The 49,326-nt window shown below is 66.9% G+C and carries 39 protein-coding genes and 1 pseudogene; 17 read left to right on the top strand and 23 right to left on the bottom strand.

Annotated features, from left to right (window positions below; genetic code table 11):
- The first annotated feature begins 752 nt into the window (after positions 1-752).
- Complete coding sequence (locus tag AB0I94_RS35080; protein WP_363313793.1) at positions 753-1,028, top strand: hypothetical protein; 276 nt, start codon at positions 753-755, stop codon at positions 1,026-1,028.
- 126 nt (positions 1,029-1,154) lie between these two features.
- Here the strand turns inward: AB0I94_RS35080 and AB0I94_RS35075 are convergent, their stop codons facing one another.
- Positions 1,155-1,340: a hypothetical protein gene (locus AB0I94_RS35075; RefSeq protein ID WP_363313792.1), complete on the bottom strand. Its 186-nt coding sequence runs from the start codon at positions 1,338-1,340 to the stop codon at positions 1,155-1,157.
- Between the two features lie 33 nt (positions 1,341-1,373).
- On the opposite strand from AB0I94_RS35075, the gene AB0I94_RS35070 reads away from it, so the two are divergent.
- On the top strand, positions 1,374-1,835 hold the full coding sequence (locus tag AB0I94_RS35070; protein ID WP_363313791.1) for a hypothetical protein: 462 nt from the start codon (positions 1,374-1,376) through the stop codon (positions 1,833-1,835).
- 418 nt (positions 1,836-2,253) lie between these two features.
- Here AB0I94_RS35070 and AB0I94_RS35065 read toward each other — a convergent pair whose 3' ends face one another.
- Both AB0I94_RS35065 and AB0I94_RS35060 read right to left on the bottom strand, forming a co-directional pair.
- The gene (locus AB0I94_RS35065; protein WP_363313790.1) at positions 2,254-2,448 is read right to left on the bottom strand and encodes a hypothetical protein; all 195 of its coding nucleotides are present in this window, start codon (positions 2,446-2,448) and stop codon (positions 2,254-2,256) included.
- Between the two features lie 317 nt (positions 2,449-2,765).
- A complete protein-coding gene (locus AB0I94_RS35060; RefSeq protein ID WP_363313789.1) occupies positions 2,766-3,299 on the bottom strand; it encodes a VUT family protein in 534 nt (177 codons plus the stop codon).
- A 484-nt stretch (positions 3,300-3,783) separates the two neighbouring features.
- On the opposite strand from AB0I94_RS35060, the gene dpdE reads away from it, so the two are divergent.
- The 8 genes from dpdE to dpdD are packed head-to-tail and all read left to right on the top strand — an operon-like array spanning position 3,784 to position 21,399.
- On the top strand, positions 3,784-7,059 hold the full coding sequence (dpdE, locus tag AB0I94_RS35055) for a protein DpdE (protein WP_363313788.1): 3,276 nt from the start codon (positions 3,784-3,786) through the stop codon (positions 7,057-7,059).
- A complete protein-coding gene (gene dpdF / locus AB0I94_RS35050; RefSeq protein WP_363313787.1) occupies positions 7,052-9,649 on the top strand; it encodes a protein DpdF in 2,598 nt (865 codons plus the stop codon). Before dpdE ends, dpdF begins: the two co-directional genes overlap by 8 nt.
- Positions 9,649-10,581, top strand: a complete 933-nt coding sequence (gene dpdG, locus AB0I94_RS35045) for a protein DpdG (protein WP_363313786.1) — start codon at positions 9,649-9,651, stop codon at positions 10,579-10,581. Before dpdF ends, dpdG begins: the two co-directional genes overlap by 1 nt.
- Complete coding sequence (gene dpdH, locus AB0I94_RS35040) at positions 10,574-13,669, top strand: protein DpdH (RefSeq protein ID WP_363313785.1); 3,096 nt, start codon at positions 10,574-10,576, stop codon at positions 13,667-13,669. Before dpdG ends, dpdH begins: the two co-directional genes overlap by 8 nt.
- Positions 13,666-14,352 carry a hypothetical protein gene (locus AB0I94_RS35035; RefSeq protein ID WP_363313784.1) on the top strand — a complete coding sequence of 229 codons (687 nt, stop codon included), beginning with the start codon at positions 13,666-13,668 and terminating at the stop codon, positions 14,350-14,352. The genes dpdH and AB0I94_RS35035 overlap by 4 nt, the downstream gene beginning before the upstream one ends.
- Complete coding sequence (gene dpdJ, locus AB0I94_RS35030; protein WP_363313783.1) at positions 14,349-18,851, top strand: protein DpdJ; 4,503 nt, start codon at positions 14,349-14,351, stop codon at positions 18,849-18,851. Before AB0I94_RS35035 ends, dpdJ begins: the two co-directional genes overlap by 4 nt.
- 17 nt (positions 18,852-18,868) lie before the next feature.
- The gene (dpdK, locus tag AB0I94_RS35025) at positions 18,869-19,366 is read left to right on the top strand and encodes a phospholipase D-like domain-containing protein DpdK (protein WP_363313782.1); all 498 of its coding nucleotides are present in this window, start codon (positions 18,869-18,871) and stop codon (positions 19,364-19,366) included.
- On the top strand, positions 19,363-21,399 hold the full coding sequence (gene dpdD / locus AB0I94_RS35020) for a protein DpdD (protein WP_363313781.1): 2,037 nt from the start codon (positions 19,363-19,365) through the stop codon (positions 21,397-21,399). Before dpdK ends, dpdD begins: the two co-directional genes overlap by 4 nt.
- 63 nt (positions 21,400-21,462) lie before the next feature.
- Here the strand turns inward: dpdD and dbpB (AB0I94_RS35015) are convergent, their stop codons facing one another.
- From dbpB (AB0I94_RS35015) to AB0I94_RS35000, 4 genes are read right to left on the bottom strand one after another with little or no spacing between them, the layout of a single operon-like run.
- Positions 21,463-22,557, bottom strand: a complete 1,095-nt coding sequence (gene dbpB / locus AB0I94_RS35015; protein WP_363313780.1) for a DGQHR domain-containing protein DpdB — start codon at positions 22,555-22,557, stop codon at positions 21,463-21,465.
- Between the two features lie 47 nt (positions 22,558-22,604).
- Positions 22,605-23,828 carry a tRNA-guanine transglycosylase DpdA gene (gene dpdA / locus AB0I94_RS35010; protein ID WP_363313779.1) on the bottom strand — a complete coding sequence of 408 codons (1,224 nt, stop codon included), beginning with the start codon at positions 23,826-23,828 and terminating at the stop codon, positions 22,605-22,607.
- The gene (gene dbpB / locus AB0I94_RS35005) at positions 23,825-24,967 is read right to left on the bottom strand and encodes a DGQHR domain-containing protein DpdB (RefSeq protein ID WP_363313778.1); all 1,143 of its coding nucleotides are present in this window, start codon (positions 24,965-24,967) and stop codon (positions 23,825-23,827) included. Before dbpB (AB0I94_RS35005) ends, dpdA begins: the two co-directional genes overlap by 4 nt.
- Positions 24,964-25,878 carry a hypothetical protein gene (locus AB0I94_RS35000; protein ID WP_363313777.1) on the bottom strand — a complete coding sequence of 305 codons (915 nt, stop codon included), beginning with the start codon at positions 25,876-25,878 and terminating at the stop codon, positions 24,964-24,966. Before AB0I94_RS35000 ends, dbpB (AB0I94_RS35005) begins: the two co-directional genes overlap by 4 nt.
- Positions 25,879-25,987: 109 nt before the next feature.
- Between AB0I94_RS35000 and queC the strand changes: the two genes are divergently transcribed.
- Genes queC through AB0I94_RS34980 form a run of 4 tightly spaced genes read left to right on the top strand, consistent with a single transcriptional unit; the run spans position 25,988 to position 28,448 of the window.
- Entirely contained in the window at positions 25,988-26,683 is a 696-nt protein-coding gene (queC, locus tag AB0I94_RS34995) for a 7-cyano-7-deazaguanine synthase QueC (protein ID WP_363313776.1), read from the top strand.
- 2 nt (positions 26,684-26,685) lie between these two features.
- Positions 26,686-27,321, top strand: a complete 636-nt coding sequence (gene queE / locus AB0I94_RS34990; protein WP_363313775.1) for a 7-carboxy-7-deazaguanine synthase — start codon at positions 26,686-26,688, stop codon at positions 27,319-27,321.
- A complete protein-coding gene (queD, locus tag AB0I94_RS34985) occupies positions 27,322-27,678 on the top strand; it encodes a 6-carboxytetrahydropterin synthase QueD (RefSeq protein ID WP_363313774.1) in 357 nt (118 codons plus the stop codon). It abuts the gene before it with no gap.
- A gap of 2 nt (positions 27,679-27,680) precedes the next feature.
- Entirely contained in the window at positions 27,681-28,448 is a 768-nt protein-coding gene (locus AB0I94_RS34980) for a GTP cyclohydrolase I FolE2 (RefSeq protein ID WP_363313773.1), read from the top strand.
- Between the two features lie 504 nt (positions 28,449-28,952).
- Here the strand turns inward: AB0I94_RS34980 and AB0I94_RS34975 are convergent.
- Positions 28,953-30,422, bottom strand: coding sequence for an MFS transporter (locus AB0I94_RS34975; protein WP_363313772.1), 1,470 nt, complete (start codon positions 30,420-30,422; stop codon positions 28,953-28,955).
- A gap of 210 nt (positions 30,423-30,632) precedes the next feature.
- On the opposite strand from AB0I94_RS34975, the gene AB0I94_RS34970 reads away from it, so the two are divergent.
- Together AB0I94_RS34970 and AB0I94_RS34965 are read left to right on the top strand one after the other, a co-directional pair.
- Positions 30,633-30,968: a helix-turn-helix transcriptional regulator gene (locus AB0I94_RS34970; RefSeq protein ID WP_363313771.1), complete on the top strand. Its 336-nt coding sequence runs from the start codon at positions 30,633-30,635 to the stop codon at positions 30,966-30,968.
- Positions 30,969-30,970: 2 nt separating this feature from the next.
- Positions 30,971-31,786 (top strand): MarR family transcriptional regulator, encoded by an 816-nt coding sequence (locus tag AB0I94_RS34965; protein ID WP_363313770.1) that lies wholly within the window; start codon positions 30,971-30,973, stop codon positions 31,784-31,786.
- 97 nt (positions 31,787-31,883) lie between these two features.
- Here the strand turns inward: AB0I94_RS34965 and AB0I94_RS34960 are convergent, their stop codons facing one another.
- The 13 genes from AB0I94_RS34960 to otsB form a co-directional block, all read right to left on the bottom strand.
- Complete coding sequence (locus AB0I94_RS34960) at positions 31,884-32,855, bottom strand: Gfo/Idh/MocA family oxidoreductase (RefSeq protein ID WP_363313769.1); 972 nt, start codon at positions 32,853-32,855, stop codon at positions 31,884-31,886.
- A gap of 59 nt (positions 32,856-32,914) precedes the next feature.
- Positions 32,915-33,418, bottom strand: a complete 504-nt coding sequence (locus AB0I94_RS34955) for a flavin reductase family protein (RefSeq protein WP_363313768.1) — start codon at positions 33,416-33,418, stop codon at positions 32,915-32,917.
- A gap of 85 nt (positions 33,419-33,503) precedes the next feature.
- A complete protein-coding gene (galU, locus tag AB0I94_RS34950) occupies positions 33,504-34,430 on the bottom strand; it encodes a UTP--glucose-1-phosphate uridylyltransferase GalU (protein WP_363313767.1) in 927 nt (308 codons plus the stop codon).
- Entirely contained in the window at positions 34,427-35,965 is a 1,539-nt protein-coding gene (locus AB0I94_RS34945; protein WP_363313766.1) for a trehalose-6-phosphate synthase, read from the bottom strand. The genes galU and AB0I94_RS34945 overlap by 4 nt, the downstream gene beginning before the upstream one ends.
- A 179-nt stretch (positions 35,966-36,144) precedes the next feature.
- The gene (locus AB0I94_RS34940; RefSeq protein WP_363313765.1) at positions 36,145-37,233 is read right to left on the bottom strand and encodes an alcohol dehydrogenase catalytic domain-containing protein; all 1,089 of its coding nucleotides are present in this window, start codon (positions 37,231-37,233) and stop codon (positions 36,145-36,147) included.
- Between the two features lie 50 nt (positions 37,234-37,283).
- A complete protein-coding gene (locus tag AB0I94_RS34935) occupies positions 37,284-38,483 on the bottom strand; it encodes an acyl-CoA dehydrogenase family protein (protein WP_363313764.1) in 1,200 nt (399 codons plus the stop codon).
- 435 nt (positions 38,484-38,918) lie between these two features.
- A complete protein-coding gene (locus AB0I94_RS34930) occupies positions 38,919-39,065 on the bottom strand; it encodes a hypothetical protein (RefSeq protein ID WP_363313763.1) in 147 nt (48 codons plus the stop codon).
- A gap of 184 nt (positions 39,066-39,249) precedes the next feature.
- Positions 39,250-40,206 (bottom strand): T3SS effector HopA1 family protein, encoded by a 957-nt coding sequence (locus AB0I94_RS34925; protein ID WP_363313762.1) that lies wholly within the window; start codon positions 40,204-40,206, stop codon positions 39,250-39,252.
- Positions 40,203-41,321, bottom strand: coding sequence for a class V lanthionine synthetase subunit LxmK (gene lxmK / locus AB0I94_RS34920; RefSeq protein ID WP_363313761.1), 1,119 nt, complete (start codon positions 41,319-41,321; stop codon positions 40,203-40,205). Before lxmK ends, AB0I94_RS34925 begins: the two co-directional genes overlap by 4 nt.
- Before the next feature lie 15 nt (positions 41,322-41,336).
- Positions 41,337-42,422, bottom strand: a complete 1,086-nt coding sequence (locus tag AB0I94_RS34915) for a ParB N-terminal domain-containing protein (RefSeq protein ID WP_363313760.1) — start codon at positions 42,420-42,422, stop codon at positions 41,337-41,339.
- Between the two features lie 45 nt (positions 42,423-42,467).
- On the bottom strand, positions 42,468-43,622 hold the full coding sequence (locus AB0I94_RS34910) for a transposase (protein ID WP_363313759.1): 1,155 nt from the start codon (positions 43,620-43,622) through the stop codon (positions 42,468-42,470).
- 300 nt (positions 43,623-43,922) lie between these two features.
- Positions 43,923-44,936 carry an LLM class flavin-dependent oxidoreductase gene (locus tag AB0I94_RS34905; RefSeq protein WP_363313758.1) on the bottom strand — a complete coding sequence of 338 codons (1,014 nt, stop codon included), beginning with the start codon at positions 44,934-44,936 and terminating at the stop codon, positions 43,923-43,925.
- A gap of 133 nt (positions 44,937-45,069) precedes the next feature.
- On the bottom strand, positions 45,070-46,095 hold the full coding sequence (gene otsB, locus AB0I94_RS34900; protein ID WP_363313756.1) for a trehalose-phosphatase: 1,026 nt from the start codon (positions 46,093-46,095) through the stop codon (positions 45,070-45,072).
- Positions 46,096-46,518: 423 nt separating this feature from the next.
- Between otsB and AB0I94_RS34895 the strand changes: the two are divergent.
- A pseudogene (locus tag AB0I94_RS34895) lies at positions 46,519-46,638 on the top strand (TetR/AcrR family transcriptional regulator); the annotation flags it as partial.
- A gap of 557 nt (positions 46,639-47,195) precedes the next feature.
- Here the strand turns inward: AB0I94_RS34895 and AB0I94_RS34890 are convergent.
- On the bottom strand, positions 47,196-47,858 hold the full coding sequence (locus tag AB0I94_RS34890; protein ID WP_363313755.1) for an HAD-IB family hydrolase: 663 nt from the start codon (positions 47,856-47,858) through the stop codon (positions 47,196-47,198).
- The gene (locus AB0I94_RS34885) at positions 47,855-48,406 is read right to left on the bottom strand and encodes an acyl-CoA dehydrogenase family protein (protein ID WP_363313754.1); all 552 of its coding nucleotides are present in this window, start codon (positions 48,404-48,406) and stop codon (positions 47,855-47,857) included. The genes AB0I94_RS34890 and AB0I94_RS34885 overlap by 4 nt, the downstream gene beginning before the upstream one ends.
- Positions 48,407-49,326 lie beyond the last annotated feature (920 nt).

Below are 49,326 nucleotides of genomic sequence, written 5' to 3'. Positions count from 1 at the left end.
CACCGGCTCCCCCGACCCCCCCCCCCCCCCCCCCCCGGCCCCCCCCCCCCCCCCCCCCCCCCCCCCCCCCCCACGACAGGTGTGGCCTCTGCCACCGAGTGCGCGCGGCGGACCGAGTCGATGATCGGCGCGCGGGCCCGGACCTTGCCCCTCTTCAAGATGCGCCGAGCGCATCCCTGGGCTGCTCGTAGCCTTACACCGTGGCCCGTGTACGAGATCGGCAGAAATCCAAAGTTGGGTCTGGGGCGCGGTGCTGACCGATCTGGCGGCGATCGGCGCGAAACGCCGGGACGTCGATCAGCTCACCACCTGCGCAGGACAGGCCATCAGCCTCGCCCGCGAGTCTTCCTCCAAAACGCGGCTTCTAGACTCGGCGCACTGCACACCGCCTACGCGTCACTGTCCGGAGATCGCAGAGGCGCCGAACTCGACGCCCACATCGGTGCGCTGACCGTTTAGCCCGGCAGCGGAAGGTGACGTTGTGAGCAGCATCGAGGCACTGGGCTCCTGTAGCCGCTCAGGATGACGCATCACAGAGGGTGCGGTAACAACATCAATCCCCCCACAGCTCGGCAGGGGCCAGTCTCCCCCCCCCCCCCCCCGCTGAAGAGCGCTTGCCCCGTTATCGTCCCGTGACCCACTGTTGACCGCGCCTCCGGCGTGCGGGAAACTCTGGCTCCCCACTGCCACGTCCCGCCGCAACTCCTCCCTTGCTGCAGGGAGTTCGCCTGCCCCGTTCGGGAGGTGCGCGCGTGGCCGAGCCGACTACTGACCGCGACCGTTGGGCCGTGCGCCGCCTGCGCGCCGCGGGCAAGTCCCGCAATGCCATCGCCCGAGAACTGGGGCGCGGCGCCGCCAGCGTCTCAAAGATTGCTGCCGAGCGCGGCCTGACCTTTACCGGGCGCCCGCGTTGCCGCCACCGATCTTTCGGGATCGTCGTGAACCAGTACGGTGCGACGCTGGGCACCCGCCCGAGCGTGTCCCACCGGGCGGATGCCTGGGAAGCGAGAGCCCCGGTGGAGCGCTGACTTCGGTCCAAGTTCGTCCAGCCATGCACTGAGACGGTGGGCGGCAGTCATCGCGGCGTCGGGCACCCCTCAGCGCCCTCGACGGCGACCGTGCCCACCGCCGTCCCAACGGGGCGGCCTGGGGTCTCAATCGGTATTGTCAGTGCGGGCTGGCACGATGACGCGCATGAGTAAGTCATCAACTTCAACACTGCCATTCAGGCCGATGTCGTCGCCTTTCTGGGCGCCAGCGAGCTCACCGCGGAGCAGCAGCGCATCCTGGGTCCCATCCGAGAAAGAGCTCACGCCGAGCAACTTGACCTTGACCGGCAAGGTGTTGACTGGGGTCTGACGGTTCCCGAGGCGTTGGAGCACCTGATAGCCGGGCGGGCCGACTCGGATGCAGAGTGCGCGGGCAACGCCTACTACACCGCCCTGCAGAAGATCATCGACTGCAATGGGTCCGACTCCAACACCCTGGGCAGTTACTCCAGCCCGTCCACCTTCTTCGGGCTGCTGGACAAGGAACTCACGCAGGCGGGCGTATCGAGGGACCTGCTGCCCTACGACTTTCTGTACGCCGGACCACCCGAGCAGATCCCCTTCTATATCCCCTGCCCCGTCGACGGGTCCCCGGAGGTCGGCTGTTGGCCGCTGGCCAAGGCCAAGCCCGCAGCCGACGCGTATCGCGCGGTGATGGACCGTATCGATCCGGATTTCCGCTACGGCCTCAACGAGCTGCTGGACAACGAGGACAGGGAATGGCGGCACTCGCGTGACGGCGGCTGGTACACACCAGACACCATCTTCTTCTCCATCGTCGGCTGACCCACTCGGTTCGGGCGGGGCGTTCGCCGTGCACCGGGCGGCGGAGACGTAGGCTCGCCCGCACCCGGTTCCCCGGAACACCGTCGCAGGCGCGGGGGCCCTGTACTCCGGGATCGGCCGGGGCCGGACCGACGTCTTCCGCCTTCGTCGTGCGCTGGCGGGCGGGCTGCTGACCGGGGCAAAAGACGGACGTCTGGTGTAGGCCGGGGACGTCCCTGTTGGACGCGATCCGGCTGAAGCCCGGCGCCGGCCTCGCCGCGGTCACCGCCGACCAGGTCCGCGACGTGGTCGAAGGCCTCATGGAAGCCGGCCAGTGGCACGGTAGGAGTGCGCGAAGACCCAGCAGTAGCCGTCGGCTTCGCCTGCCTTCGTACACGGCTGTGGGGGGGCGCCGCCCGTCCGCCCGCTGCCTCAGGGCCTACAGGATCGGCCAGAAGTTCCACCCAGCGATACCCAACAGGATGGATCCCCCCATGAAGATCACGGGCGAGGCGTACACCGAGAGCAAGGTGCGTCGCCCGAACTTGACCTCCAGGCCTGGTCCGAAGCTGATCTGCAGCCCTGGGCCCAGGGGTGACTGTTTACCGTCGGCTGTGCCATGGTTGGTGGCCACGAGTTGTCCCATCTTTGAGCACGCCACAGCCTTTCGGGCCTTGCAGACCTGACGGCAACGGCGCGACACTCGCGTCCCCTCAGGTATGAGGAGACGCAAAAGGGCCCCACCGTGCACGGCACGGTGGGGCCCACTTTGATGGCGAAGACGTTACCGAAGGTCATCTGGCAAGACAAGCCGATCATGCGGGATCCCTCGCCTACGGGCACCCTCGTTCAAGTTCTGTTGCGCCATCAGGCGCACGGTAAGCCCGGGGACTTGTCATGAGCTGTTGCCCAAAGGGCAGGGAGCCGCGCACAGTTGCCGATCACCCAACGCTACGGGCGAGGTAGGGCTTCTACTTCGGCAGTTTTCCGGCGGCGCAGGAGCGCGAGCACCGCGACCGCGCCGAGCGTCATCCAGGCCTTTCCCAGGATCTGGCCTGGCAGGTAGTCGAAGGAGCCGAAGGCCATCTTGAGGAATATCAGGCTGTCGGCGAGGAGTCCTACCGCGTTCGAGGCGAGCATGGCGATGAGGAGGCCGCGTGTGCGCAGCGGCTCGTAGACGGCGAAGTCCATCGTCTCGGCGACGGCGAACGCGGCGGCCGATGCAAAGGCCAGGGCCGGGTCGGCCAGGAAGTAGGAGAGGACGGTGCCGAGGGCTATCGCCGCGAGGATTGCCTTGCGGCCCGCGGCCTCACGGGCGAGGTCGCGGAGCACGAGGGCCAGGCCGACCATGTAGACGCCGGCGGGAGCGTCGTAGCCGAAGCCGACGGGCAGAGCGCCGATGTGGGTGACGGCCATGTTGGCGGCCGGGATGGTGGCGATGTAGGCGACGAGCGTGGCGATGCCGGCTGGAGGGGGGACGTTCACAGTTCTTTTCTTTCTCGGTATGACAGGAGCCCGGCCCGTCTGCGCTGAGCGGAGCGAAGGCGGGTGGCGCCCAGACAGTACAGCTCACGCCACTGACATTGGCCGGGCGGAGTGCTGAGCCAGGTCAGCGTCGGCTTCCGGTTCCGATCTGGTCGGGTAGGGGCGGATGGGATGCTTGGGGAAGACCTTGTGGCAGGGATCGCGGGCCGCCTCGGGTCCGGCTGTGTCCGTGCCCACCAGCCGTGCATGCGGGTCGGGAATCAGCCATCGTCATATGCAGTTCTATAGGCGCCTACTCCTCTGCCTCACCTGCTTTGAGTGGCCTTAGAGCGGTATGTCTTGTGCCAAGTGGAGAGGTGCCCGACACCTCCCAGCCACCGTCGAATGCTTATGCGAATTCATATTCGCCATCTTCGCCGTTGTTGTCAGTGCCTCCGTTTAGGCTCATGAGCACTGTCATACGAGCAGGTGGGGGCGACCAAAGATGTCTTCGGGCTTCGCAGTCGGACACCTCGTCGAGTTCCAGGGAGGCCCTGGAATCGGACGGGTAGGCGCGATCGCCGACGGCTCGCTGCGCGTGGACTTCTTCGAGTCCACGGCCGAGCCCACGATCGAGTCCCAGAGCGTCCCCGCTGTCGCCTGCAAGCGGGTTCGGCTAGCAGCTCAAACACGAGCGTTTCGGCACAACCCGAGCACAGGCGAGTGGATGGCCGGTCGCATCCTGGACACGACCCCCGACGGGTACTTCGTCCGGTTCCCCAACGCCGACTACGACATGCCGGTACCCGAGACGGAACTCCGAGTCCGCTGGAACAAGCCGGTGCGCGACCCTCTTGAGGTTCTCGTATCCGGCGGTAACGAATCCGGTCACCTGTACAACGCCCGCATCCCTATGCTGCACAACCTGATCGCTCAGCGTGCAGCCAGCGCCAGCGCCCCCGCTCTCCTGGCGGCCGCCGCCGAGATCTACCCGCACCAGGTCCGCGCCGCACTGACCGTGCTCTCCGACCCCGTCCAGCGGTATCTCCTCGCCGACGAAGTAGGCCTCGGCAAGACCATCGAAGCCTCGTACGTGGCGCTGCAAACCCTGATCGACAACCCGCAGGCGCGCGTGACATTCCTCGTCCCCGATGCCCTGCGCCGGCAGTGGATGACCGAACTGCGCACGAAGTTCTTCACCGACGACTTCCCCAAGCGCGTAAAGATCATCTCCCACGACTCTCCCGACCTGTGGGAGCAGCACCACGGCAGCGATCTCGTCGTGGTCGACGAAGCCCACCAACTGGTCCAGGACCGCGATGACACGGACCCCAACTACGGCGCGCTGCGGGATCTCGCACACTCCGCGTCAAGGCTTCTCCTGCTGTCCGCCACGCCCGTCACCTCCAGCCACACCACGCACCTGGGGCTCCTGCACCTGCTCGATCCCGACGTCTACAAGTGGAGCGAGCGGGAGGAGTTCGCCAGGCGCTACAAACACCGGGCCGAGTTGGCGAACCACGTGCTCAGCCTCGACGCGGAATTCCACCCGCTGCTGCCGTCCACGATCGACATGATCACGGAGCTGCTGCCCCCGGAGGACTCCCGCTTCACGCACCTTGCGGCTGACGTGCTCGACCTGCTCGACATGTACGAAGGCCTCCGCGACGAGGCGAGGATGCCGGACCTCCAGGCGCGGGTGACCGCCCTGCGAGCACATATCAGCGAGACATACCGGCTGCACCGTCGGGTGATCAGGAACCGCAGGACGAACGTCTTGCGCCAAAACGACGACTCGGCAACCGTCGCCTACGAGGTCCGCGGCCGTGCCGTTCCGGAGAAGCTGACGGCCCAGACCTACTCCCCGGCCGCCGACAGCCTCCTGGCGTGGCAGACCCAACTGTGGGGCCATCTCCTCGACGAAGGCCTGGAGAGCAGGCGCACCGACTACGCGCTGGTCCTGGCTGTGCTCGCCTCCCGTCTCGGCGGCTCATCCGCCGACTATCTCGACGCCCTGCGCTGGCGGGTGCGCCGCGACGAAGGCGCCGCTGAGCGTGCCGGGCTGAGTGTCCGGGAGCGGAAGTACCTCTCTGGCGCGCCCGTGGCGCCGCACGAGGCGGCGACTTTGGAGCACCTCGAGTCAGAAAGCGCGGGAGAGGAAGCCCGGGAAGTCGAGGAGCTCATCGACGCTCTTCTTCCCGCGCTGCGCAAGGGCGGCCGCATCGCTGTCTTCTGCGGTCCCGGCTCCCTTGCCTCGACGCTCACCACGCGCCTGCGAACCCGCTTCCCCAAGGAACGCTTCTTCGAGCACACCCGCAGCGCAGGCCCCGACGGGTCTGAAACAGCCACTGTCTCGTGGCGAAAGCCCGTCGGAAGCGCTGCCGTTCTCATCGCTGACGACTCGGCAGAGGACGGCCTGAACCTCCAGGCAGCCCGGTCCGTGGTTCACGTGCGCCTGCCCTGGTCGCCCAATCAGCTGGAGCAGCGCCTGGGCCGCACCGACCGTTACGTCGAATCCAACGAGCAGCGCCAGGCACCGCGTCAGTACGTTCTCACGGACGCCGAAGCCCACAGCGACGAGTGGCTTTCGCTGCTCACCGGCGGTTACCGCATCTTCGACGAATCGGTGTCCACGCTGCAGGACGCCATCGCCGAGGGCCTCCCTGCCGTCTGGGCCCAGGCCCTCGAACGCGGGCCGGAAGGCCTGTCGGACTTCGCCGAGGCGATTCAGGAACAACTTGCCCGGGCCCGCCGTGAGATCGACAGCATGGACACCCTTGAGTCGATCTTCGACACATCGCCGCACGACATCGACTTCGCTGAACGGCTGGCCACCTTTGACGCCGACTGGGCCGCCACCCGCAACGACTTGCTCGGCTACACCGGACGGGACGGTTCGGACGGAATCAAGCTCCGTCACACCCAGCGCAGGATCAATGACGTGATGTGCGAGGTCTTCGACCTGAAGTCACGCCCCCTCATTTCCCCCCATCTCTATGACCGCGCGAACCTCACGGAGGAGATGGCCAAGGGCACGTGCAGTCGCTCGCAGGCGCTCAAGGCACCCGGGACCCGGCTGTTCCGCATCGGAAACCGGCTGGTCGACACACTCGCCAGCGTTGTCTGGTGCGACGACCGCGGTCAGGCCACGGCCTTTTGGCGCGCGGAGGCGGCACACCGTGGTGAGCCTGAGCCCTACTTCGGCTTTGACTATGTGGTCGAAGCCGACATCTCTTCGGCGCTCGCACTGACGCTGCCGCTCGTTCAGCAGCCCCGCGACGCGGAAACGGCGTTGCGGCGCCAGGCCGAGCAGCTCCTCCCACCGTTCACGCTGAAGGTGTGGGTACCGGCCGGAGCATCCGAAGCCCTGACGGACGGGGACATCCGAAGGTGGCTGCAGGACCCCTACCGCGCCACGGATCACAACTACAACTCCAAGAACATCCACGAGTTGATAGATCTGTTCGACGGGCAGGCCGGATATGCGGCATCCGCGCGGAAGGCCGAGGCAGTGGCTCGCGCAGAACTCCAGCGGGTGACGAACTTGGCCGACAGGTGTGCTGTGGCCCAGCAGCAGGGACGCCAGCGCCTGTCCGTGGCCAAGGCCCAGGCAGAAGCCCGCCAGGCAGCGGGCCGGCTGCTGGGAGAGAAGGAGAATTACCTGCTGGATGTCGCCATCACCGACGCGCTGGTGCAGGGACTGAGCAATCCGACGGTCCGCCTCGTAGCGGCGACATGCCTGGTGAAGCAGGGGCTCAGGAGGATCCCTCGCAGTGACTGACAACTGGACCGGCGCCAAGACGCTCTTCGACCACCTCTCCCAGCACCGAGGCCTCCAGCAACTCCCCGAGGTCCCCGGGGCGAGAGGAACGTTGCGCAGGCTCCGTGACGCTCTGACCGGCGAACCCGGCGGGTGGCGGGACCTGGCCTCACTCACCCGGCAGATCCTGCTCGAGGCTCAAGCGCGAGAAAACACCTCCGGCTTCACGATTCCGCTGCTCCCGTGGCTGCCCACACGCGAGCAATGGGAGGAGATGCACTGTCAGACGGCGGTACGCGATGGCGGCACCAACGTGTGGGTGAGCGCGCTGCCGTGGCACCCACCCGTGCCGGACGCCGTTTCCCGCCAGGCAGCGCAAGAAGACCTTCGGCAGATCTATCTCGGTGAGGACTCACCCCACCGCCGCAAGCTGGACTCCTGCCCGGCCGACCCGTTCTTCACCACCGCCCTCGGCGACGACCACAGCCGCTATGTCTCGGCCGGCCAGCGGCAGGCCGCCAGGGCCATCGCTCTGGCCGAGCCGGGAAGTACCACAATCATTTGCCTGCCCACCGGGCATGGAAAGACCGCCGTAGCGATGGCGCCCGTGCTCCTGGCCAGCAAGAGCAGGGGCGTATCGGTGGTCGTGGTACCCACGAGCGTTCTGGCAGCCGACCTGGAGCGGCGCGCCTTCAAGATTCTCGACGAACACGGGCCGCACAGCCCCACGCGCCGGTACGCCTACACCAGCGGATTGTCCGAAGAAGAGCGACGACTTATGCGGGAGGACATCGCCGCGGGCCGCCAACGGCTGGTGTTCACCTCGCCCGAGGCTCTGGTGAAGAGCCTGAAAGCGCCGTTGGAGAATGCGGCCGAGGCGGGGCTGCTCAACTACTTCGTGATCGACGAAGCCCACCTGGTCGAGCAGTGGGGCAACAGCTTCCGCACCGAGTTCCAGACGATGTCCACTCACCGCCGAATCTGGCTCAGCAAGGCACCCGAAGGCCGGCAGCCGGCGACCGTGGCGATGAGCGCGACGCTCACGGGTCAGCAGGTGCAGACGCTGGAGACCCTGTTTGCTTCGCCGCAGCAGGCTGAGATCGTGTGGGCCTCCCAACTCCGTCACGAGCCGAGCTACTACCTCGACATCTTCCCGAACGAGACCGACCGTCAGGCCGCCGTCCTGGAGGCCGTCTCGTACCTGCCGAAGCCAATGATTCTCTACACGACCAGGGTTATCGACGCGCAGGAGTGGGCGAGCCGGCTGCGCGGCCACGGTCTTCGCCGCGTAGCCAGCGTCACGGGTGAGTCCAGCGAACTGCAGCGGCGCGATGCCCTGGAAGGATGGACCGGCAAGACCACGGAGGGCGATGCGCCGACGCGATACGACGTCGTGGTGGGCACCTCCGCCTTCGGTCTGGGGGTGGATCTCGACGACGTCAAGACGGTGGTGCACGCCTGTCTGCCGGAAACAGTGGACCGCTATTACCAGGAAGTGGGCCGGGCCGGGCGCAATGGAAACCCTGCCCTCGCCTACTTGGCCACCACGCGCAAGGACGAGGCCATCGCCGACCGGATGAGCGACGATGCGGTCATCGGCGCTCCGCGCGCGTGGCAGCGGTGGGAGGCGATGTTCCACACCCGAGAGACCATCCAGGAGCGTCACCGGGTGAGCCTTGATTCCTACCCCCCCGACATGAACGAAGGCTTTGAACGCAACCGGCAATGGAACATCCGGATCATGAACCTCATGATGCGATCGGGGATTCTGGCCGTCCATCCTCCGCAAGCGCCCGTCATCCATGAGGGCGAGTCGGATACGTCCTGGAAGGCACGCCTTGATCTGTTCTATGCCAGCGCCGACGGCTATGCAGACGTGCAACTCCTCGACTCCGACGCAAGGAACCCCGAGCGCTTTGCCGCGCGGTTCAAGGCTGAGCGTCAAAAGCTGCTGGATGGGCGGAAGTCGGCCCTCCGCGAGTTGAAGGCCACCCTGCGACGTGATCAGTGCATCGGCGATGTACTGGGAGCGTATTACCGCATCGCACACGGCGAGGGCTATCGCCGCACCGGGGTCACCTGCCGGGGGTGCCCGCACTGTCGGGCCACCGCCGAACTCCTTCCCGCGGGGTTCTACCGGCTCGCCGGGGAGCCGCGCCCGCTGCTCCCGACCCCTGGGGCGCCCGGGCGCCTGCCCTTGCTGCCGTACTTCGGGAACAGGCATTGCCTGAGCCTGTGGTGGCAAGACGCCGGCGACCAGGCGCTGACAGCACGGCTGGTGGAAAACCTGGTCCGCCGCAGGGTCTGCGTCGTCGGAGGGCCGGGCCTGGACGGCCGCCTCAGAAGCCAACTCCAGGCAACGGCACGCACCCGCACGGTGATCTTGGACGACGACGGCGCTCTCCTCTCGGACTGGGCCGGCCCCGTCATCTGGATGGCCGATCCGGCCACAGACGACCCAAGTCCGCAGATCACCCAACGCTTCGCCTGGGATGCGCCGACCTACTTGATCCACCCCCGGGTCATGCAGCATCCAGAACGCCGCGGCACCCCCCTCGTCGATGTCCACCCGGCGAACCTGTCGATCCGCCGTGCCCTGGAGGAACTCTGATGACTCTCTTGAACGTCGACGCAGCCATCCCCTCCCAGACATGGGCACTTGTGCGCCTGCTGACCTATTGGGGCAAGAGCATTGCGGTGGAGGAGGCGCGGGCGCTGGTCAGCCCCCCGTCCCTGCGGACAGAGGACACCTCCACTAAGCCTCCCTTCGACTGTGCCGTGGCCTCCCTCCAAACCCTGAAGTTGGCGCAGGTCGATGCCGGTCAGCAAGAGCTCTCGCTGACCGGTCCGACCAGAGATCTGGCCAGCAGCGATGATCTGGAGACCTACACCCGCATCCTGCGCCGCGCCGTCCTCAACCCGGACTACAACAAGGACCTGGGCGCCGACAACGACGCGACGGGGCCCAAAGACCTGACCCGTGCGCTGGCCTGGTTCCTCATGCACGACCCCATGGAACGACCGATCCACTGGGTTGTCGCACAGCAACTCCTGGATCAAGAGGACGGCAAGGACCGCAAACTGCTGAAGGACGAGGTGCTTCCCCTCTTCCCCAACGACACCCGCTGGCCCCGGTTTGGGTACTGGGCCACCGCTCTTGGGCTGGCTGCCGCGCCTGTCTTTCGCACTGACGGCCGCGGCCCGCTCGTGCCGGACTGCACGCTGGCCGTCAGGCAGTCCGTGCTCGAACTGTGGCAGCCCGGCCAACGTGTGAAGGCCGTCGAGGCCCTGCAGATGCTGCGCGAGCAACTGCCAGTCCTGCCCGGCGGCGCACACTCGCTGGCGGTAGGGATCCCCAGCCCGGGTAACAGTGCGGCCGGCACTGCGCTCTCCTTTGCCTTGCTGCGCGGCCACGACGAGAAGTGGCTGCGGCTCGAGCAGGACGACGACGCCCGGAGAATCCTCCTGCTGCACGATCCCGAACGGCCCGGCAGCCCTCGGCCCATCAGCGACATCACGATCCTGGAGCCCACCGATGGCTGACTTCCGCGGAACGCTCTGCTGGGACCCGGCAGTGGCAGCCTCCACCATCAACACCGAGGCGGTCAGCCCTTCCAGGGCTGTCTTCCTGGCCACGCACGCCCCGCTGCGGATCAAGCGCGCCCGGATCCTGGAAGGGAAGGAGATCGCCATCGAGGGCGACCCGATCGGGGAGCGGGCCGTCCTCACAGAGTTCATGGCACTCCGGGCGGACAGCGGCGCGCTGCTCATGCCCGTAGTCGGCGACTCCGGCTCGGGCAAGTCGCATCTTGTCCGATGGGTGCGCGAAGAGCTGGCCGTGATGGAGGAGGGGGCAAACCAGCGCGAGGTCATCTACCTCGAGAAGTCCAAGACCAGCCTCAAGGCTGTCGTCAGCACGCTCATCGCCAAGGCAGACAGCACCGAACTGGCACAGCTCAAAGACGACATCAACAGATTCACTGAGGGCATCGACGAGGAGTCCCTGGCACGGCGCATCCTCAATGAGCTGAGCGAGGCACTGGAAGCCACCTCTCCCCAATCGGAATCACGCCCCCTGGCCCGCATGCTCGTCGGCCCGGGCAAGCTGGCAGCGGTGCTCCTTGACCCTCATGTCCGGGCGGAACTGCTCGCACCGGGCAACTTCGTGCCCGAACTGGCCCATCAGCTCATCCACAATCGCCGGGACGGGCAGGCGGACCGCCCCGAGGGCTTCAGCGTCAGCGACCTTCCGCTCGATATCCGCGACATCCAATCCGCCTCAGGCATGGCGCAACGCCTGCTCGGCACCATCAGCACCCGCGGTGACCTGCAAGGCATTGCCGTCGACCTGCTCAACAAGCACCTCGAAGCGGCCATCAAGAGCGCCGCGAACCTGGGAGCGGGCCGACTCCTCGATGCGATGACACAGGTGCGCGAGGAGTACCACCGCCAGGGCAAGGAGATCGTCCTTCTCATCGAGGACTTCGCTCTCATCCAAGGGGTCCAGCGAGACCTCCTGGATGCCGTCGTAGAGGCAGCCCACCGCGAGGGCAAGACCACTCTCGCGCCTATCCGCACCCTCATGGCCGTGACGACCGGCTACTTCCAGTCCTTGGACGAGACCGCCCTGACCCGTATCCAAGCCGGCACGGGCTACGTCTACCACCTGGATGTGCCCTTCAGCCCCGAGGAGACGGGGCGTACAGAGATTGCCTCGTTCGTCGGCCGGTATCTGAACGCCGGGCGGGTGGGCCGCGACGAACTCGAGCGCGCGCACAACAGCGAGGTCCCCAACAAGTGCCTGAGCTGTTCGTTTCGAAGTGAATGCCACGCAGCATTCGGGGCGACCGATGAAGGCTTCGGGTTGTACCCGTTCAACGAGTCCTCTCTCGTCAGGGCCGTCCATTCAACGGCGGACCAGCACAAACCCTGGTCCTTCAACCCCCGTGCCGTGCTGGGAAGCGTCGTGCGACCGGTCCTGGTGGAACATGCCACGGCCCTCCGGCAGGGTGAGTTCCCCGATCCCGCGTTCCGGCAACGCTTCCGGCCCACGAAACTCGACCGGCCCGTCAGCCGTGACGTGCTCGGCTACGTGGCCGAGCACGACCCCGCCTCTGCGGAGCGACGCAACCTCGCCCTCGAGTTCTGGGGAGATGCTCCTGAGCACGCCACCGACCTCCACCCCACCATCCTGGAGGCCTTCGCCCTAGAGCCCTTGGGCGGTGAGACAGGACAACGCCGTCCCCCAGCTGCTGCTCCCGGCTCAAAGCCGGCCGACGACAGTGCGCCAAGGCCCGATACGGGCGCCAGCAACCGACGCGACGCGCTTCCCGGCGAACTGCAGCGCATGCTGGAGACCGTGGATGACTGGGTAACCCTCGAAGGCGGCCTGGACACCTCCACCGCGCACCGGATCCGCACCGTCGTCTCCACCGCCGTCTTGCAGCGCTATCAGTGGAACACACCGCTGATGCGCGAGGTAGGCAGCACCGAGCTGCGTCGGGCTGTGTGGCCGACGAAGGCGACCGTCGTGTCCATCGAGGGGGCCAAGGAGAATCTCGTCGGCGTCGAGGACGCCCCCATCACCTTCTCGCGTCGCCCCAAGGACAGCTGGTTCTTCGACAGCCTGCTCAGAGCGGAACGGGGGTTCCCGGCGCGAGCCGAGGACATCCGGCGGCTGGCGTTCCTGGCAGAAGAGCACGGCCGTGATCTCACCACGCGGCTGCAGCGCCACATGGAGCTCACCGACGATCACCTCGTTGCGGCTTTCCGCGCATCGCTGCTCGGGGCGGCCCTGGCAGGCACGGCCTGGCCCGGGATGGACGCTTCTCAACTCCTAGCCGCAGCGCTCAACGAGGGGCAGGAGTGGCAGCGCAAGGACGGCGAGCTCCGCCCAAAGAAGTGGATGGACCTGCTCCAAGGGCACCTCCAGGCGCGGCCCGATCTCGTGCAGCAACTGCGCCATGCCGTCGGCATCACCCAAGGTATCGGCGGCGTGAACATGGTTGATGCCGCCCGTGTCCTGCCTCTGCTCGACAAGGCCGCCTCCGTGTGGGACTGGGATCCACAAGCGCTGGATGTTCCCAAATGGGTGCGGTCGGCGGTCACTGGGTTCGCGTCTTGGACGACCGTCGTCGAGGACCAACTGCAACGCCATACAGAGTTGCTCCACACCATCCGCAGCCATCAACCTCGGGGCACCACCGGCGTCCAGACCATGGCGGCGCTCCGAGACGCTCTCGCTGCGGCCCGCGAGGTCGGGCTGCCGCTGACAGCCGAGCAGACACGCCGATTCGACGCGCTCCTGCAGGACGCCAAGGGCGCGGACTGGAAGGCCGTCTCGGCGCTCGAAGACGACCTGGCCAGGGCCGGCGATGCCGCCTGCGACTCCGCAACGGTGCACAAGGCCGGTGTGGTTGCAGCGGTCAAGGACCGCGGCGACTCGCTCATCCTGATTCAACAACTCCTTGTAGCCAGCGACGACTGGCTGGATGCGGCGCTGGCCAGCGCACAGTCACGATCCAGCGGATCGGCAGGCGACAGTGCGGCAGAAGACGTGGGGCAAATCTGTGCGGAGTGGCAGGCGCTCAGCGCTGTCCCGTCCGCCACAGACGACGGGGAGGACCGGTGACCAACGTGTCCGTGTATGACAAGGCCGTGCAGCTGCAAAACCGTGCCCGCCAGATTGCGGCGGGCGCCGTCGGGGAAAAGGAGGCGGCCCGCGTACTGAGCCGCTCGAGGGAACTGCGGGCGGGATTGGCCGAACTCAGGACCCAGGTGGAGTTGAGCCACGCGCTGGCCGCCTTGGGCGCGGCGCACCAGCCCGACCTGTCCGGCATCGACGCTGCGCGCTCCGCCTTCGAGCGCAAGGCCCTCAACGGGCTTCCCAGTGACGCGGTCTTCAACACGGCCAGGAAAAAGGTGCAGGAAGCCGCGAACAAGCTGAAGGCGGAGAGCAGCGCGGCGTGGGCCACCTGGGCCACCGCACAGGTCGCCGCTCTTCCCCTGGCCCGCATCCCCATCCTGTCGCGCGGGGAACGCGAAGCTGCACGCGCCCGGGAAAAGGACCTCCGCCAGGCCGTCGCCACCAAGAACCTGTCCAAGGCGGACCTCACCCTCTTCACCGGCATGTACGCCCTCCTCGCGGAGTCCCTGCACGACAAGAGCGATCCCCCCGGCGAGCTGCTGGACCTCCTGGACGTGCTGGAAAAACGCCCCAGCCCCACGCTCCGCGACATCACCGACAGCGACATTGCGCTGCTCCGCCAGTTCGAGATGGACATCCACATCACCCTGCAAAGGAGCGGAGCGTGACCGAGCAACTCGACATTCGCTTCGCGAACGAACTCCTCAACCACCTCGAAAACCACGAACTGCCCCTGCTGAACTGGGGAGTCACGGAGACTGCCCTCTCCAGGGCCGAGGTGATCGAGACCATCGACACTCTCCTGCACACTCACGAAGCCGCCCCCACCGACATGTCCGCCGACGCCGTGCTGGAGGAATTCCTGCTCCGCGCCTTGCTGTTCGAGGTGCCGGTGCCCGTGACATTGCCGCCGCGGTATCGCACCCGCCTGGCGGAGACGCTCAGGCTCACCACCGGGCTCCGGCAGCTCTTTGACCGAGGCGGCTGGGCGCGGGAGGAACAGCCCGGCTGGTGGCAACACCAACGCCGCCTGGTCGCCGACTACCGGCTGCACGTAGCACCGCGATGCTACCCCCACCGGGACATCCCGGCATCCGACGCCCTCGGCGAACTGGCTCAGCTGCCCCACTGGGGGGAGGTGCAAAGCCACGTCGCGACCGCCCAGTTGCAGGGCCGCAAGCTGGCGCGCTTCCAGCTGGAAGCCACCCGCTCGGTGTTCACTTCACTCAACTCCGACCGGTCCAAAGGGATCATCGTCGGCGCCGGTACCGGTAGCGGCAAGACACTCGCGTTTTACCTGCCGGCCTTCGCGGCAATGGCCCAACACGCCCACCCGGGGGCGGCAAAGCGCGTGCACACCCTGGCGCTCTATCCGCGCAAAGAACTCTTGCGCGACCAACTGCGCGAGTCGATCCGCTCGGTGGACGACGTCGAGGCGGCGTTGCGCGAGAGCAGGCGCCGTCCCATCCGAGTCGGTGCGCTCTACGGCGACACCCCCTGGAATGCCCGGGACCGCAGACTCGAACCGGACTCCGGGATGGCCACTGCCTGGAAGCGCACTCCCCATGGTGTGGTGTGCCCGTTCCTGCCCTGCCCCACCCCGTCCTGCAGCACGGGGGAACTCCAGTGGACCGACGAGGACCGCAGGCGCGGTCGTGAGCAGCTGACCTGCACCCGGTGCGGCTACACCCTGCAGGACGGGCGCCTTGCGCTCACCCGGGAATCCCTCAAGAAGAACCCGCCGGATCTGCTGTTCACCACGACGGAGATGCTCAACCACTCCAGCGGCAACAGCTATCTGGAGTGGCTGCTCGGCTGGCGCGGCAGCCACTCGGCTCCCTCCCTTGTGCTGCTGGATGAGGTGCACACCTACAGCGGCCTGCACGGCGCGCAGGTGGCACTGCTGCTGCGCCGCTGGCGTGAGGCCGCCCGCCGCCCCATGACCTTCGTCGGCCTGTCGGCAACCCTGCGCGACGCGGACAAATTCTTTGCACAACTGGTCGGTCTGCGGCCGGGCGACGTCGACCCGATCGAACCGGCCGAAGAGGCCATGCAGTCCGAAGGCCGCGAATACGCACTGGCCCTGCGCGGCGACCCGGTATCCGGAACAAGCCTGCTGTCCACCTCGATCCAGACGGCCATGCTCCACGGCCGCATGCTTGACCTGGACACGAGGCAATACCTGTACGGCTCTACCGGCTTCCTGTTCACCGACGACCTGGACGTCACCAACCGCTTCTACAACGACCTGCGCGATGCCGAAGGCGGCCAGAACCGGGCCGGCCGACGCAACGGCCGCAAGCCCGTACTAGCGGGCCTACGCTCCTCTGAACGCAATGAGCACGCAGCACGCTACCTGGACGGCCAGTCCTGGGACATCGCCGAAAAGATCGGTCACGACCTCGACCCCACCCTGCAACTCCACCACCTGCATGTCGGCCGGACCTCCTCCCAGGACGTCGGAGTCGATCACAACGCGAACCTGACCGTCGCGACGGCGTCCCTGGAAGTCGGCTTCAACGATCCGCGCGTAGGCCTGGTGCTCCAGCACAAAGCGCCCCGCGATGCAGCCTCGTTCATCCAGCGGCGCGGCCGCGCCGGCCGAGAGCGCGGTACCCGGCCGATGACAGTGGTCACTCTCTCGGACTACGGCCGGGACCGGCTTGCCTACCAGGCCTACGAGACCCTCTTCGCGCCGCAGGTACCTGCCCGGAGCCTGCCCATCGGCAACCGCTTCGTCCTCAAGATCCAAGCCACGCAGTCCCTGCTGGACTGGGCGGGCCACAAGCTCCGTTCGAAAAAACTGTGGGCCGACCCCCGCAAGATACTCAAAGCCCCCACCGGCCATACCGTGCGCAACGAGGACCGGCCAGGTCACGACATGCTGACCTCCCTGCTGCAGGCGATCCTCGACACCCCTGACCTGCAGGACGAGCTCGCCCAGCACCTGGGAAGGGCCCTGCAGATCAGCGCAGACGAGGTACAGGCCCTGCTGTGGGAGCAGCCTCGCTCACTGCTGCTGTCGGTCGTTCCCACCGCGCTGCGCCGCCTGCGCAGTGACTGGTCGTTCCAGCGCATTGAACCGGGCGCCAAGGAAGGCTCCCTGCTTCCCGAGTTCATCACACGCTCGCTCTTCGAACCGCTGAACCTGCCCGAGGTCGAACTGCTCCTGCCCTTCACCACGAACGACACGCTGGAGCAGTTGCCCATCGCCCGAGCGCTGCGCGAGGCCGTACCAGGGCGCGTCAGCCGGCGTTTTGGACACCGCCGTGACGAACACCGCACGTGGCTGCCGGTGCCGCCCGCCGGCAGCGACACCCTGCCGCTGCCCCAGATCGTGCAGCATGCAGATCCCGAGGGAACCTGGCATCCCGAGGGGCACGCACCGGAGGGACTGCAGGTTTTTCGGCCCACCCAGTTGAACCTGGAACAGCCGGGCCCGGAAATTGCCGACCGGTCGCAGGGGTTCCCGATCTGGGGCACACAGATCGTCGTGTCCGAGGAGGCGCCGCCGGCCCCGGCGGACATTCCCACCCCCTCGCTGTGGCACGAGCGTGTGCAGGCCGTCCGCTTCGGCACGCACGCCGCCGGCAATCCCATCGAGATGCGGCGCATGACCCTCGGTGCCGACTGCCAGGTGGCGCTCGAGCGCGGCAAAGTCGAAACCCGCAAGATCTATTACGAGTTGCACGGCAAACCGGCTGCGCTCGGCTTCCGGCTGGGGGTCGACGCCGTGCAGATCCTGCTCAGGCCCCTGAATACCGCAGAACCCGCTGTCAGGCGGTACCTGTCGTCACCGCAATGGCGGTCGCTGGCGTTTTCGCAGACCTTCGCCGAGGACCCTGCCCTTGATGACATCGCGAACAAGTTCCAGCGCGCGTGGCTGGGCCAGGTCTATCTGACGGCCTTCGCGCTCGAGGGCCTCAAGCAAACGCAGACCGCGCGGGAGATCCGCGCCTCGCTCGCGAACGGAGCATGGACCGGGGAACTGCCCCGCATCCTCAGCGTCCTCTATCGCGACACCAACGACCCCGACCACGTCCTGGACAACGCGCGGCTGGTCGACGGGCTCACGGAGTTGCTGCGCGACCCACAGGTTGTCGCCGCCGTCGACCGGGCGGCCGAACACCTCGTCGACCCGGACATCGCCGCGCGCACAGAGGACCTGGCACAGCGCGCCTACCGAGACACCGTGGCCGCGGCGATCCTCGCCGCCGCGCAGCGCGCCTGCCCCGACGCCCAGGACGGGGACCTGATTGTCGACGTGGTGCCGGGGGCCGCCCCCGGTGAACCGGCTGCCGTGTGGCTCAGCGAGACCTCCATGGGGGGTCTGGGCGTCGTCGAGAGCCTGGCGCGCTTCTACGCAGGCGACCCCCGCCGCTTCTGGGCGCTTGTCACCAGCGCGTTCGCCCCCAGCGACTACGAGTACGTAGATGCCACCCTTACCCGGTTGCTGCGTCACCTGGCCGACGAGCCCCAGGGAGATGCCGCCGACGCCATGCGCGCCCTGCGCGCAGCCAACGATGCCGAGTCGGCCCAGGAGGCCCTGACCATTTTGCTGGCCTCATGGGAGCGGTTGGACGGCCGCCCCCGTCGCACGGCGGTATCAGCGTTGTCCACGCGCCTGCTTCGGCCCGGAACCGGACCCGACTCCGATGCCCAGGCCCTGGCCATGGTGGACGCGTGGAGCACACTGGAGCAACGGCTCGGAGTCGAAGTCGATGCAAACGTCATTGCCTTCGCCGTCGGCGACAAGCAACTGAACGTCGGCGGAACCAGGCAGCTGACGGCCGACCAGGCCTTCAGCATGCTCTGGCCCCGCGGACGACAAGCCCGCACACAAGATCTCCAGCACTACCAGCCCTACGCGGACGCGCCGGTTTTGGATCGCCTCCTGGTGCGCGAGGCGCACAACGACCGCCTGCCCCAGGTCGACGTCACCTCCAGCGACTGGGACCTGGCCTACCAGCAGGCGATGTCCGACAGCGGCGCCGCCGACCTCATCTGTCCCGCAGACGCCTCGCACGCCCTGGCCCAGGCTCTGGTCCGCGTGCCGGCCCTGCCGGTGCACCGGGACGTCATGGTCGTCCACGGGGAGATCCGCGGCTACGCCAGGCATCGAGACGAACTCCGTGTACGGGTGGAGTTGCGGGAGGCAACCCAGTGAAAGATCTGACCAGAACCGTGCGCACCAGCGCCCGCACAGGGCTGCGCATCGACTCGACCCTGTCCGCTGCGCTGATGGCCGAGATACTCAACCCGAGCAACGACCTGTGGCTGGTCTCGCCGTGGATCACCGACATTGAGGTCATCGACAACAGCCACGGCACCTACGACGCCTTCTTCGGCGACGTCCCGCCCAGCGGGTGGCGGCTGTCTGACACCCTCCTGCGCATCGCCGGCGCCGGCGCCCGCGTGCACGTGATCACGCGCCCGGACCCGCACAACGATGCCTTCCTGCGGCGGATCAGCGCGCCCGGCGTGGAGCGCGTGCACATCCAGCGCGACCCCGACGTCCACGAGAAGACCCTGTGCGGGCAGGAGTGGATCCTCACCGGGTCAATGAACTACACGGTGCGCGGCATGGCCAAGAATGACGAACTGGTCACCTACAAGGTGGGCGGGCCGGATGCCGGCCAGGCGCGGCTGGACCTGGCACAGCGGTGGAGGAGTGGCTCGTGACGCAGACCCAGCCTGAGCAGCAAGAGGACCTCGAAGCGTTCCTGCAACGCTTCTTCGGCGCAGGAAACGGCGTCTGGCCCGACCTCGATCCGGACTACCGCTTCAAGGACCGCACCCTGCCGTTCGTCGAGGCCCTTCGCCGCGGCGACGACGCCCCGGCCGTGCTCCCGCGCGCCTATACGGACCGTGATCGCTTCGTTGTCTATGTCATCGCACGGGAACCCAGGGAACGGGCCAAGACCGCCGAGTTGATCCGGGCCTTCGCCGGCCCCACCTACATCACCTATGACGAGCAGGTCGGCATCCAGCCCGTCTGGCTGGACCCTGCCGACCCCGTCGAGCAGGCCATCCGCGACTACGCCGGCGAGCGGACCACGTTCCGTCTGGAGACGGGGCGCACCCTCGAGCACCGCCGAAACCTGGCCCAGGCATTGGAGTTGATGCAACGGACCCAGGCACGTCGCCCTCCCCGCATGTGGCGAGTGGCCAAGCCGATCGGTCGGCTCCTCGCCGAGTTCGACGCGTCCCTGTCCGCGGGCGCCGAGGCCGCCTCGAGCGTAATCCTTGACCATCTGGCGGCAGCCGGTGGCGTCACGGCGGCCAACCTCGCCAACTTGAGGATCAAACAGCTTGATCGTCTGGGCCGCAGCGAGGAGATCCTCCAACTCCCCGAACTGGCCGATGCCATCCGGCAAGACCCTCCCCTGCCGGTCAAGGAAGCAATCTTGAACGCCGTGTACGCGGCGCTGGAGCAACCGCTGGCAGAGGGCGATCTCCCCACCGCGCAAGCGCGACTCGAAGAACGGGGCCGCTTCGTTCCTGCCCTGCTGGGTACCGCTGCGGACAAACTGGGCACACCTGCCCTCTCCGTGCTCCTGATGGCGGCCACCGTCCTTGAGGATCTGCCAGCCCTGCAACGTGTCGTGACGTTTGTGCAGAGCGACGCCCGCATCGACCAGTTGCCCCCGCTGCTGTGGGAGAGCGCTCAGCGGGTCCTGGCTGGAGGCGATGCAGCGCAAGCGCCTCCTGCCGACACAGATCGCGAAGCACAGATTGCTGAAGGCGACGCGCCGCAAACAGGGCAGGCCATCGACACGTGGCCGGCCTTCCTCGCTGCGGTAGCTGCTGGTAGCCGCGAGGGCACCTTGGCTGTGGAAGAACGCAGTTGGACCGCATGGCCCCCGCCAGCAGCTCATGATGCTGTCCTCGCCGACCTGCTGGACGGACTGGGGAATCAAGCCGCCGAAGAGGCCTGGCGGGCGGTGGGAGCCTTCATCGAAGCCGTCGGATATGCGACCCCCGCGGGCCTGACGGCCCACGCGTTCATCCGCAACGCGGTCACCTTCGACCGGTTCGGCCCAGGCGACCTCGCCGTGCTGCAAGCACTCGCGGAGATCGCACTGCGCGCCGCCCCCTCTGCACAGACCTACGCCGAAATACTCGAGGAGATCGGCGCCTATCGCAGTCGGTGGGTCTCCCCCGAACGGGCAGCAGTTGCGCTGGACTTCGTCGATCGCCTGTTCCTGGCCGCCTGCCCAGACCAGCTGGCTCGCACCAGGCTCGCCTATGACCTGCTGGAGCCGCTGTGGCGCCATCAAGGTCGGCTCAACGAAGCGGACTTGGCGTTCGCCAGGCGTCTTTCAGGAGAACTGGGCGTCCCGTTCTCTTGGCAGGACCGGGCGGTCTCCGACAGCGACCAAGAGTCGGCGCTCGCTGATAGTCCGCCCCTGAAGGTGCTGCTGTATTCCCTGGATGAAGCCGTGCTCGCACGCTGCGCCGAGGAGATCAAGCTACTCGCCCCTGCCGTGGACACCGCCAGAGCCAGCGATCACGTCGGCAGTGCCCAACTCCGGCAAAAGGCTCGCTCCGCGGACCTGGTCGTCATCGCGACGCGCTGCGCAAAGCACGCCGCCACCGGCTTCATCATGCAACACGCCCGTACCCAGCACATCCTCTATGCAGACGGCAGCGGCTCGGCATCCTTGCTGCGCGCCGCGGTGACCGGTCTGCGCTCCGCTGCAGGAGGTCGCTGACGCTCCGGTGGCCTCCCTGATCTGTTGAGGGAGGCCACCGGAGCGTCAGCACAGCAGTGTGGCTTACTGGCCGACGCGGGCCTGCAGGTGGCTGCTGAGCAGCCGCACGTCGCTGGCCGTGTTCTGGAGGCTGTTCCAGCGGCGTTCCTGGCCATCGGCGAACGTCCAGGTGCCCGACGTCCAGGCCACGTTGCCTTCCAGGCCGCGCAGGGTGGTGCGGACCTTGTCCCAGTTGACCTTGTCGTAGCGGACATCGGCCGTGAGCCGGTCCATGACGAAGCCCATGGCCTGGATGCCCACGCCGTGGGTCAGCCGCGACTCCTTGGGGGGCTTGCCCCAGGCGTCCTCGAACATGTTCGCCACCGGAGTCCAGAACGACAGCAGATGCGCCAGCATCGCCTCTTCGTCGCCGGTGCCGTCCTCGGAGTTGCGGTACTGGTACAAGGCGCCTTCGTAGATGCTGTGTTCCAGCATCTTCAGCACGCTGTTGTCCTTGATGTTGCCGGAGGGCGAGGTAGGGCTGCTGATCCTGCCGCTGAAGGGGCCCTCCCCCATGTTCAACATGACCATGATCTTCGCGGCGAGTTGGCGGCGCGCGTACGAGCGCGGCAGTTGCCCGGTGGTCTCGGGCAGCAGTTCATACACCAGGCCCTTGGGGAGCGGCTTGGTCGAGTTGACCAGGATGAACTGCGAGCGCTGCTCTTCCTGGGAGGCGATGAACCCCACCGCCGCGACGGGGAACTCCGCGAGGTCGGCATCTCTGATGGCAGCACTGCGCTGCTGGCCGTCCACCAGCCAGGCCGGCTTTTCGTGCTCGGAAAGCGACTCGTCGACAGGGATGATCAGCTCGCCCGGGACTGCGTAGTCGATGCCCTTGGTCGGGCGGCCCGGCACGAACTCCACGCGGTCATCGAAGGCAAGGACCAGGGCGTTGGGCAGCATCGCCCCGTCCGACTCAAGGTAGCGGCGGATCGCCCGGATGTGGCTGAGGGCCTCCGGCCGCTGGTATCCCTGCAGTTGCTTGTCGTCATCGCGGCGAATGCGTGAAACGGCGGTGAAGTCGTGCAGCTTCTTGCCGTCGACCGCGAAGCAGTAGATCTGCTTGTCGCCTTGATTCACTTGCAGGGCAGGGAGTCGCAACGTGTATCGGTCGGCCACATCATCTCCTAGGTGGGCAATTCGTAGACATTGGGCAGTTCAAGTGTTCACGCGAAGTCGAGTTGACTCATCTTCGCCTGAAGGATGGTCATGTTGTGAAATCCGCGGCGCTTGTTTCGTTCGGTGCCTCGGAAGATCACGATCTCAACGCCCAGGTCCTCGCAGAGGAGGCAGGAGCAGTGCTTCCAGGGCCGCGCGTCCAGGGTTTCCTCGTACTTCTCGTGGTACTTATCCCATTTTTTCTCATCTACGAGAGTCAAATACGTCTTCAATGCTGCCATGGCCTCGGCCAGCCCCACCTGCTCCTTGCCGTACGCACGGAGCGCGTGCAGACATTCCCGCTCAGCGGTGATGGCGGCCGACTGCGAGACCACTCCCGCTAGGATCTGCCTCTTGAGCGTCGGGTTCCCGTCGACCTGAGGGACCCGGACGGCCGCGTAGGAGCGTTCAGCGGTGTGGAAGTTGTTGCGCTCGTCCATGAAGGCCTGCCGGAAGGCAGAGGTGCTGTCGAAGCTGGAGACTCCGCGTTGGGAGAACTCTTCCATGCTGCCGATGCGGGTGATGCCCAGCAGGTGCAGTTTGGTGTTGTCCTTGTCGCGGATCTCTTCGATCTTGTCGAGGCAGGCAATGATCTCGTGCGTCTTGAGGGGGACCATGCCGCCCAGGGCGATGCGCTTGTACCCCATGTCCTGGAGTTGGGCCACGCTGTCGGCATAACTGGCCGGGCTCCACCCCTGCGCGGCCCCGAGGGGGATGACCTTGCTCTTGCGGGCCGTGATGCCCGCCATGAAGTCCTCGGCGAGCTTGAGCGAGATACGCCGGCGCTCAGCCCACGCCGGATCGACTTCGGCATCGGTGGCCTCTGGCTTGTAGCCGAAGATCACATGGTCGATGCTCACGCCTTCGTCGAACTGACACCCTTCATAAAAGTCGAGAACTTCTTCGACTGAATACGGCGGGATTTTCTCGTCAATATAGTTGAATGCGCCGCAGTCCCCGAGACTGTCCATCTCGTCGGGAAGCCTGAAAAAGTTGCGGACGCCGAGGCGGTAGAGCCGCTGCCGCTGGGGGGCGGTGTACTTTCCCGCACCCTTGACGGAGCCGTCGACGATGGCCTTGCTGACCAGTATGCCCTTATACGGGGCGGGAGAGACCACCTGGTGCGCGTAGCGGTCATCGCGCTGCCGGACGCGAAAGACAGAGTATTCGTCGTTGAGAAAGTCGTAACTCGGGCTGACTTGATCCTGGCTGTCCGGAAAATAGAACTTCACGACGCGCTGTTCCTCGACTGGAAGTAGATACGAATCAAAAGGTTCGAAAGGGTACTGATATGGCGCGGCGTGTTCTGCAACTCGTCCCAAGGGGTGTTGAGTTCCGGCCAGCGCCCCTTGGTCCATCGGCAGTGGGGAGCGATGAGCTCCAACTCGGCCTTGGCCCTCTCGTAGGCCTCCGGTGAGCCGGGCTCCGCGACAGCCAGCACCCGGTCCATGACTCGGTCCATGAGCCGCCCCATCGAGCGGATGCCCACACCGTGCATGAGGCGGCTTTTGGTCGGTGCCTGGCCCCAGGCGTCGGGGAAGGTGTCCCGCACCGCGCTCCAGTAGGTGATGAGGATACTGCGGATTGTCGCGGTATCGACTGTCCCATTCGACAGGTTCTTGTACGGGAACAGGGCGCCTGAGGGCTTCAGGGATTCCTCAATAGCCGAGATCAGACTGTTGTCCTTCACCACCGCGCTGGATCGCTTGTCCGTGGTGGTCGACGCCTGCTTGATCAGCCCCTTGAAGGGAGAATCGGCGTCCTGGTTAAGGGCATTCACCAAAACGGAAGGAAGCTTCTTCGCAGACAGCTTCGTGGGAAGCTTGGTGTGCACCTCGGGCAGCAGTTCCGTCACCAGGTTGCCGGGCAGCGGCGATACCGTGTTGACGCGCAGGAACTGATCCCGCTGCACCTCAATGTCCTCGGCGACAAAACCGGCCACCATGACGGGCAGTTTGGACCTTCGCGTACGCGCCAGCGCAAGGCTCCGCTGCTGTCCGTCCACGATGAACGCAGGCCGGGGCGCAGTGGGCGACTCCGGCAGGGAAATCTCCAGCGTCCCGATCGTTGACAGGCCATCCGTGCTGTTCGGTCCGCGGCTCCCGCGGAACCGCACCGAGGTGGGAAGGGCAAGAATGAGGCCGTTGGGAAACAGCACGTTCTCGCTGTCGAGGTACTCCAGGATCTGCTTTACGTGCTGCTTCTTCTCCGGCCGCTGGTAGCCAAACAGCCGGCCCGCCTCGTCCCGGGAGATCCGCGCGACATCGGCCACCCGGTCGATCTCTCCCGCCTCGAGCGCGAACACGTACAGCGGGATGCCCGGATTCTGCTCGATCCGCAGGGCCCTGCGTCTGATGACGTCTTCGGTCACCGCTCCCCCATGGTCCTCTTGTAGAGATTGGCAAACCTGCTCTGCTCGCAGGCCCGGCCGCTGTCGCGCAAAGCCCGCAGCAGCCGGGTTCGGGAAATGCCCGGCAGCTTCGTCGTCTCGTTCTTGATGAAGACGATCACGTCTTCATCCGACATGGGCTCTCGGTTGAACTGCACTGGCTTCGTGGTGGCTGCGGCCCACTCGTTCCAGGCCTTCTGCGTTGCCGGTGCGGTGAGCGTGCTGCCCATGGAGTGCTCGAGCCACGACGCAGCCATGCGCACGTTCAGGCTCGTCAAGGTGCCCCCCAGCGCCCGGCTCAGCCCGGCGTCGGAGCGCACACGGTGCACGCCGGGAATTTCACGCACGCCGCCGATGAGCAGCGACTCGCCCCCGAGTTTCCCAAGGGAGAGAAGTTCTTCTTCCATGGCGCCCGCGTAGACCTCGGACAAGACCATGAGTACCGGCCCGCGCCGGCCGAGCTCCTGCAGCGTGGCTTGACCGGTTCCCGCTTGCAGGTGTCCCCACCACTGGGCGTTTTCCGCGGTAGAGGTGGCGACCGAGTCGGCGTGCCGGGTACTGAACGTTGCCGCATAAGCAGGCGCCCTGTACGTCTGCGGCTCCACCTGCTGCAGGCCCAGCCCGGCCGACGCCACCCACAGCTGCGCCTGGTAGCCCGCAGCCGAGGCCGCCGTCACCAGTCTGCGCGACCGCGTCCAGTGATCACCACGGTAGAGATCTGCGAGCACGGGCAGGGAAGACCCGCCGCGCGCGGTCGCGCCCTGCATGCGCTTCTGCCAGTTGTCGGAGCGTTGTTTCACACTGCCTGCCGGCAGGTTTCTGGCGCACAGCGCCGCGTCCGGGCTACCGACCTTGCGGTCAGTGCACGTAACCACCAGTGATAGTTGCCCCACGCGGCTCGACTCCCGACACTCATAACTCGTACTTGATGGCGGTTACTCTACCTGTCAGTTGTCACGCTAGGCTGCACACGTACACAACGGTCTAACTAGGGAGTAAGGCATGGGACGTCCTGCGATCGTTCTGCTGAGTGGCGGTCTGGACTCGACCACGGTTCTGGCCATCGCGAAGGACCAGGGCTACACGCCATACGCCCTCAGCTTCCGCTACGGCCAGCGCCACAGCGTGGAACTCGAGGCCGCCAAGCGCGTCGTCGAGGCCCAGGGCGCTGCCCGGCACGTCATTGCAGACATTGACCTGCGAGTTTTCGGCGGATCCGCGCTGACCTCCGACATCGATGTGCCCAAGCACGACTCCCTGGACCACACCGAGGAAGGCGGCGTGCCGATCACTTACGTACCGGCACGCAACACGATCTTCCTCTCGTTCGCCCTGGCGTACGCCGAAACCGTCAACGCCAGTGACATCTTCACCGGCGTGACTGCCGTCGACTACAGCGGCTACCCGGACTGCCGCCCCGAGTACATCGACGCCTACGCGAAGATGGCCAACCTGGCGACCCGCGCCGGCGTCGAGGGAACTCAGCAGCTCAAGATCCACTCGCCGCTCATGGAAATGTCGAAGGCAGACATCGTGCGCGAGGGCCTGCGCCTGGGAGTGGATTACTCCCTCACCTCCAGCTGCTACGACCCCGACGAACAGGGACGTGCCTGCGGTCACTGCGAGACCTGCCTGCTGCGCCTGAAGGGCTTCGCCGAGGCAGGTTCCACCGACCCCGTGCAGTACCAGGACGCCTGAAAATGACCTATCTGGTCAAGGAAATCTTCTACACCCTCCAAGGCGAAGGCAGCCATGCAGGCCGCCCGGCCGTCTTCTGCCGCTTCTCACGCTGCAACTTGTGGACGGGGCTGGAGAAAGACCGCCACCGCGCCATCTGCCAGTTCTGCGACACCGACTTCGTAGGCACCGACGGCGAAGGCGGCGGCCGATTCGCCACGCCCGAGGATCTCGCTGAAGCCGTTGAAAAGGCCTGGCCTTCGGAGTCCACCGAGTATCGCTTCGTCGTGTGCACGGGAGGCGAGCCGCTCCTTCAGCTGGACGAAGCGGCCATCGAGGCCCTCCATGCCAGGGGCTTTGAGGTTGCTGTCGAGACGAACGGCACACGCGTACCACCGTCGGGAATCGACTGGCTGTGCGTAAGCCCTAAGATCGGCTCCGAACTCGTGGTCACCAAGGGCGACGAGTTGAAGCTGGTCTACCCCCAACCGGGCGGAGACCCTGCCCAGTTCGAGGGGTTGGACTTCAGTTTCTTCCGCCTTCAAGCAATGGACGGCCCCGACTTGGAGGCCAACACCCGTGCAGTTGTCGACTACTGCATGAAGAACCCGCGCTGGATCCTCTCTCTCCAGACGCACAAGTATCTGGGAATTCAGTAAATGGAAATCTTTCGCGAGTTCACGTTCGAAGCGGCACACCGTCTGCCCAACGTCCCGGAGGGCCACAAGTGCTCCCGGCTGCACGGCCACTCCTACAAGGTGATCGTGCACGTCGAGGCGCCAGTTGCCCCCGAGGCTGGCTGGGTCATGGACTTCGGCGACCTCAAGCGGACGTTCAAGCCGATCGAGGCACAGCTTGACCACTACTACCTGAACGACATCGAGGGCCTGGAGAACCCGACCAGCGAAATCCTGGCCCGCTGGATCTGGGAGCGCCTCCAGCCCAACTTGCCGGGGCTCTCGGCTCTGACGGTTCGCGAAACGTGCACGTCGGGCTGCACGTACCGGGGCCAGTGAGCATGCACGACATCCAAAACGAGACCGACACTCGAGGTATCGAACTCGACAGGGTCGGTATCGACGGTGTCCGCTACCCCGTGAGCTTTGAAGATGGCGACCTCCGCCAGGAGGGCATCGCGGACTTCGAGGTGACGGTGCGCCTGCAGCACGACCGGCGTGGCACGCACATGAGCCGCATGGTTGCTCTTGTGCACGAGCACTTGCAGAGGTTCGACCCTCGGCAGTTGCCGAGTGTCCTAAAGACTGGTGCGGATCTTTTGGATGCGCCCGCCATCACCGTAGGGATGGCGATGCCCGTCAGCACAACTGTGGTTGCCCCAGCGAGCGGTCGTGAATCGAAGCAGGTCCACGACATCCGCGTCGAAGGACGGTGGGACAATGGCGACGTGACGGTTAAGACATCCGTCACCGCGGAGGTGACAAGCCTCTGCCCGTGCTCGAAGGCCATCTCCGACTATGGTGCGCACAATCAGCGCAGCCAGGTCACCCTCACGGTGACCGGCCAAGGCGACACTCCGTACCCTCTGTCGGTTCAAAGCGCCGTGCGGTTGCTGTCGTCCTCCGCTTCAGCGCCGGTCGTGCCGTTGGTGAAGCGCGCCGATGAACGTGTCCTGACCATGCAGGCGTACGACAACCCCGTGTTCGTCGAGGACATGGCCCGTACGGTCAGCGTCGCCTGTCGCGATCGGGGCCTTCGGCATGCCGTGCATATCCGCAACCTGGAGAGCATCCACAGTCACGACGCCATCGCCTACATCGCTGGCTAGTCTCCGCGGCTAGCGGAAAAACGATCCCCTTGGCACTCTGGCCCGTCCTCTGCGCATCACGCGGAGGACGGGCCAGTTTCGTGCGCGCCTACGTTCACGAACTACCGGTACAAGGGACTGTCCATCCGCAGTGCAACTCCCAAATGTGCCGCGGAGTTGTCGCCCGAAGGTGGCCAACTCGAAGGATCGAACCGCCAGCGCATGATCGCCGATGATGGGTCCTGCCGCTCGGCTCGCTCTTTGCATGGGGAACGTAGGCAACCAGAACGTCGATGTCGAAGTTGCGGTGCCCGGCGAATGCAACCGCCTCGGGGATACAGCGGGACCGTCTCGCCTGGGGTGATATGACGGCGCACGACGGTCTTGGTCCTCTCGGAGAGCATCGCGTGGGATGTACGAAAGTGCTGCTCCTCGGGACGCAGAGGTCCCGGGGAGCAGCATGGTGAGCGGGGTCGGATCCGTGCCGTGCGGGGGATGACCGGCACGGATCTGCTGGTTACCTGCTCACCGCGCCGAGAGGACGGGGTCCTCTGCGGCGGTCTGGGTGGGGGTGGCGGTCTTGCGTGGCAGGCTCAGTGTGATGAGGAGGCCCAGGAGCATGCCCGCCGCGGTGAGCAGGACGACGAGGAACTCTCCGTCCGCGGTGGCTTCCTTCAGGGCTTCGCCTGCCTTGCCGCCGGTGCCGGCGTCGGCGATGACGGTCAGGATGGCCAGGCCGATGGCGTTGCCGATGTTGAGGGTGGTGGAGGCCATGCCGTTGGCGATGCCCTGCTCGTTGGGGGCGACGCCGGTGGAGGCGGCGATCCACATGCCGGTCCAGACGATGCCTTGGCCTACTCCGGAGAGGATCAGGCCCGGCAGTGCCGTGAGGTAGGTGGCATCGGAGTCGAAGCCCAGAGCCAGGATGGCGGTGCCGACGGCGCCGAGGATGAAGCCCGCGATCAGGGTGGTGCGGGTGCCCAGGCGGGTGGTCAGACGCTCACCGAGTTGGGTGCCGGTGGCGATGGCGACCGAGGGGACGAGGAACGCCAGACCGGTCTGCAGGGCGCTGTAGCCGTGCACGTTCTGCATCAGGACTGTCAGGAAGTACGGCAGGGTGCCGAAGGTGGCCATGTAGAGGAAGGTCACCGTCATGCCGACGCTCAGGTTGCGGTTCCGGAAGAGGCGGAAGGGCATGAGCGGGTCCTTGCTGCGCGCCTCGATGCCCGCGAAGGCGACCAGGAGAACCACGGCGGCAGCGAAGGCGGCGATCACCGTCGCCGAGGTCCATCCCATCTCGGGGCCCTCGACCAGGGCGAAGACCAGGAGAGTGGATCCGCCGGTGGCGGTCAGCGCGCCGGGCAGGTCGAACTTGCGCTTCTCGGTGCGCTGCGCGTCGCGCGGGATGACGACGAGCGCGGCCAGGGCTACGGCGCCGGCCAGCGGCACGTTCACGTAGAAGACGGCCGGCCAGCCGAAGCTCTCGGTGAGGATGCCGCCGAGGAGCGCGCCGACGGTCAAGCCGCTGGCTCCGGCACCGCCCCAGACCGCGAGTGCCTTGTTGCGCTTGGGGCCCTCCTCGAACAGTGTGTTGATCAGGGAGAGGGTCGAGGGCAGCAGCAGCGCACCGCCGATGCCCTGAACGGCGCGCGCGGCGATGATGACGGCCGGGCTCTCCGCCAGTCCGCCGGCCAGGGACGAGACGGCGTAGATGGTCAGGGCGAGGATGAAGACCCGACGGCGGCCGAAGAGGTCTGCTGCGCGCCCGCCCAGCAGCAGGAAGCCGCCCGCGAGAACGACGTAGGCGCTGACCACCAGCTGCTGGGTCTGTCCCGGGAACCCGAGGTCCGCGCCGATGTCGGGCAGCGCGACGAAGACGATGTTCAGGTCGAGGGAGAAGATCAGCTGCGCCAGGGCCAGTAGCGCCAGACTCCAGCCCAGACGTTGCGGCCCCGAGGCGGGTGCGCCTGTCGGCAGTGTGGGTGAAGCGGACATGAAAGGTCAGCCCCTCTTCGGTCATGGGCGGGCAGCCCGGCGAGTACGATTGTTCGTATCCTTACGTACAGTCGGAGTGTTTGCAACGAGGCCACTGCCTCCCGACGCGACTTTGCCAAGTCGCGGGAACTTCCCCTACACACCGGCTACTTGGGGCGATGCAGTGGCCCAAAGAGTCAGATTCAACGATTGTCGCGGTACAGTTGGACAATGATCTCCCGTCACCCCGATCGCGATCAGATCCGGATTGAGGCCGTCCTCTCCGCACTGGGTCACCCCATGCGGCTGACCGTTGTCCGCGTCCTGAACGACGGGGGGGAACACAACTGCGGCAGCATCCTGGACGGCGTATCGAAGTCGACCATGACCCACCACTGGCGCGTCCTGCGCGACAGCGGCGTCATCTGGCAGCGCCCCTCGGGCAGAGAGAACCTGCTGTCCCTGCGACGCGAGGACCTCGACACCCGCTATCCGGGCCTGCTCGACGCCATCCTCGAAGGCGCCCGGCTCGACGCCGAATCCGACCAAGGCACCAAGCTCCCGTAGCCGTGGACGTGGAGACTGGCCAGGCAGTACCCCAACAGCACCCCGGACTTCCATGGCAGGCCCTCTCGACACTTCACGGGCAGCTCGAGGCAGGGGTGCGGTCGGTCCTGCAGGAACGGAGCGACCTGAGCGTCCGGGAGTTCAGCCTCCTCCTCGCGCTCGAACGCAAGGAGCACGAGAGCGGCCCCGAGATGCACCGGCTCACCGCGGCCATGGGCCTCAGCCCCAGTGCCGTAACCCGGCTCGCAAGCCGACTGGAGAAGCGGGAACTGGTGACACGCACCTACTCCGCAACCAACCGCCGTTGCATTTGCCCCGTGCTCACTTCCGCCGGCCGCACTCTGGTCGAGCGGCTGCGACCACCGGCCTCCCAAGCCCGTGCGGGAGGGGCTGGACAAGGCCAAGAACCAGCCCGCCCTCGCCCGGCTGGCAAGGGCGCTGTGGCACACGGAGTCCTCGCCCGGCACGCCGAGCAGATGACGCCCAGAGGACCCTGCCCTCCTCGGCGTACGCGCTGTGCGACAAACCGCCGCACGCGAATGGCCCGACCCAGAAGCCACGTCGAGATCCGGCCCCGCGCCGTCCGGGCTCCGGCCCTTACCGGGCCTCTTGTAGAAAGCTCCGGCGTTCACGCCGGGGATGAATGCATCTCAAGACGCTCGGCCTGCTGGATCAAGGACGGCCCCAAGCCCCTCAACGTCCGGGAATGCACGTTGAGGGGAGTGCGGGACCGTCCACGACCGCGACGTGAACGCAGCGCGCAACATCCTGGCGGCGGGACGCGCCGACAGGCTAAACGCCTCGTGGAGCGCAGGTGAGACCGGGAAGATCCCGGCACAGCGCGTTGAAGCAGGAACACACCGAGACGGTCGGACGACCGTGGCAGGAATCCAGACCCTTCAGGGCCTGGAGACGTCAAGCCGATCGACCTGCGGCCAGCTTCACAGCGTCGAGGATTCGCGCTGCGCCCTCGATGTCCGCGGGTGTGGGAGCCTCCCACCGGCTCTGCCCTCTCAGGTCGCCGAGAAAGGCTTCGAGTGCCGCCCCTGCACGGATCGGGGGATGCCTCTCGCGGCGGCTGCTTTCAGAGCCCTTCGTCGTCGCCGTCAGCTCGGTCCCGCCCGCGCCTACCTCCACCGATCCGTGCTCACCCTCAACTCGCAACAGGAAACCACCTGGGCGGGAGGTCCACCCGGCATGGAGAGACACAGGCGTAGCCCCCCAGGTCAAGAGCGCCAGCCCGCCGACGTCGACCGCGCAAGCAGGACGGCGGGTGAGCTCGGCCCCCCGCACACGGAGCTCCTTGCCAGGAGCCAGCCAGCTCAGCAGATCGACGAGGTGAATACCCAGGTCGGCGAAGCCGCCTGTACCACCGTGCTCCTCGGTCAGCATCCATGAGGCGGCATCACCGAATACGCCGTCGAGGAAGCCTGGATGGGTGAAGCGGGCATGCGCGTGCGCCACTGGGCCCAGTTCGCCCCGGGCCAGGAGAGCACGCAGCCGGCGGAGTGCCGGGGCGCAGCGCAGGAACATGGCCGTGGTGGAGGGGGTGGGAGCGGTGGCCAGCAGGGGCGTGAGGCGTCGGGTGGCCGCCGCGGTGGTGTCGAGCGGCTTCTCCACGAGAGCGGGCACACCGGCTGCCGTTGCCTGTTCCAGAAGACGTTCGTGTTCTGCGGTGGTGGACGCGATGACCACTGCGTCTGCGCGGTCCAGCGCCTGCACAACGGTGGGCACCAGTGGCATCCCTTCGAGGGACGCCCTGCTTGCGCCAGGTATCCGCTCGTGGAGCGCAACGAGCTCCGTCTCCGGGTCGCGTTCGATGACCGCGAGGTGGTCGCGCAGATGAACATGGTTCGTGCCGAGGACCGCGAGGCGGATTTTCTTCATGCGTCAGCTACACGCTCTTCGCGAAGCGGGCCGTCAGCGGCGCGTTCACACAACCGGGATCAGTGGACGCCTGCCATCTGGACATCGGCGACCGGGCGGGCGAAGGCACGGTCGCGGTACACCAATGGGACACGCTCTCCATCCGCATACGTCGCTTCCGCACGGCCCACAAGAATGCTGTGGTCTCCCCCGTCCAGGACGGCGTGCATCGAGCAGGCCACGCGTGCTGCCGCGTCCTTGAGCCCGGGAAGCCCGAACTCGCAGGGCACCATGTCACCCGCGTTGAACCGGTCGACGCCGGACCGGGCGAACCGCATGGCGACGTCGGACTGCTCCAGCGCGAGGACATTGATGAGGAAGCGATCGGCGGTGGTGAACGCCTCGTGGGTGCTGGCCTTCTTGTCGAGGCATATGAGCACCAGAGGCGGGTTCAGGGAGAGTGAGCTGAAGGAACTGCCGGTGAATCCCCAGTGTTCGCCGGCCGGGTCGACGGTGGTGGCGACGGTGACGGGTCCGGGCACCCGGGACATGGCCTGAGTGAAGGCGGTGGAGTCGACGGACATGGCTGTCCTTCCGTTCTCAAGGTTGTGTGATTCGTCGGTTCGGTAGCCGCGTTTCGGGAGCTCCGGGGAGCTTGGGCCGGGCGCGTTATGCGATGCCCGACGGCACCGTTTCGGCGACATGGCGGACGAGCCAGTTGCGGAACTCCGGTCCGAGGTCTTCGCGTTCGCAGGCGAGTTGCACGATGGCGCGAAGGTAGTCGACCCTGTCACCGGTGTCATAGCGGCGGCCCTTGAAGACAACTCCATGCACCGGGCCGCCGGTCTTTTCGTCGGCGGCGAGCTTCTGCAGGGCGTCGGTCAGTTGAATCTCGCCGCCTCGCCCAGGCGCGGTCTCCCGCAGCACCTCGAAGACGGCGGGGTCCAGGACGTAGCGGCCGATGATCGCGTAGTTGCTCGGCGCCTCGGCCGGGTCCGGCTTCTCGACCAGGCCTGTCACTTTCACCACGTCGGGATCCGCGGTGTTCTGCACCGCCGCGCATCCGTAGAGGTGGATCTGTGACGGCTCGGTTTCCATCAGCGCTACGACACTGCCGCCCTCATGCTCGTGGACATCCAACATTCGTGACAGCAGCGGATCACGTGGGTCGATGAGGTCGTCGCCGAGCAGTACGGCGAAGGGCTGGGCCCCCACATGAGGCGCGGCGCACAGCACCGCGTGGCCGAGCCCGCGTGGATCGCCCTGACGCACGTAGTGCATGGTTGTCAGGTCGTTGGACGCGCGGACCTTGGCGAGCCGTTGCTTGTCGCCCTTCTTGATGAGGGCTTGCTCCAGCTCGAAGTTGCGGTCGAAGTGGTCCTCAAGGGCACGCTTGTTGCGCCCTGTGATCATCAGTACGTCGGTGAGACCTGCGGTTGCCGTCTCCTCGACCACGTACTGAATGGCGGGCTTGTCGACGACAGGAAGCATCTCTTTCGGAGTGGCCTTCGTAGCGGGCAGGAACCGGGTGCCAAGGCCCGCCGCGGGGATGACTGCCTTGGTCACCGCTCGGGTGGGAGGGAGCGTGTGCTTCATGTCAGGGCCCAATCGGTACGCAGCGCCGGCTCGTCCGAGTCCGAGGTGGTGTGCTCAGCGGACGGCGGTCTGTTGGAAATGTGGGTGAGAGCGGGTTCGACACCCAGTGCGGTCAGGAAGGAGCGGGCCCAGTGGTCGACGTCGTGTGTGAGGACCTGCTTGCGCAGTGCGGCCATCCGTCGCCGGCCTTCGTCGGCCGGGACGTTCAGCGCCCGGTGCAAGGTCGTCTTCACCTCGTCCAGGTGGTGGGGGTTCACTAGGAAGGCACTCGTCAGTTCGGCCGCTGCGCCGGCGAACTCGCTCAGCACAAGTGCTCCGCTGAGGTCGTGGCGGCAGGCAACGTACTCCTTGCAGACCAGGTTCATGCCGTCGCGGAGGGGGGTGACGAACATGACATCGGCCGCGCTGTAGAAGGCGGCGAGTTCCTCACGGCCCACTGAGGTGTGCAGATAGTGCACGACGGGGGCGCCGACGCGACCGAACTCGCCGTTGATCCGGCCGACAGTGCGCTCGATGTCCTCGCGCATGCGTATGTAGTGCTCGACCCGCTCGCGGCTGGGTGTGGCGATCTGCACCATGGCGACCTCGCGGGGATCGATGGACCCCTGTGTCAACATCTCGTGCAGGGCTCGGAGTCGGACGTCGATGCCCTTGGTGTAGTCGAGCCGGTCGACCCCAAGGATGATTCTTTTCGGATGGCCGAGATCCGCCCGGATCTGCTCGGCCCGCCGCCGGATGTCGTCTCGCCGGGCCAGCCGGTCCAGCTCCCCGGAGTCGATGGAGATCGGGAAGGCGCCCGTCTTCACGGCCCGGTCGCCGACCCGTATTTCACCGGGTGTGCCCCCCGTTTCGTTCACCGTGCGGATGCTCTCCAGTCCGGCGAGGCGGCCGGCGAGCCACTGGAAGTTCTGAGCGCCGCCCGGCCGGTGGAACCCGATGAGGTCGGCGCCCAGCAGGCCTTCGACGATCTCGGTGCGCCAGGGCAGCTGCATGAACAGTTCGATCGGAGGAAAGGGGATGTGCAGGAAGAACCCGATCCGTAGGTCAGGGCGCAGTTTCCGCAGCATTGCTGGTACAAGCTGGAGCTGGTAGTCCTGGATCCAGACCGTTGCGCCGGGGGAGCTGACCTCGGCGGTGGCCTGCGCGAACTTCCGGTTGACGCGTACGTATGCCTCCCACCAGCCGCGGTGGTATTCAGGAGGCATGACGACGTCGTGGTAAAGCGGCCAGAGCGTGCCGTTGGAGAAGCCCTCGTAGAAACCGGCGACCTCGTCGGTGGTCAGGGCGACAGGGTGGAGGAGCAGATCCTCGTCCTCCGGGGGCGGCACGTCCTGCCCTGCGGCACCGGGCCATCCGACCCAGGCTCCCCGTTGGGCGCGCAGGAAAGGTTCCAGCGCGTTGACCAGACCGCCGGGGCTGTGGCGCCAGTGCCGGGTCCCGTCGGAGGTGCTCTCCAGGCTCACGGGCAGCCGGTTGGCCACCACGACGAGCCCTGCCCCGCTCGTCGGTGTGGTGTGCACGTCGTTCTCTTCCATCCGAGGGCCTCTTTCAGGAGAGTGCTTCAGCCGCCGCGCACGGCGGGACGCCGCCCGGTCGCGAGTGAGGGCAGGTATGGAGCCGACGTGGGCTGTCCGTCCTCCGGGGGTGGTCGGCGGACGGACAGTGGACGGGTCCTGGTGCCCTGGGTCGTGTCCACCCCCGCGGGCGGACGGCGCTACTTCGCGAGCGCGTCCGTGCGGCGGAAGTCGACGATCGTCTTGAGGTCGGTCGTGAACCGGTAGTTCTCGAATACGTCGACCAGGCCGTCGTAGTCGTCGAACTCGTGAACGGTGGAGAGCAAGGCCTTGCCGTCGACGATTCCCGTGAGCAGCATCTGCATCGCCGAGGCGATGACGTTCGCGCTCTTGTGCATCGGGAAGTGGGTGACGTCAAAGGGCGCCGAGATGATGTTGATGCCCTTGGCGAGCATCAGCCAGGTGTCGAACTTCTGCATCTCCTGTGAGGCGCCGTACAGGACGTAGCGGCCGCCGGCCTTCAGCTTGCGCATGGCCACTCGGCGCGGGTCCTTGTTCTCGTCGGCGACCTGCACCGTGGGCAAGGCGTCGAAGACGTAGTCGAAGGTGCCCTCATCGACGGTCTCGATCAGTTCGTCGGGGAGGTAGGCCTTGTTGGAGAACTGCTGCTGTGCGAACTCGTTGCGCGCCGGATTGGTGTCTACGGACACCACCATGTTCGGGGCGAGCAGGCGCTTGATGATGCTGCCGGCGATGACGCCGATAGGGCCGGTACCCAGAATCAGGACCTTGTCACCGACCTTCGGCGGGTTGGAGAGCACCGACCGCAGCGCTCCGGTGACCGGCTCGATGAACGACGCCTCCAGGTCACTCAGTTCGTCGGGTATCTTCACCGCTGCTGCGCGTTTGTCGTCGTAGAAGTTGCGGTCCGCCGCGAAGACGTCTTCCTTGATCTGGCCGGAGAAGATGGGGCGCACGGTGCGGTACTCGGCGAAGCCGCCGAAGTCTGTCTGGCCCCAGTAGACGACACGGTCGCCGACCTTGAGATCGACGCCAGAGGTATCGAACTCCGGGCCGATGTCGACGACTTCGCCCAGGTACTCGTGGCCCAGGACGACCGGGTACTCGGAGGGGAAGAGGTGTCCTTCGTAGAAGGAGATGTCGGTGGAACAGATCGATACGCAACGCGTCTTCATGAGCAGACCGTCGGCCGGCGTCTCGGGAATGGGCACATCCGACAAGACCGTCTTGCGCGGGGCCAGGAGCTGTACGGCCTTCATCGTTTCCATGATTGCCTCGTCTCTGTTTTTGCGAATGGGTACGTGGGTGGCGGGGTTTCTCACCGCCGCATCTGGAGGTCTCCACCGAGGAGGTATTGTCCGACCATTTCGAAGTGTGTCGTCGACAGCGTGATGTGCTTGACCGCGGAGTGAACGTCCCGGAAACAACGCTCGAGTCGGCTAGTCGCGTAGACGGAGCTGGCTCCGGCGAGGTTGTATGCGGTGTCGACCGTGGCGGCGGCCTTTTCTGCGACCGCCGCGGCGGTGAGGCGAACGAGTGAAGTCAGCGAATCGCCGCCTGTTTCCCCGAGTTCCGTGACCTGCCGCGCGGTGTCGTTGAGGAGTAGGCGTGCGGTGTGGAGCTCGATTTCAGCGCGGGCCAGCTTCTCCTGAACGACGTGGCTTTTGGCGAGAGTTCCCGTCGCGCCGGTCGGGGTCTTCTTCGCGGCAAGGCTCTTGAAGGAATCAACGGCGTCTTGCGCGATACCGAGAGCCGTCGACGCGGAAGTGAAGGGGCCGAAGTCGTAGTAGCCGATCGGGTAGGCGCGTGAGTTCCGTGCAGCCGGGGGTCGCAGCATTTCCGTGCCGCTGACGGTAAATTCGTTGCGCACGTATACGTCGTTCACGGTGAAATGATTGCTGCCGGTGCCGCGCAGTCCGACGGTGTACCAGGTATCGCGGATCTCGACGTCTGCACGCGGCACGAAGAGCATGCGTGTCTCTGGCCCCTGAGGGGTCCGGCGCACTTCGCCATGCTCGGTGACGAAGGCGGCGCAGACCAGCCAGTCCGCGTGGGCGGACCCGCTGGCAAAGGCCCATTCGCCGCTGAGTTGGTAGCCGCCCGTCACCTGCTCGGCGTGGCCGGAAGGGTTCACCCCGCCGACCACAAGCCCGTCATGGTCACGGAACAGCTGAGCGGAGGTGGCCTCGGGAAGGTAGTCCGAGAGGCGGCCAATGGCGCCCTGCACGCCCATCTGCCAGGCCACGGACGCGTCCAGGGCGGCCAGAGCCTGGATGACAGCGGAGCCCGTTGCGATGCTTGCCTGCTCCCCGCCGAACTCCTTGGAGACCCACATCCGCGAGATACCGGCGTCGCGCAGCGCCTCGAAGACGGCGCGGGAGGTCACGCGGTCGTGGTCGGCCTGCTCCCGAGCCTCCTCGATGACCGGAGCGATCTTCTCGACCCTGGTCAGCCACTCCTCTGTCTCAGCCGTCAGGGAAGGAGTCGGAAGCCCACCCGGGGCGCTGATTGCAGTCACGTCACTCACTCCACATTCACAAAGGTCGAACCATCGGTCGGGCAATTCGCAGGCACGAAAGAGACATTGGATCGGGCACGCCTGCGGGTGTGGCCACCAGGACGGAAGGCGCATCGTCATTGACGCACAGAAACGGGCGGGATTCCCCGGCGCGCTGATGTCCGCTAAATCACCTCAGGACTTTGAGCACCCGTGCGGCGGGCCCGGCAGTTGCACTGGGGCCAGGCGAAAGGCACTCGCCCGACGAAGCGGACGCCACCTTTCGGCCGTCTGCTTGATATCCATCCTGACGAAGGAATCGAAGCACGGCAAGTACAACCTGGCTAAATAGAAAGGGACTTGCACACCAGCCTTCACCAAGGCGACAACGAAAGAGCCTGGAGCCCCGAAGGGCCCCAGGCTCTTAATTCAGCCCGAGCAAAGGGCTGAAGGTGCTCAGTGGTTGCCGGTCAGACTGAAAGTGGGGGTGATCGAGAAGCCCGGAGTCTTCGCGGTCGAGGAGCTCTCCATAGCCGCCGCGAGCTCATCCACGTCGGTGTAGGTGTCGAAACCGGCAACCAGCTCGCTGAGGTCCTTCTCCATGGCACAAGCCTTTCTCTAGAAAGTATTTTTCGAGGTCGTGCGACTCCTGCTGGAGCATGAATATTTATAACAAGAACCAAGTCGGCGGGCCAGCACCGCAGTTCGAACTTACACACTTGCATCTGAATTCAGCGTCGAATGCGCGCCAAAGACTGCCTCGTCGGAAGGGGGGACGGAACGGATTTCAGTTGAGGTTGTCAGCAGGCGAGCGTGGGTCGACGCGGGCCTCGGTGAACCGCTGGGCAACCAACTCGTGCCGCTTCAGCCCCGTGTCGGGCCCCGTGGCGTCCTCGATGAGGGCGCCGGCGACCACGTTGGCTCGGTGCTCCCCGAAACTCATGCCCCTCATGCCAGGGCGTGTGTCGGCAGGCTCCGAGGCGGTGGCCATGCCCGGCGCCTGGCGTCGGGCGAAGACCGATGTGTCCTGAAGCAGGGCGGGATGGTCCCCAAGTGCCCCGACCAGGTGGCCGACAGCTGCATCGGCCTCGGGGCCGAGGTAGACCACCATGGCGTCCTGCCGAGGGTAGTGGTGGGGTACGGAGCCCGCCTTGGCCCGGTAAGGGATGCCTGCCGCCTCCAGGCAGACCAGGGTGTCCCGGAGCAGTCCTGGAGCAAGTCCGGGATCTCCTACATGGAGGTAGAGACGTACGAGTGATCGTCCCCGCGGCGCGCCGCGCGAGCCGGTGACGAAGAAGTACCCCGGTGAGACGGCCGGGTTGACGGCGGGCCAGGTGAGTGGGACGGGCCGTCCCTCCCGCACCGGGCCGGCCGCGGGGTCGACCATCGTTCTGGGGACCTCGACCCGTACGCCGCTGATCTCCACCACGATTTCCGGCGAGTCCCCGGCGTGGATGACCGGGACGGTCAGTGGGGTGTGCCGGTGGGGGACGGCGTCGGTGAACGCGGCCTCCAGGGCGGCGTCCCTCAGCGTCCGGGCAGCCTTGGGTGAGACTGGGAACCCGGCGTGAAAGCATTCGTAGATCGCCGAGGCGAGCTGCGCGCGCATGTCGCGCGGGGTTCGTGCGGTGAGTTCCCGGCCGGGCAGTCTGGCATGCGACGCGCCGCCGGCGACCTCGATGGTCTCGATGACGTCCCTGACGCGCGGGTCGAGTGCCCCGGCGGCCTTTTTCGCTGTGGTCATCGAATCTCCCCCAGTCCGACCGCTGCGGTGAAGCGCTCGGCTGAGAGCACGATGTTGCGGCCGATCCCCGCCGCCGCACGGCTGAAGGCGCCCAGCCGCGGAATCTGCGAGGCTCCGGCGAGAAGCCGGTCGTAGAGGTGCCAGCCTGCGTAGGCGGTGGCCCGTACTTCGAGACCGGCTGCAGGTGTCTGGTCCAACGCCTCGCGGTAGCCGTGCCAGAAGGCGCTGATCCGTGGACGGATCCGCTCGATCTCAGCCGTCATCCGGGCCACGGCCCCAGTGCGGGTCAATCCGGCGCCTGCGTCATCTGGTGTCGCGGCAAGGACAGCGCGGTGGAGCCATTCCCCGGTGAAGCTGCCGATGTCCCTCGCCGGGTCGGCCAGGCGGAACTCCTCCCAGTCCGAGAGATACAAATGCCCCTGAGAAATCAGGAATTGGTCAAGTCTCAGGTCCGCGTGCACGGGCCGTCGACGGACGTGGACGGAGGCGGTGTGCAGCCGGTTCAGGGCCTCGATGACCTCGTCGTCCCGCTGGATCAGTGCCCAGGCCTCGAGCTCGGCCCGGCTGGAGTTGGAGAAGGTGTGGAGCGGGAGGGCCTGGAAGTGTCCCAAGGGGAAGAAGGCCGCCGAGGTGGTCTGTGTCCGTTCGGATAGCTGCAGCGGGAGCTGGTGGGTGGCGGCGATCATCCGCCCGGCCCGGCGGCACCAGTCGGCGCCGAACCCGTCGTCGTGTCCGGCCCGGTCGCTGCCGGACTCGGCCTCTTCGAGGAGTTCGAAGGCCATGAGGCACGTGGACTCGTCCCAGCCGAGGCAGGGCGGGCTCAGCGGTCCCGTGTCGACGCGGCCGGCCCGGACTTGCTCGAACGATACGGCCCGCTCCAGCCTTGCCCGCCCCTCGCGGTCGCGGCCGTCCAGTTGCTTGACAAATACCCTCCGGCCGCTGCTGGTGACACCGGCCCAGTTCTTGTTGCGGCCGGGGTAGGAGACGACGCCCCCGGAATCGAGATGCCCCAGCCCGAGAGCGGACAGCAGGGCGTTGACCTGCGGTGTCTGCGAGAGGTCCGCCGGTAGAAACTCCTTCCGGGCAGGGATGTCCAGACTTTTCGTGGTGTGCATGAGCAAGTGCGTCCTTCACATGTAGCGGTCAAGTCGCTTGCTGAACTCCACCCAGAGTTGAGCGCACTCACGGGCAGCGGCGGCAACGTTGCCGAGGCTGTGCGAGGGGAGACCGGCGATGAGTTCGTCCCCGTGCGCCCCGGACAGGGGCCGGTTGTCGAGCAGGCGCAGCAGCAGTCGCCCAGCTTCGCTGTGCCGAAGTGAGGGGTCTCGCCGCAGCGCGGAAAGGGGCGTGCCGGCCTGGGCTGGTTCGCGGGGCGCCAGGTGGCCGTAGGACTGTTCCTTGCCGCCGGTTCGCTCGGCGGCAGTCTTGCCAACGACCGACCCCCCGGCCGCCCGGGTGGTGGGGGAGGCTGCCGCGGCTGCCGCCCTGGCCGTGATGGTCCTACGCTGCCCGGCCGGCACAGGGTCCTCGTGCTGCCGCAGCCTCCTGCGGACGTCCCGGACCGTGCCCGGCGACAGCCCGGAAGCCGCAGCGACCTCCCTCAGCGACGCCTGCGGGTGAGCGTTGATGTACTCGGCGGCCCGCAGCCGGCCGTCAGCGCTGCTGAGGGGGCGCACCCGGCCGTCGAGACCGATCCGGCCGTGCAACTGTTCGCCTTCGACGGTTGCACGCCTGCGTATTCTGCCGATCGTGTCCACCGCGAGGCCCGTCACGGAGGCGATGGCCCGGTCGGACCACTGCGGGTGGGAAGCGATGACGCGCTCGGCGGCGTCGGTACGCTCCTTGCGCGTCAAGGGGAGGCCGTGCTGGACGTTGGCCACGACGCCCAGAGCGAAGGCATCGCGGTCAGAACCGTCGAAGAACCGGGCAGCTATCTCGGTCTCGCCCCGAATGAGGGCTGCCCGCACTCGGTGGGCACCGTCGATGACACGCATGGTGGATGCGTGGACGATCACCGGCGGGAGTTCAGCCCCCGACTCCGCCAGCACACGTGCGTGCTCAGGGCTCTCGCTCTCGCTGCGCGGTGAGTCGGCAGCGACCAGGTCGCTGATCCTCACCATGCGGACGGTCGCGTCGGGTCTTCGTAAGGGCCTCTTCCCCCAGTCGCCCTCGACGGCGCCCGTCAGATCTTCGTGCTCGGTGTGGTTGTCCGCCACGTACTCCCCCCTCCCCCGTTCACTCTCTCCTGGCAGACCACTTGGTCAGGAGATCAGCCTCATCGGCTGGAAGTGCCGCTCTGGGGCGCGCGGAACGGGGAGGTCCTGTCCGCTCCCTTCCGGGTACAACCGGCTGTAGGCGTAGGCGACCGAAGCCATGGTCATGTGGTGGTGCCAGCCGGGGAAGGAACGCCCTTCAAAGTCGAGAATGCCGAAATCCGACTCCAGTTCGGAAACAGCCGAATCGGTGGTCCGGACGCTCTGCACGAGGGAAAGGATCTCGTCGACGCGACGGTCAACCAGATTGGTGATCCAGTACCTTGCGGTCTTGTGCGCCCGTGAGGCGGGACGCACGACAAGCCGGTGCACGGGGAGCGCGGCGGCGCCCTTGATGCCGCCCTCGCTCGGGATTCGTACCAACCCTGAGTGCAGCAGCAGACGCTCCATGCGTCCGGTGGGTCTCTGTGCCGCCACCAGATGCTCCTGCCTCGCCTGCCCTGCTGCCACGAACTCAGCCGCGGTGAACATGCGCAGTCCGGCCCGGGCTGCCATGACAGGGTGCCCCGGGCTCACTTCGCACACGAAATCCCGGTGATGGTGTGTCAGCTCGCGTGTCAGGCGCGTGGTGTTCGTGGTCCGGCGCAGGTCCAGCACCCAGGGAATCTGTCTCAGGCGTGGATGGGTGGACGCGTTCGCCGCGAAGTGCAGCACATGGGCCCAGTCCGGTGCGGCGGTGACCGAGGCAGGTATACGGGCGCGACGTCGGCGGACCTCATCGCCGCACCAGGTCTCGTCCAGGAGGATGCGCCAGTCCACTGGCGCGCTGTAGGTGTCCGTGGCCATGAAAAGGGCCAGGCCTTGCTGGCAGTTGATGACCCGGCCGGCGTCCTGGTCGAACCGCCGACGGACTCCCACCGAGTGTTCACCTCGCTTGGGAATGGTCACCTCGGCGACACTCCAGGCCCTTGGCCGGGCATGCGCCGCCAGCGTGCCCGCCAGTGCCTGCCGGACGGCTGACCAGTCCCACGGACTCGAGTTGATGAATTGCTGCAGTCCGTGCGCGGAAGCCGCGGAGTGCGCCCCTGCCCTGGCGAGGCTCTGCAGCGTCTTCCTGCCCCGCACGTTCAGCAACCCGTTGAGATAAGCCTGCGCCCAACGGCGCTGGTCCACGCGCTGCAGCGAGGCGAAGACCTCATCCACGAACGCCGGAACGGCCTTCGGACGTGCTGTCGCCGCCCGTTGCGTGTGGCTTGTCAGCATGCGAGTCACTCCCCCTTGCGACGCTCGCACCCGCTGGTGCGATCCCCCTGCGAACAACCGCCGATAAAAATACCTTCTCAAAGGTCAGTTTTGGCCAGGGTGCACACTACTTTCCAAATTCCCTGTCTGACCAGCAGGTTTCGCTCCCCACCGAGGGTTGTGCCGACGCGCCCATGGGCCGCTCAGCCCTCCGGCGGGAGGCGAGAACCAGCCCGGAGCCAGCGGACGGACGTGGAACGATCAGGCGCGAGGTGGACAGGATCCGCCGGCAGTCTCCCCGTCCCCGTACGCACCGATGATGGCGTCCAGATCACTCAGAGCGGCACGGGCGCCCTCCGTCAGCAGGACGCCCGACACATTGACGATGATCTCGTCGACCCCATGCTCCCGGTACCGCCGCAGCTGGTCGGCGATTTCGTCCGGGGTACCGGAGACAAAGGCGTCACTGTCCACGAGGGCGGCTGCTCCCCGCTCTGGATCCGCCGGGTCGACGGCGACTCCGGCCCGCCGCAGCATGTCGGAGTAGTGGAGCGAGCGAAGGTGCGGCCCGACGGCGGCCAGCGCCGCCTCGGCCACCCGGCGGCCGGGCTTTCGCACGGCGGCGTGCACGACGCTCGCAATACGCGGCGCCTGCCTGCCTTTCTCGGTCGCGCCACGTTGCAGGGCGGGCATCAGCGTCTGCCCTATGTACCGGTATGGCGCCAGCCAGGTGATCGCGACATCAGCAACCTGGCCGGCCGTCCGGGCCATGCCCGGACGGAGCACACCGAGGCCCACTTCCACTTTCGGGGCACCAGGCATCGACGGGAGCTCGTAGCGGGTGGTGTGGTACTCCCCCCGGTGCTCGACGGCCTCCCCGTCCAGAAGCCGCCGCATCACGGATACGTAGTCCCCCATGGCACGCAGAGGGTGGTCATACGGTGCTGCCAACAACCGCTGTTGGAGGTCCAGTGCACCCGGACCGTAGCCCGCCACGTACGGCACACCCGACATCACGCCGAGACTGCGGGCCTCGACCGCCGCCTGGTAGGGGTGACGCAGGGGCGCCAGGGCGACGGCCGTTCCCAGCGGCAGCCCTGGAAGCCGGGCTGCGAGTCCGGCCAAAGCCAGCTGCGACTCAACATGCAGGGACTGCCCGATCCACAGCCGCCGTACGCCGCGCCGCCGAGCGAACGTGCCGAAGGCCGTCATCGCCTCGAGCGAGTGGGGAGGGGCGGGGTGGAAGACCGAGAGCGCACGCAGCTCTGCCGGCATGGGGGCTATACCTCCTGGAATGTGGCCCGCGCACCAAGGGGGTGCCGCCGGGACGTCTCGTGATGCCGTCAACAACCGTGTCGTTGCCTGCCGGGTGCTGCTGGACCGGGACGGCTGCTGTGCTTGCCGACCGTCATGGACCGACGCGGGCCTCCTCCAGCGCACCCGCGAGCTCGGTGAGCAAGGACGTCACCCCCGCCGGCCCGGGTACCGACAGATCGCAGAAGTCCGCGAGCTCCGCAATACGCTCGGCTGCGTCAGACGGAGCACTGTGCACGAGGACGACGGTGGCCTCGCCGCGGCGGTGGCGCTCGGCGAGCATCCGGAAGGCGGCCACGTCGCCACGATCGTCACCCGCGTACAGCACGACCGGCCCTCCACCCGCCTTGGCTTGCCGATCCGGCTCCTCGGGCCGCTCCCGCTGCTCCAGCTCGTCGAGGTAGGCCGCGAGCGCTCGCCCCTTGTCGGTTCCGCCAGGACGAAGCTCGGTCACCAGCCGCCCGACCTCCACGGTGAGCCCGTGGCGTGCGGCCATGTCAGTCAGAGGAGCAAGCAGTCGGCCGTGCGCCCCTTGCGGATTGCGGGCTTGGCGGGTGTGTACCGCCACGGAGTCGCCCTTGTCCTCGATGTGTACACCGCAGGGCATCCGGCCATCGGCCAGATCCCTCGTCAACTCGGCGCGGACAGCCGGCACTCCGGGGTGACCTGGGGGGCGCGTGAGCCGCCCGGTGCCCGTGTCGAAGCGCTCGGCACCGTAGTGGCCAAGGACAGTCAGGGGCACATCCATGCGGTCGAACCTGCCGAGCTCCACGGCGAGCAGGGCCGGCCGGCCGGTGACGATCACCAGAGTGACTTGATGACGTCCGAGCGTAGCCAGCGCCGCCTCCACGCCCGGGCGGGGCGCTGCCCGCATGGGATCCGGGACGATGTCGGCCAGCGTTCCGTCGAAGTCCAGGGCGATCACCGATCGCTGCGGCCTGTCGACCAGGGCGCGCAGACCTGCCGGCGCCCCACCACTTCCGGCGGACCGGGCAATCGGTGTGGGTGTCCGCTCGGCCAGCACGGGCCTGGGGGCAGGCGGCTCCGAGGGGCCTGCGGCGCGCGGGTCCGTGCGGGACCCGCTCGCCAGGGCGTGGGACCGCGATGGCGGGGTGGGCATGGCGGAAGGTTCCTCTCATACTAGGGATGCGCCCCGAGAACGGCGTCCGTGGGCCCTGTGTCTGCAGTGACCACGCCCGCTCCAAGGGTGCGGACACCGTGTGGACCCGATCTCCAATGCGCGTGCGGGCTGGTGAGTGCCAGGAGTACGCGGGCATGAACAGCGCGCCTGGTGGCGAACGTCGATTGCAACGTCGGCGCAAGGGACGGTATCGGGCCAGGTCCCGGCACAACGGCGGCCCGGCGTTTCGCAGTACGACTTTGCGACATTGAAGCTGAGCCCCTCTCCAGCCCGGCACGCGGGGAAAGTGACCGAGGTGGAGTTATAGGCCACTCTCCTCCGGCTCGCTTGTGACTCAGCGCACCACGGGAAAAGATTCCCCGACGACGGTTATTGACCGACCAAAGACCTCGAAGGGACCTCGTGGTCAAGCAAGACAGAGCACGCAGAACACACGAGTTGCTGCTGAACGCGGCAGCGGAGGAGTTCGTGCGACACGGGTACACGGGCGCCAATCTCCAACGGGTCGCGGCCCAGGCCAACATGACCAAAGGGGCTCTCTACGCCCACTTCCCCTCCAAGGAAGCGCTGGCGACCGCCTTGACGGCACCCTTCGAGCGGACCTGGCGCGAGCTGCTCCGGCGCGCGGAAGAAGCAGCTCCGGTGGCGGAGGGAGCGGCGCTGCGACTGGAGAAAGTCCTCTTTGGCCTCGCCCTTGACCTCGTGAGCCGCCTGAGAGCAGACCTGCGCTTCAGGGCAGGCTTCCACCTGACGGCGGAGTATGCGCGTGCCGAGCGCCGGCTCCCGCCGATCGTCGAAGGCTTGAACCGGGTGCTGCCAGACCTGATCCGTAGGGCGCAGGCATGTGGTGACCTAAGCCGCTCCCGCGACCCGGAAACCCTCGGTCAGCTGCTGCTCGCCCTGATCTGTGGGGTCTACTACACAAGTCCAGAGTGCCGAGCGGGCAACCACCCCGACGAGGTGTCGGCCCTCTGGCAGTTGGTGGTGGGCCCCGACGCGACTGCCTGCTGTGACAGGGCAGGGTTCGATACGCCGGTTTCGGACGGCACTGCGCGAGGCGGATGCGCGAAGGACCCCGCTCATTGCGCAGAGATGGTCCGCGCCCCGGCCAAAGCCGCGAGGAGCTGCGGATCACCTCCCACAACCGTGGAGTGTCCCACTTCCGCCATCATCGGCAGGTCGGACAGGTGGTCGCCATAGGCATGGCAGTCGCCCGGACTGACGTGCGGATAGCGGCGCAGAAGGCCCCGAACGGCCTCCCGTTTCCCCTCCGCGATGACAGGATCGCCGACGATCCGGCCGCTGAAAACGCCGTCACGCACCTCGGGACGGGTGCACAGGAGGTGCCGCGCGCCGATGTCCGCGGCGATCGGGGCGAGCACGGCGGGAAACGATCCCGAGACCAGTACGATGACGGCGCCGTCGGCGCGATGTCGCATGAGCTCAGCCCGGGTCCGCTCGACGTAGAAGCCCTCCTGCTGCTGCCTGACAGCCAGCCAGCGGGCGCCCCACTCCGCCACTTCGGCGGCCCGCTGGCCCTTCCACGCCTCGTAGTAGGCGCGGTTGGCCTCCGCCCTCGATACACCGGACGAGAGCATCCCGTTCAGATGCCGACGCGTACGCTCGGCGTGCCGGGTGCCTTTCGCCCCATGCCGACGCGTGAAGTAGAAGCCCAGGAAGTCGAACATGCTCTTTCCGGTGATCAGCGTCTCGTCGACATCGCTGAACACCAACCTGCTCACAGCTCCACCTTTCGCGCCGGGCCTGTACCGGCCGTGGGGTGCCCGGCAATACACTGCGCGTACGCGGCAGCAGCAGGCTCCCGTCGCAGGGCACCGTGGGAAGCGATCGTCAGGACGTCCCGCCAGCGGCGCTGTACGTCACCGTCCAGCCCGCGCATGTGCGCTCCGCCGAACCCGAAGAGGCGGTCGACAGCGTCGGCCAGTCGCTCCACACCGAGGGCGGCATCGCGCCGATTGAGGGCCACGAGGCCCTGGTCTATGTCCGCCGTATCGGCACGCTCTGCCGCCCTTGCCAAAAGCAGTTCCACCGAGTCGACGTCGACGGACGTTCGAGCAAACCGTTCCTGCGCATCGGCATCGCCCAACAGCCTCAGCGCGCCCCTGCCACTGCTTCCGGCAGCCCGCGTCGTCCAGGCGTTGAGCGCGGCGCGCGCAGCACCAAGCGCTGGCGCGGCGAACATGAGCCCGCCGGCCAAGTGAGCGGGCGCCGCATGGCATCGGGCGCGGCACTCGGGGCCGTCCCCGGCCAGCACGGCGTCGAGTGCCACGCTTCTGTGCTGAGGCACGAACGTGGGAGCAAGCAACGCGGTGTTGGTCCCCGTACCGCGCAGGCCCGTGCTGTTCCAAGTGTCCCGTACCGTCACTGCCGCACGGGGAACTGCGAACAGCCCGACCCAAGGGGTGAGTTCACCGGCGCGGGCCTGATCCGTCGGCGCAGCCAACAGGACCCAGTGAGCGTCGTCCACAGCACTGACCATCGGCCACGTCCCCTCCAGCGACCACCCGCCCGCGACCGCCCGTGCGCGGCCCGCTGCCGGCGCGATGGCGGCGGCGATGCGTACGTCAGGCGAGGAGCCCCAGATCTCCTCCTGTGCCGCACGGGGCAGGAATGAAGCGAATCTTCCGTGTGCCGCCCACAGAACGGCGCACCACGCCGCCGATGTACAGCCCTCCCCGACGGTGGCCGCCGCAGCAACGACGTCGCTGAACGTACCCTCTCGACCGCGCCAGCGCCGGGGGACGAAATGACGCGCGAAGCCGACGTCGTCAAGCGCAGCCAGCGACTCAGCAGGCAGCCTGCGTTCCCTGTCAGCCTCGCGTGCGGCACGGCCTGCGACGGCGGCCGCACGGAGCAACTCCTCTCGCACGAATCCGGGCGCCGACCGTATCGGCGCGCAAGGGGCGACGCCGGACAGAACTGTGGGGCTTGGCACCAAGGGGTGCTCCTTCGAGTGGCAGCGGTGCGTGATCGGCGGACAACAGGGGCGGAAAAACTGTCGGACAAGGCACGTGAGACGTTGCTATGCGGGCAGACGCAAGTCGCAGTCGCCCCAAGTGGGTGGCGCGTTGTACGCGCGCGCCAGCCTTCGGGGCCAAGTCAGCTAGCGGCAGGCGCTTGAGAAGAAGTGAGAGAGCGTTGCTTAAATACCTTCTCCCAGGTATTAATACTGCTCACACTGTCGAAGCT

It is taken from the genome of Streptomyces sp. NPDC050147 (genome assembly GCF_040660195.1).
In the GTDB taxonomy this organism is placed as follows: domain Bacteria; phylum Actinomycetota; class Actinomycetes; order Streptomycetales; family Streptomycetaceae; genus Streptomyces.
Note: the sequence above shows the minus strand (reverse complement) of the source record. Positions and strands in the feature narration are given on the sequence as shown.

Excerpts from the sequence above, each read along its gene's own strand:
- dpdH (WP_363313785.1), top strand. The coding sequence starts at position 10,574 with ATGGCTGACTTCCGCGGAACGCTCTGCTGGGACCCGGCAGTGGCAGCC.
- AB0I94_RS34925 (WP_363313762.1), bottom strand. The coding sequence starts at position 40,206 with ATGACCACAGCGAAAAAGGCCGCCGGGGCACTCGACCCGCGCGTCAGG.
- otsB (WP_363313756.1), bottom strand. The coding sequence starts at position 46,095 with ATGCCCACCCCGCCATCGCGGTCCCACGCCCTGGCGAGCGGGTCCCGC.
- AB0I94_RS34955 (WP_363313768.1), bottom strand. The coding sequence starts at position 33,418 with ATGTCCGTCGACTCCACCGCCTTCACTCAGGCCATGTCCCGGGTGCCC.
- AB0I94_RS34930 (WP_363313763.1), bottom strand. The coding sequence starts at position 39,065 with ATGGAGAAGGACCTCAGCGAGCTGGTTGCCGGTTTCGACACCTACACC.
- queE (WP_363313775.1), top strand. The coding sequence starts at position 26,686 with ATGACCTATCTGGTCAAGGAAATCTTCTACACCCTCCAAGGCGAAGGC.
- AB0I94_RS34975 (WP_363313772.1), bottom strand. The coding sequence starts at position 30,422 with ATGTCCGCTTCACCCACACTGCCGACAGGCGCACCCGCCTCGGGGCCG.
- dpdG (WP_363313786.1), top strand. The coding sequence starts at position 9,649 with ATGACTCTCTTGAACGTCGACGCAGCCATCCCCTCCCAGACATGGGCA.
- queD (WP_363313774.1), top strand. The coding sequence starts at position 27,322 with ATGGAAATCTTTCGCGAGTTCACGTTCGAAGCGGCACACCGTCTGCCC.
- AB0I94_RS34905 (WP_363313758.1), bottom strand. The coding sequence starts at position 44,936 with ATGCCGGCAGAGCTGCGTGCGCTCTCGGTCTTCCACCCCGCCCCTCCC.
- AB0I94_RS34970 (WP_363313771.1), top strand. The coding sequence starts at position 30,633 with ATGATCTCCCGTCACCCCGATCGCGATCAGATCCGGATTGAGGCCGTC.
- AB0I94_RS34940 (WP_363313765.1), bottom strand. The coding sequence starts at position 37,233 with ATGGAAACGATGAAGGCCGTACAGCTCCTGGCCCCGCGCAAGACGGTC.
- lxmK (WP_363313761.1), bottom strand. The coding sequence starts at position 41,321 with ATGCACACCACGAAAAGTCTGGACATCCCTGCCCGGAAGGAGTTTCTA.
- AB0I94_RS34960 (WP_363313769.1), bottom strand. The coding sequence starts at position 32,855 with ATGAAGAAAATCCGCCTCGCGGTCCTCGGCACGAACCATGTTCATCTG.
- queC (WP_363313776.1), top strand. The coding sequence starts at position 25,988 with ATGGGACGTCCTGCGATCGTTCTGCTGAGTGGCGGTCTGGACTCGACC.
- AB0I94_RS34980 (WP_363313773.1), top strand. The coding sequence starts at position 27,681 with ATGCACGACATCCAAAACGAGACCGACACTCGAGGTATCGAACTCGAC.
- galU (WP_363313767.1), bottom strand. The coding sequence starts at position 34,430 with ATGAAGCACACGCTCCCTCCCACCCGAGCGGTGACCAAGGCAGTCATC.
- AB0I94_RS34945 (WP_363313766.1), bottom strand. The coding sequence starts at position 35,965 with ATGGAAGAGAACGACGTGCACACCACACCGACGAGCGGGGCAGGGCTC.
- dpdE (WP_363313788.1), top strand. The coding sequence starts at position 3,784 with ATGTCTTCGGGCTTCGCAGTCGGACACCTCGTCGAGTTCCAGGGAGGC.